Raw genomic sequence first — 54761 nt, 5'->3', positions numbered from 1 at the left:
CCTCTGCACGCTGTCGTTGCTGCGGAAGTCCGATGCTTGCGTGGGGTTCTGCCGGTTGTTGAAGCGGACGATGCTCCTGACGGTCTCGGGGTCGTTGCAGCGGATGAACCGGGTGAGGACGTGACTCTTCCGGCCGTTCTCCCCCACCGGGACCGAGCCGATCGCTCCGGTCGTCTGGGCGCCGTTGACGATGCCCAGCCCCGTGATCTCAACGGTTCCGTCGGTGAAGCTGAAGTCGTGTACCAGAGCGGTGATGCCGTTGTTGTACGCCCACAGGTTCGTCGGCTCGTTGAGTACCGTTTCCTGGATGCCGTTGTTGATGTTGCTCTGGGACCGCCGGCTTCCCAGGTAGTCGCGGACGTTTGGGGAGAACAGTCCAGCACCGTGCTGCGCGAACTGTTGATGCAGCCAGCTCACGGGCACACTCGTACACAAGGCTGTCCACTTGTCGCCGCGTTCCGCGAATGCCCCCGGGACCTCGATCGTGAACGTATCCGTCACGAGGATCGGGGTCTGCGAGTTTTCGTAGCGCTCGGACAGCCTCGCGCGGCCCAGTTCTTCCCAGGAGACCTCGATCTCGCTGTCCGGGTAGCCGTAGTTCAACTGTGCGTACGCGGCGTCGCGAGCCGCTTGGAGCTCTCCGGTGACCTGCTGCGATTCCGGGAGGTTGTGGACGTACCAGATCGCGACATCTCCGATGGCGTCGTCTGTCAGCGCATCGTGAAGCTCGCGCCAGGCGACCCGCAGGGCATCTGGCACCCCGCCGGGCTCGCTCTTGTTGAACAGCCAGTTGACCGCCTGATGGAGGGTGGCGGCCTTCCTCGCGGGCGCCTGGTGCTTCGCGGTGTTCTCGGACTCGTACCCCTGGGCGAGGACAACACGGCCTGCGCCGCGATCGATGTAGAGCAGATCGCACGACTTGTCGTTGGGATGGTCTGTCAGCGACGTGGCGGCGACCGTGCTGATGTCCTCGACGTCGACCATGAGTTGCAGCGCAAACAGCAGCCGCTTGTTGGAGCCGTACTGATCGAGATCAGCGCGCTTCTGGAGTGCTACTTCGAGGCCATCTGTCACGGCATCAGGCTACCTGCTTACTTGTATCACCAGCTGGCGCTTCCGGTTGCCCGTAGTGGATGCCCCAGATTGCCGATGGCGCTTCCGAGTCGACTCGATTCGATGACATAGCTGTCCCGTCTCAACGGATCTGGTTTACGACATGTGGCCCGACCAGCGGCGACCAGATCGGTTGAGACGGGGCGGGAGCCGGATTCTCGGCTGATCTGGTCAGATGCGCGTTGCTCGTGCTGCTCGTCTCAGTTGATGTGGTTCGGTTCAGGCGTTTCGACCAATCTGGTCGGTGCAGCTCAGTAGGGCCCTTGGCGCCGCCCCCTGCCCCTTGGCCCCCGTCCACGATCAGGCGCCGCTCCCACCACCCCCCCCTCTGATGGCCGCAGCGGAGGCGCTGAGACCGTGCGGGGGTCCTACTTCGGCGGGCGCGTCCAGGCACGGACGGCCAGCTTGCCGGTGGTGCCGAGATCGAGGTGGGGCGTCACGGTCACCGGATCGGCGCCCTGCTCGGCCCGCACCCTGACGTACGGGACGTTGACGGCGGCGCCGGACTCGGTGGTGTTGCGCCACATGAGGCCCGAAAGGGCGCTCTCGCCCGACTTCAGGACCAGCGGGCGGGCCGGCTCGTCAAATCCGGTACCGGTGCTGATGCCGCCGCTTCCATGTACGATCCGGACGCCTTGGACGGGTGACAGATCCTTGTCCAGCAGTTCCAGGAGCGGGTAGCCGTCAAGTGAGTAGTCGCGCTTCCCGCAGTTCTCCAGGTGCAAGCCCACCACGCGCAGCCCCATCGCGGCGTCGCCGTCATCGGTGGTGAGGCGGATGCCGGAGGGCGGACACTCGCCGGACGCGGGCGGCGCCTCGGCGGCGGGCACCTTGGTCACCCGGGAGACCTTGACGCGGGTCACCCGGGACGCTCCGGGGGCCAGCACGCCCAGCCGGACCGTGCCGCGCTCGGTCGCACCGGGGCCGACCGAGCGCACGGTCTCGTGGCTGTTGCCCATGACCTCGCCGGTGTCCGTGGTGAAGTCGAACAGGATCGTGTACGTCAGCGCCTCGGTGCCGTTGTTGGTGACTTCGTAGGCGGCCGAGATCCCGGAGTCACCGGTGGGGAGGGGGTCGGCGTGGACGGAGAACCCGTCGGAGTTGGGGGTGGGCGTGGCGGAGGGAATGGTCACCGAAGTGATCCGGACGCCGTCCACGGGTTGGGTGGTGACGGCGGTCCCGGACGCGGGGGTGGCTGCGCCGGGGGTGCCCGCCTGTTCGGATCCGCACGCCGTGAGCAGCAGGAGTGCGGCGAGGGCCGGAAGAAGAGAAGTGACTTTGCACATCAGGTCACCCCAGCAGGGGCGCGAGCGCCGAGCTGTGGTGTAGGACACAGTTCCGGTCACAGGCGTGTCACGGGCGGCCTGCCGAGTGGGCTGCTGCGACCTGCGGATACGCGGCTCCGGGCAAGATCAGGGGCACTGTGCTTACTACGGTTGCCTGTTCCGGCCGTGTTTGGCCTGGGCGAAGCCCGCCATCCCGCACCGACAGCGGCATCGACGGACCAGACCGCCTGAGACGAAGAGCGAATTAGGACTGGAATCAGAATGAGGTCTCTGGGGCTGGTGAATGACGGCATGTCAGTTCGCGTTGGCGCGGCCCGGAGGCCTATGGAAGCTGGACTCCGGACCAGGCATCGACTTCGCACCGTCTGTCGGCATTGTTCCCTGCGGTCACGACTGTGCCGTTGGCACGCAGGCCAAGGGTGTGCGTTGAACCGGCCGCCACGGCGACAATGTCGCGCCAATCGCCGACTTCGCACTGTCCGTAGCTGTTGTCTCCCGCTGCGAGGACCCGTCCGGACGCAGTGACCCCGACGGTGTGGTAGCTGCCCGCGCCGAGCGCCACCACGTCTTCCCACTCATCGACCTCGCACGCCCCGGTTGCCCGGTCTCCGGTCGCTACTGCCCGCCCGTCGGCTCTGAGGCCGACGGTATGGAGATACCCGGCCGAAATGGCTGCTAGGTCACGCCACCCTTCAACGGCACACTGCCGTCGTCGGTTGTTCCCCGCGGCCAGTGCAGAACCGTCCGACCGGACGCCGACCGAGTGCCAGTCACCACACGAGAGGACGACCATCTCGCGCCAGGACTGCACGTCGCACTGTCCTTCTGAACTCCGGCCAACTGCTAGCACGCGGCCATTCGCGAGTAGCCCGAGCGTGCGGCGCCAGCCTGCGGCCACGGCCGTGACGCCTCGCCATCCGGCGACATCACATTGCCCATCGCCATTCCACCCCGTTGCCAGCACCGTGCCGTCCGACCGGAGTCCCACCGTATGAGACCTGCCCGTGTTCGTCGCGGTATGGACGTTGCCAGCTGCCACGGCGACGACGTCTTCCCATCGCTCGACACGACATTCAGCGGCTGCGGTATTGCCCACGGCGAGAACGGTTCCATCCCAGCGCCGTCCGACCGAATGACGCCTTCCGGCCGCCAGCGCCGACGGGTTAGCGAGCATTCCGCCTCCTTGTGCTTGGCGCGAGTTCGCGACATGGGATTCCACCTTACTTTGGACTGGAATCAGAGCGGGGTCCTCAGTCGTCGCCAGCAGATGACGGCACAACCGAGCGTGATGAAGGCCTGGTGGATGTCGTCGCGGATCTCCCAGCGGATGCGTAGGCGGCGGAACCAGTGCAGTAGTGCGATGGCGCCTTCCACGACCCAGCGGTGTACACCGAGTCCGGAGCCGTGTTCGGTGCCGCGTCGGGCGATGTGCGGGGTGATTTCAAACCGTCGGACCTGGTCTCGGTAGCTCTCGTGGTCGTAGCCGCGGTCGGCGTAGAGGTGCTTCGGACGGCGCAGCGGTTGGCCGCGTTTGCCTCGGATCGGCGGGACCGCTCGGATCAATGGGATCAACTGGGTCACGTCGTTGCGGTTGCCGCCGGTCAGCGTGACGGCCAGCGGGATGCCGTGGGCCTCGACGATCACGTGGTGCTTGCTGCCGGTCTTGCCCCGGTCCACCGGGGACGGGCCGGTGGCCGCACCACCTTTCATCGCCCGCAGATGGCTCGAGTCGACCGACGCCCGGGACAGATCCAGTATGCCGGCCGCCCGCAGTTCGGCCAGCAGCATCTCGTGCAGGCGCTGCCAGACCCCGGCCTCGTTCCACTCCCGCAGTCGCCTCCAGCAGGTCATCCCGGAGCCGAAGCCGAGTTCCTGCGGGAGGTAGCGCCAGGGGATGCCGGTGTAGAGCACGAACAGGATGCCGCACAGAACCCGCCGGTCATCGAGCCGACGACGCCCCGGGTACCGGAAGCGCCGCTCAATCACCGGCAACAGCGGCTCGATACGCTCCCACAGCCCATCGTCAACCGCCCACGGCTTGCGCCCACCACGAGTCTCGATCGCAACCACCCCCTCCGGGCCGCATCAACGCGAACTGACACACCGTCATTCCCGAGCCCCAGAAACCTCATTCTGATTCCAGTCCTTAAACCAGATCAACTGAGATCGGAGCCAGATCGCAGAAGACGGGACAATAGCGGCTGGGTTCGCTGTCAAAGGACAACTGTGTCCTGTGCCATCGGATCTTGAATGCGTGCCATCGAATATTGAAGGCTGCAAGTACGTGTCACCGAACTTTGAGTGCGCTGGTCAGAGGAGGACTCGCAGGGATCAGGGGGTAACTGAGGGGCACTGGGCCCGTTGAGTCGGCCGCGACGGGCCTGGCCTGAAGGATTACGCCTTTGACCGCTCCTGGGTCAGGGCCAGACCCCCAGCGATTGGCCTGCCAGGACGACGCAGATCACCAACTGAACCGCCCCGATAGCTCGATGCCCGAGCCGCAACAGCATGACGCCCGTCACGCCGACCGCCAAGGCCAGAACGCCGAAGCACAGCACTGGCGTCCAGTCGCCGGGCCGTGAGCCGGCCGCTGTCTGCCCGGAACCGGCGTCTATCCGGCCCAGCCCCCGTACCGCGAGCACGATGACGGCCAGCAATCCGGCCGCCACGTCCGCCACCAGCGTGAGCAGCAGGAGACAGCCTGCAGTGAGGGCATCCTTCGCGTAGGAAGGCTGCTTGTCGGCAAGTTCGGGCATGTCCGTATGGTCATACAGAGTCCAGCCCTCCACACGCGTCTTGGCCGACTCGCAATCCAGGCGTACTCCGCTCTTCACGAGGCCGCCCGGCCCCGGGCGACCCGGCGTGAGCAGCCACACGGTACGGGCGTCACTCAACTTCCTTGCGTTGCCTGCGAGATCGGGCGAGCCCTTCGTATGGTTGGCCCACCCAGGGGCGTCGGGTGTGGCTTTCAAACTTCTGCCGCTTGGTTCGAGCGGGGCCAGACGCAGTGAAGGCCCGGTATCCACCGGGCCTTCACGTTTGAGTAGCGGGGACAGGATTTGAACCTGCGACCTCTGGGTTATGAGCCCAGCGAGCTACCGAGCTGCTCCACCCCGCGTCGGTACGGTGAACTGTACGGCACTGACCCGGCTCGGCCGAATCGGCATTCGCTTGGAGGCAGTGCCAGCGCATCTGTGGCCGCTGTCGGCCGGCCACCATCCGAGTCTCGCCCCAGGCCGGGAGACGCGGCAGTGGGACCTTCAGCAAGACCACCAACCAGTTGGTGCGGGCGCTCCCGTTGGCTACTGAGTGTGGCGCTGGTCGCCGTATTACCGGCTGGTGCTCCGCACTGCCGACGGCGTGCCGGTCCACACGGGGGGCACGGTCTACCTGGCGCACCCTCCGATGCCCGGCTTGGTCCTGCGCATCGGCGGCCGACACTGGCGTGTTGAAGCGGCGCAGCTCAACGTGCCCGAGCCGGGTCAGCTTGGCGGCCGGCGACGCCTCGACCGTCCTCATTCCGGCGCTCGAACTCGGTGGAGGCTACGGGTAACTGCCGGGGCTGGTGGGCTCTGCGCCACGATGGACGCACGGCGGCCGAGGAGGTGACGGAGCCGACCGGTGGCTCCCCCCCCTGGTATCGGACGAGGGTGTCGGGCTGCAGCGCCCGTACCTACAGCGGAGCACCAATCACGATCCGGTGCGCGTCGGCGAGGCCAAGCTCCCCATCAAGATTCCAACGGCGATCGTCCAAAACGACGTCGGCGTAGATCTCGGCACACCAGTGGGCCTGGCGGTGGTGGCCGAGGGTGTACCCGCGGATCCAGGGGCGCCCTTCGTGTTCGGTGCGCGCCAGAGGATCCGGGAGGCGACCGCGGCTCCGAGTCGGTCGCGGACCAGGCGCCCGAAGGCGTCCTTGTGGTCCATCAACCAAGACAGGTAGTAGAGGCCCTGGTGGATAACTCCTGCGTCGATGCCTCGCTTGTACTCGATGATCACGGGCGCCCCGTTCTCGTCGATGCCCAGCGAGTCGATACGTCCGCCGTGCACTGGTCCTGTGCTGTACTCGCTCGCCAGGAACCGCACCCCGAGCAGGGTCTCCATGTGCGCCTCGATGAGGCCCTGCACATGCGCCTCGACCTCGGCCAGACGCGGCGTGACCTCAGTCATGCCGCCCTTTGTCGTGTTGAACAGTTTCAGTCTCGACACCACCCCTCCGCGATCTTGCCGTCGCGGCAGCGCAACGTCGGGAGTGATGGGAATATTTCCTCGGCCGTACTCGTGGGACGCGGGACGACGCCATTCGACCAAACCAGACAAAGGGAACTATTCAACTTGGTGGGACATGCGTGAGACCGCGTGCCTGGCGGTTCGTCACGTAAGCCGCTGACCTGCGGAAACGTCTGGGAGTACAGCGGCCTCCGGAGCCGGGTGCGCAGACGCAGGCTCTCATTCCGGTGAGGCCAGCACAGTCAAGAGAGCGTGCAGTGCTGCTCACCCCGTCCCTGCAGGTCACCACAACCGTCGGAGTGAAGTTGCCAGCAGAGCGCATGCCGAAATGCCCGACGGCTCCTATAGATCGGCGTCACCAAGTGGGCGTGTACTGAGCTGGTGTTTCAGGGATGTCGCGCGTTGACGTGATCGCCAAGAACGTCCGAGTCCTTTGGGGCTCTTTCGTGTCTGCCGTGGGTGAGTGCGTCGACGCCAGGGGCGTGGGCTCCTCGTAGGAAATCGCGAGGCCTTACAGAGAGCAACCCGATCAGGAGATGCCACAGCCTCTGAAAGCCCGAGTGCGTCTACACCTGGTGAGACACTCCATCTGGCTCACGCGCGACAGGGATACGCCGGCTTGTCAGGCAGTCAACCGGGCCGCACGTTCGCGCAATTCTTGTGCCGAGGGCAGTCCATCTATCAGACAGGCGGACACGCATGTCCTGCAGGGCTGCTTGGACGCAGACCGAGCGAATCCCGTTGGCGCAGTCGAGGAAGTCGGACCAAGGCTGCGCGGATCACGACCCGACGGTCACCGGTGGGCACTCCGGTGCGGTCGTCGTACGGCCTCCCGGCCACCACATCCCGGACAGTCGGCCACGCGACGTACATGGCCCTGCCGCCGACCCAGAGTGCACGGCCGCCAAAGTACCGGCGGCCCGGGCCCGGGGGGCCGTCCGGCAAGACATCGCAGCCAGCCCGGTAGCCGACGGCGCGGCCAGCACCGTTCGCGGCCCCCTCTGCGATCAAGGCCCTACTGTCCGGACTTCTTCAGCCGCTCAGCCGCCTTTGCTGCGGTCTCCTGGGCCTTTCCCGTCATTTGCTCGCCGCGGCCCTCTGCCTGCATGCGCTCGTCGCCCAAGGCACCGCCAGCGGTTTCCTTCAGCTTGCCCTTGACCTGCTTGGCTTTCGCCTTTCCCTTACCCATGACACTTCCGTCCTTCACTGTGAGGGGGTTGACGTCTCCACCTTGCGCCGGTCAATCTGAGGCCGCAATCGGTGAGGTGTCGCCGTAGGGCGGCGCTCTAGCCGGTCGGGCAGTTCGTGGAACCCAGGACCTGGCCCCAGGGGGCAGCTCCGCATCTGGCTGGGAGTCGGGTTCGCTCGGACCTGGTCCGGACGACAGCTGCGGGTCGTGGGGCGCCGGAATTCGGCCTACCGACGACGGGTCTCGGGTCCTCTCCTGGATGAACATGGATGAACGCCGGGAACAGCAGCCTCATCTGCCTGCTCAGCGCGTGTGCTGAGGAACAGCACAGCGGCTTCCTGCTTCGGCTTCTCGCTGTACGCTCGCCGCTGGCGCGCCGGACGCGCATGCTGGTCAAGACATCCGATGGAATCTTCTACGGCGAGGTACTCGAGTGGGCTGCGCCAGGCCCGGCTGCTGGGAGGTCCGCTACGAGACGGCGGACGAGTTCGCGCTGGAGTCTCTACTTCCCGTACCGAATGCTGGCACGGCAGGGGTGGCCTCCCGGCATGGCGGCGGAACCATCGGCCGGGTGGTGGAGGGCGATCACCGCAACAGCTTTGTCGTGCGGCCTCCGCGGCACGGTCTTCGGCGCCGAGTCTCCACGCAGCCCCTTGATCATCACTGCGGTGGTTAAGCTCCGGCCCGGCGCTGTTTCCGGTCGGTCCCCGCGGGCCGGGAGGCCTGGCAGGGCCGCAATAGGGCGCAAGGATTCGCGGCATCCGCGCGGCAACAGCGCTCCCGGCGGACCGTTCCATCCCGAAAGGACCTGGGAATGTCTGACAACGACGTGAGCATGAGGAGGGTCCTGACAATCGTCACGAACTACGGCGTTGAGCAGGACGAACTTCTGGTGCCCCTCGAACACCTGCGGGGCTGGGGCGCCGACGTGGACGTCGCTGCCGTGTCGGCGGACGATATTCAGACCCTGGTCGGCGACAGGGCTCCCGGCAAGACCATCCGACCCGAACTCACTCTGAGCGACGTCGACCCGGCCGATTACGACCTACTGCTCGTGCCAGGTGGCACGTTGAACGCCGATACTCTTCGTCGGCAGGAATCGGCGACAGGGATCGTCCGTTCCTTCACGTCGTCCGGTCGCCCCGTAGCGGCCATCTGCCACGGACCCTGGACCTTGGTCGAAGCGGGTGTCATCGAAGGCAAGAGACTCACGTCCTACCGCTCGCTGAGGACAGACATCGCCAATGCCGGTGGTGAATGGGACGACGAGCCGGTCATCAAGGACGACTCCCACGGCTGGACGCTCATCACCTCGCGCAACCCAGACGATCTGGAGCCCTTCCTGCGAGAGATCGACGCGGCGCTCGCCGTAGATACCCACTGAGCGGACCGGTAGGCCGGTCCCCGCTGCGCGCCTCCAGCTCACGGGAGGGCTCATCCATGCCGGCGTGCAAACGGATCACAGGCCACCATACGGGTCTCGTCAGGCACACCTGCAACAGCTCCAGATCGGGTCGAAGTGCCCGTATGGCGATCTCCGCACCGCGGGAGATCGCGGTCAGCCTCCTCCTGCCTGCCGCACCTGCCCTCCACGCCTCGATGTAGCCGCCCCCGCTCCCATGCCGGTGTCCTCTCGTGAGACTCCGCAGGTCAGCCGCTTGTCCCTCGCGGCTGTCCCTAAGGATTCGGACACGATCGTGAGACTGACCGGCTGGACACGGCGTGAGACACCGCGAGAAGCCACAAGTCACAGCGTCGCCGTAGGACACGAGCGGCGAGACCCTATGTGTGTCGGGAAGCGGACCGGAGCACCGGGGAAGAGTGCCACCCCCCCCCCGTTACCGTTTTCGTGGCTCCGCAATGGGGCCTCCGGCCTTCGGGTCCGGCATGACTTCCCCCCCTTGTTGTTGATGATCCGGGGGGTGGTGTCACCGGGCCCGAAGGCATCGACGGACCGCTGATGAGGGGCTTGAGTACCGGCTTCACCCGAGCCGGAAGAGCTCTCCGTAACGTGGGTGTGGCAGCTCGGTGCCCTGGCAGGCCGGACGAAAAGCGTGACCGGAGGGGCCTGCACGTGATCGACACCAGCGACATCGACGTCTTCCTCGGCCTGGACGTCGGCAAGGGCGAACATCACGCCACCGCCGTCACCCCGGCCGGGAAGAAAGCCTTCGACAAACGCCTGCCCAACACCGAACCCAAGCTCCGCGAGCTGTTCGCGAAGCTCCAGGTCAAGCACGGAACGGTGCTGGTCGTGGTCGACCAGCCCGCCTCGATCGGGGCCCTGCCGCTGGCGGTTGCGAAGGACATGGGCTGTCCGGTCGCCTACCTGCCCGGGCTGACGATGCGCCGGATCGCCGACCTCTATCCGGGTGAGGCGAAGACGGACGCGAGGGACGCGTTCATCATCGCGGACGCGGCCCGCGCGATGCCTCACACGCTGCGGGCGATCGACGGCGAGGACGAGACGATCGCCGAGCTGGAAATGATCGTGGGCTTCGATGACGACCTGGCCGGCGAGGCCACCCGAGTCGCCAACCGGCTGCATGGCCTGCTGACCCAAATCCATCCGTCGCTGGAACGAGTCCTGGGGCCGCGGTTGCAACACCCCGCCGTGCTAGTGGCTTGTCACGCAGCCTTCGGCGGGTAATCGACCTGTTGCTCGTGACCCAGCAGACTGTCTCCAAGACTGATCTTGGAGGTGGTTGTGGGACGTCGACCGAGTGTGTTCGTCCGGCCGGTGAGCATGGAGGAGGGCCGGAAGCTGCAGCGGATCAGCCGGACCGCGAAGGACCCGGTGAAACTCCGCCGGGCGATCGTGGTGCTGATGTCCGCCCAGGGCCAGACGGTCAAGGACATCACCGTGCTGATGCAGGTCAGCGAGGACTACGTACGTGACGTCATCCACGCCTCCAACGAGCAGGGGCTGGATGCGCTGGACCCAAAATGGAGCGGGGGACGCCCAAGGACGATCAGTGACAAGGTGCGCGAGCACATCTGCCTGATCGCCCGGACGTCCCCCGCCGACTGGAAGATCACCGCGTTCTCCACCTGGAGCCTGAGCAAGCTCGCCGACCACCTCATCAAGCAGAAGGTGACAGCGGCCATCAGCAGGGAGACCCTGCGCCGGATCCTTCGCGCCGGCAAGATTTCCTGGAAGACCACCACCACGTGGAAGGCGTCCACCGACCCGGAGTTCATCGCCAAGATGCACCGCATCCTGGAGCTGTACGACACCCCGCCTGCCGACGGACGGGTGATATGCGTCGACGAGTTCGGACCGCTGAACCTGATGCCCCGCAAGGGCAAGGCGTGGGGCCCGGTGAGGCGTCCGCGCAGGCTGCGAGCCACCTACAACCGCTACGGCGGCGTGATGCTGGCGCGAGTTCCTCGGCCTCCTCAAGGCCCTGCGAGCCCGCTGGCCCGGGGAGAAGCTGTACGTGGTGCTGGACAACTTCTCCCCGCACAAGCACGCCAAGGTGCGGACCTGGGCCGCTGACAACGACGTCGAGCTGGTCTTCCTGCCGACCTACGGGTCCTGGCTGAACTGGATCGAGTCCGAGTTTGCGGCCCTGCGCTACTTCGCACTCAACGGCACCGACCACCGCAGCCACGACGAGCAGAACGCCGCCATCGCCTCCTACGTCCGCTGGCACAACGCCAACGCCGAGCCGAAGACGGCCTTCGCACCCGACTCACCGATCAGATCCTGGACCGAATACCCGGCGAAGGCTGCGTGACAAGCCACTAGCCCTGTTGGAACGGTTCGGATCCCCGGCCCAGATCCGCAAAGCCGGACGCCGCCGCCTGGTCACACTGCTGAGGCCGAAGGCCCCGCGGATGACCGAGCGGCTGGTCGAAGACATCTTCACCGCCCTGGACGAGCAGACCGTCACCGTCCCCGGGACCCAGGCGGCCGCACTGATCGTCCCAAGCCTGGCCGGATCCCTAACTGCGGTCCTTGACCAGCGCAGGCTGCTGGCCGGGCGGATCGAGGAACTCCTGGAGGCTCACCCTCTTTCCAAGGTCCTGAGGTCGATGCCGGGCATCGGCGTCAGGACCGGAGCACGGATCCTGATCGAAGTCGGCGACGGCAGCACCTTCCCAACCGCCGGCCACCTCGCCGCCTACGCCGGACTCGCCCCAGCGACCCGCAACTCAGGGTCCTCGATCCGCGGCGAACAACCCTCCAGGAGGGGAAACAAGCAGCTCAAACGGGCCTTCTTCCTCTCCGCGTTCGCCGCTCTGGGCGACCCCGCATCGCGGGCCTACTACGACAAGAAGATCGCCCAGGGAAAGCACCACACCCAAGCCCTGCTCTGCCTCGCCCGCCGCAGAGCCGACGTCCTCTTCGCGATGCTCCGCGACGGCACCTTCTACGAACCCCGGCCAACCGCAGCCGTCATCTGACCAGCGGTTTCGCCAACAGATCCACTTGATCGCTCTCAACATCGAACCCGAGTACCGGATGGCTGGGAGCGCCGCCCTCGCAATACATCACCACCGGCTTGCCCAACCGCCGCCCGATCACGGTGAGGAAGCCGCAGAGCACGTCGAGTCGCTCCTGGCCCTGGAGTTCCCGCAGATCAACATCGAAGTCGATCTCCTCCACCGAATAGAAACGGAAGATCGCCAATACATCGGCCGTCGGCCAGACCCGCAGTTCCGCGCACTCCGCGTCAGCCGGGCGAGACAGCACTGTTTCCGCGCGAGGCACCGGAAGCACCGTCTCGCCTTCGGAGTACTGGCACATCCAGTCGCTCACCCCGGCGAGATCGAGGACCGCCTGCCAGTCCTCCACGAGGTCTCGGGAACAACCACGTCCGGCAACGACCCCATCAGGTCAGGGTCGAAGAAGCTCTTGACGTCATCCCACAGCAGATCAGCCACCCCGCCATCCTGCCCGCCACACCCTCACAACGCAGACCGATTTCCTTGACCAAACTCATAGGGGCACCCCCCGTTATGTTCTTCGCGGTCCTGCAAGAGGGCCGCTGGCCTCCGGGCCCGGCATGACTGTGTCCCCCTGTCCAACGGATGACCTGGGGGGTGGTGTCACCGGGCCCGGGAGGTGCCGTCGGAGACGCTGATGAGAGGTCCGGCCACCGCCCGGTCCGGCGCAATGCCGGACAGTCGCGGGCGGCAGGTCTGCATAACGTGGATGCGCGCGTACGACACCACTGCCGAGGCCGGCACGTTCAACTCGCCTGGAGGGGCGCGATGTTCGATACCGAAGACGTGGGCGTGTTCCTCGGCCTGGACGTCGGCAAGAGCGCTCATCACGGCCACGGACTCACCCCGGCCGGGAAGAAGGTCCTCGACAAGCAACTGCCCAACAGCGAGCCGAGGCTGCGGGCCGTGTTCGACAAGCTGACCGCGAAGTTCGGCACCGTCCTGGTGATCGTGGACCAGCCCGCCTCGATCGGCGCCCTCCCGCTGGCCGTGGCCCGGGACGCGGGCTGCAAGGTCGCCTACCTGCCCGGCCTGGCAATGCGCCGGATAGCCGACCTGTATCCGGGCGAGGCGAAGACCGACGCTCGTGACGCGGCGGTGATCGCGGACGCGGCCCGCACCCTGCCGCACACCCTGCGCTCTCTGGAACTGACCGACGAGATCACCGCCGAGCTGACCGTGCTCGTCGGCTTCGACCAGGACCTGGCCGCCGAGGCCACCCGCACGTCCAACCGGATACGCGGCCTGCTCACCCAGTTCCACCCAAGCCTGGAGCGTGTCCTGGGCCCCCGTCTCGACCACCAGGCCGTCACCTGGCTTCTTGAACGCCACGGATCCCCGGCCGCACTGCGAAAGGCCGGACGCCGCCGCCTCGTCGAACTCGTCCGGCCCAAGGCCCCGCGCATGGCCACCCGACTGATCGACGATGTCTTCGACGCGCTCGACGAGCAGACCGTCGTCGTGCCAGGGACCGGCACCCTCGACATCGTCGTTCCCTCCCTGGCCCGCTCGCTCGCGGCCGTCCAGGAACAGCGCCGGGCCCTGGAAGCCCAGATCAACACCCTGCTGGAGGCTCACCCTCTTTCCCCGGTCCTGACGTCGATGCCCGGCGTCGGCGTCAGGACCGCCGCCGTCCTGCTGGTCACCGTCGGAGACGGCACCAACTTCCCCACCGCCGCCCACCTCGCCTCCTACGCCGGCCTCGCCCCCACAACCAAGTCGTCCGGGACCTCGATCCACGGCGAACACGCACCACGAGGAGGAAACCGGCAGCTCAAACGCGCGATGTTCCTCTCCGCCTTCGCCTGCATGAACGCAGACCCCGCCTCCCGCACCTACTACGACCGCCAGCGCGCCCGCGGCAAGACCCACACCCAAGCACTCCTCCGCCTCGCCCGCCAACGCATCAGCGTCCTGTTCGCCATGCTCCGCGACGGCACCTTCTACGAGTCCAAAGCCCCCACCGCCATCCTGGCCGCATAACCACCCCAAAAACCCGCACACCCGGCACCACGTCCTTGACGAAGGACATAGAGGCACCCCCCCGCGCAGGGAGTCGGGGCGCAACCGGGCCACCGCCCGTAAACCGATCCTCATGTGGAGCGGGTGTGATCGCATACGGAGACGCAGCGCACCACAGCGGGCCGAGCGCGGTATCCGGACGACAGAGACGGCAGGCCAGTGCGCTGTCCTCGGCGGGCAGGCTCACTGCCTGCCCGCGCGACGGCCTTCGCCGATGCTTTGCTCGACCGTCCAGTCCAAGGGTGGGGACGGGGGCTGGCGTCCGGTATGCACGCTTGGCGCCCTTCCTCTTCCTTCCGCCAGCGGCGGGTCGCTGTCGTCAGGTATCGGACACGGTGAAGAGGGCGCCATCGGAGTCGCGGATGACGAAGGCGCCGCCTGCTTGCTGCTCTGGACACGGAAGTCCGATCCACCGGGGGCCGGATTCTCGGGTCCGGGTCGATACCTCCGCCGCGCAGGGTGGCGACGGTGTGTCCCGCGGCCTGGATGAGGACGTGGTCCTGCGCGTAGTCGACCGTGCAACCGCCGGGCGGTTGGGCCCAGTCGAAGATCTCCGCGTAGAAGATGGCGGCCTCGAACGCGTCGCGGGTCTGCAGGTCCAGCCGAGCTGGAGCACTGCCCGCCCCACGGACCAGAACAGGCCCAGGCCTTCCCAGAATCCGAACACGGCACCGTCACGATCGGCAGCGATCCCGACGCGGCCCTCGCCCAGGGGAAGCGGCCCCACGGCGAGCGTGGCCCCGCACTCGCCGATCCGGACCGCCGTCTCATCCGCGTTCTTGACGGCGAAGTACGGGGCCCAAACGGCTGGAGGGCAACCAGCTGAGCAGCATCCGATTCCGGCGACCGGTTCACCACAGGCCAGAGCCACCGAAAAGTTGCTGCCCAAGATGCTCTCCCGGAACTTCCAGCCCATGACATCGGTATAGGAGGACTGTGCTGCGCGCAGATCCTGCGCCATCAGATTCACCCAGCAGGGCGCGCCGGTCACCGGCCTGATCTTTTCGAGGGTCGGCATTCGATACTCCTCCGGCTGTGTGACGGACGGCGAGGCATGTTGGCGGCCTGGGGTTCAGCCTTTGGTCGTGCGGCCGCTGAGCAGGTCGCGTACGCGGTCCACCAGCCCGACCCCGGGCACGAGCAGCTTGTTGGCGGGCGGGGTGTTCGGGAGCGAGGGGTGGGGGCGGGTGGGGGCCATCTCCTTGGCCCGGCGCACCAGCCGCCCCAGCTCGTCCAGCTTCTCGGGTGGGAGGGACGCTGCGAGTCTCGGGAACAGTTCGTGCTCCTCCTCGCGAACGTGGGAGGCGACCGCGAACTTCAGCTTCGCAACGATGTCGTTGAACTGCGGATCAACCGCGTGCAGGTCTTCGAGATCCTTGAGCATCTGCTCGACCTTGGCATGATCGGCGAGTTCCTTGTCCGCCAGTGCCGCACCGTCCGATACGTGATTGCGTACCGCCGGATACAGGTGCAACTCCTCGGCAACCGAGTGCCGTACCAGTTCCGCAGTCAGCCGGTCCGCCAGTTCGCGCCGCTGCGGATGGTCGACGGGCTGCGCTTCGATCTGCGTGAACAGTGCCTCCAGCTCACGATGATCGGCCGTGAGCTCCGCGATCACATTGCCGCCGTGTCCCATGACAGTCCCTTTCCTCTTTCTCGGGTTCATCGCCCCTCAGAAGGAGGGTGCAGACGCCCAGACAACAGGCCATGGACGCAAAACCTGCGCCTTGCGCGCGAAGACAGACCCGGCGCTCACCTCTCCGGCGCAGCCACATCAGGGCCCACACTGCTGCCCCTGGTTTCCTGGGGCCGACCGGGATTACGGCTACTCGTGACGGTGGGCGTCGGCTCCGCGCGGCGGTGGCAGGGTCATGCCCTCACACTGGCCCCGACCACGCTCCACCGCGCGTCACCATCACAGTGCCCGCGCCCGATCCCGCACCGCCGGCCAGGGCGCCATCCGGACATACTCATCAGGGCCCCGCGTATTGGCGATGTAGCTGTCCGGGGTGCCACATGCAGGCCCAGACGTGCAGGGAACGCCGAGCACACCACGGGGGCCGGGGAGTGCCAACGATGCTCGAACCTGTTACCCCACCCGCGGCTTCGCCTACTACGAGCTCACAACCGAGATGATGCAGCGTGTTCTTCTCCCCCTAGACAGGCGCTGTGTGATGAGCAACCACGGCCGCCGTCCGCGCCCGACGCGGCGGCGGAACTGACAGCCCGGCCCCTCCCGCTGCCGACCAAGACAGCGCCGCGCTTCTCTCTCGCTCTGCCCTCCACTGCTGCGAGGCCCCCGAAACCAGAACGGCAAGAGTTTGCGGACAGCCCCGGGCTGGAAATGCCGCCGGATGCGGGGCCCTATGAAGTCGGGAGACGAGGCCACCGCGCAGCTGGATGACCTCCCGGGTGGAGCCGAGGGCGAAGCCACCCGTAACCAGCTGGCATACGACGCTTCCGGCGTGCTGCGAAGCAGCCTCCCCCACATCGCCACCGTGGAGGAAGACGTCGCGAAGGATGTTGTCGTCGCCCCGTCCAACCCGAAAGACGCCGAGCACCTGCGTCAGGGAGTCGTTCAGCGACTGACCTTCTCCGCCTGCGCCCTGCAGATGGCAGACCCCACAGCACAACACGAGCACCTGCTTGGCTGGGCACCGGCCCACGGGCAGTTGGTCCGGTCCCCTCCACCCGTACCCGTCGGCTACACTTCCGCGTCCGCACGGAGGCCAAGAGTGAGCCCTGCGCCATCCACGCTGAGTAAAACCTTTATCCCAACAGCCTGCGAGCAGTTCCTGACAAATACTTCGTCCCCGCATCCTCGGCGCGGGAAGGGGTTGCGCCCCCACTCGTCGCGAGCCGACGAGCCAGGAACGCAATGACGCGCCGCGGTGATCAGCTGCCCCTTGAAGAGAACGACGCGCACCCCCTGCACGCCAAGGCCAACAGCTGTCTCTACTCGGGCAGACGACGCTGATACGGATGCCTTCGGCAGTGGGGCGGTCTTGGCTGGCGACCCCACCATGGTCGCAGAGTTCGAAGCCAAGAGGTACCGGCAAGCCGACCACCTGTGCTGGCCATGGCTCGACGCAGTGAGCTCGACTGGACACGGCATCCGGACTGCCGAACGAGCGGGCCTCCCCTCCTCCCGTGGTGAGCACCCAGCGAGCATGCGACGGATGCGGCCGTCACGAAGAATGATCTCTAATGGTGGACCATGGTCGGGTGATACGTTGCAGTGAACTGTCTGATTCCGGGCGGGGATTTGTCCGGTCGCTGCTGCCCGAGTCCTTGCGGGGCCGGAGGCCACTGAACGACCGCAACGCGCTCAATGGGGTCGCAAGGAAGTTCCGGACCGGGGCACCCTGGCGGGACGTGCCCGAGCGATACGACCGTGGGCCACGCTGCACACCCGTTTCCACCGCTGAGCCAAGGACGGCACCTTCGAGCGGATGCTCCGGCCGGCCCAGGCGGAAGGAGATGCGGCTGACCTCAGTGTCAACAACGCTCGTGATCAATACAGTTAGGCCGCGGTTTCTGCGATGAGGACGGCGGCGGTTACCGGGCCTGAGGTGGCACTGGTGGCTGCGTCGGCTACCGCCGCCCGGACGGCGCGGGCTACTTCCAGTGGATGGTACCCGGGGGCAACCGCAAGCTGGACCTCGATGTGCCGGCCTGGTGGATGGTCATGTTGCTCCACTTTGACCGGGCGGCTTCCCAGTACGGCGGTGAGGCGGGCCACGCCCGGAACAGCCGCTGCGACGTCGGCCAGCTCCCCGCTGGGGCCCCGCATGGGTCCTGTTCCGGTCGTTGGGAGCGAGCTTCGCGCGGCTGCAGCCTCCGGCGGGGGCCCCATCGCGTTCTCTGCGGTCTGCGGCCTGACGCCTCTCTCCGGGCCCTCATGGAGATCCGTGACGCGCAGATCAACTGCCACTGTGGCCAGGCCGAGCCGTTCAGCGGCCACGTTGAGCAATGTGCTCCTCAACTGCTCCGCGGTGCGGGGCAGTGGCTGCCCCATGAATGCGGTGAATGCGGCCTCGATCCTGAGCGGGCCAGGCGGTAGCGCGCTGGCCGGCGGACGGACGGCCGGCTCGGACACGGGCCCGAGCGATGCCGGTCCGATGCGCAGGCTCTCCAGCCAAACGCCAGGAATCTCAGCGACCGTGCGCCCGAGGGCCCGGACGGCCGCTTGCTCGGTGATCCACGTCCCGTCGTCAGGCCCTCCGAGCGGGAGCAGCCGACCCAGGCCGAGCTGGCGCCGTACTGCCTGCATCCACGCCTCAGTTTTCACCGGCCGCTCACCCTCTTCCATGGCCGCGGTTCTCCCCCTCCCGCACTGCGCCCCGACTCCGTAGGGGCTCTGGGGCAGGGGCACTTCGTACCACTCGTTGGACCACCCCGTCTCATGGTCCGCACCTCTGATAAAAGCCACCAAAACGAATATAATCCTATCCAAGAGTGCTAGGTGATCTCCTTCAGGGAGGAATAGCCCGATGACTGAGAACACCGGCGGAAAGCACGGCGGTGCGCCCGGCTCTCGCGGTCGGACGACCATCGCCGACGTGGTGGTAGAGAAGATCGCCGGAATGGCGGCACGCGATGTGCCCGGCGTCCATGCCCTGGGCAGTGGATTCGCGCGCTCGATGGGATCCATGCGGGAGCGGATGCCCGGCACCGGTAGTGGCAAATCCGTCACGCGCGGGGTCAGTGTCGAGGTGGGAGAGGTGCAGGCGGCCATCGATCTGGAGATCGTCGTCGACTACGGCGTCTCCATCACGGACGTGGCCAGTGACGTACGCGAGAACGTGATCTCCGCAGTGGAGCGGATGGCGGGCCTGGAAGTGGTGGAAGTCGATATCGCGGTCAGCGATGTGAAGCTGCCCGACGAGGAGGACGAAGAGGAACAGCGGCAGCGGGTCCAATAGCCAAGGGGGAGCAGCCCGCTTGAGCGAAGGAGCGCGTGATGAGCAAGGCTGTGGTCGGCTTGATTGCCGGAATGGCACTGGGCTTCGCCGGATACTTCGGTGGCTTCTGGGCCTTCCTGCTCGTGCTGGTACTGGGCGCCGTCGGACTTGTCGCCGGGCGCTTGATGGAAGGTGATCTCGAACCGGGTGACTTCATCCGCCGCCGTGACGACCACCAGCGGATGCGCGATGACCGGCGACAGGCATAGGGAGACTGGCGGCAGTGACCAGTGACGTCGATCGTCGTCCGGGCATTCCTCGCGGGGAGCGGGGTGCGACCACCGTCTCCGACCGTGTCGTTGCGAAAATTGCTTCCCACGTGGCCCGCGAGGCGCTGAGCCGGTTCACCGAGTCGGCTGGCCACGTACCGCCCGGCCGCCGGACACCACGCGTGACGACGTCTGTGCGGCGGGCACCTGAGCGGAACGAGAACGCCGCAGGACGGGACGGCGACCCTGCCAATAGCCGTCCGGCCGTGCTCGGCGAAGTACGGATGCACATCGCCGTGGAGCTGGGCTATCCGTCCGACATCGGGGCTCAGTGCGCTGCGGTGCGCCGCGAGGTCATCGAACGGCTCAGGACATGGGCCGGCATGGACGTGTCCGAACTCGCGGTGTCGGTCGAGAGGCTGCACTCGGTGCACTCGCGGCATACAGACCGGGAGAGAGTGAGATGAGCGCGAACACCTGGCGACAGCCGACCGGCGATGGCGACATTCCCCCCGGTGCGGGACAGGCAACTACGTCCGCAGGCAATCCCCCAGGCAAGGGCACGACGGCAGCGGTCCATAGAGCGGGCCGGCCGGCGCGCCGCTTCTGGTCCGCACGCCGGATCCCCGCAGCCATTGTGGCGCTGCTGTCCGTCGCAGCCATTGGGCTGCTCCTGTACGACGTGGTCTCGGTGCGGGCAGACCGGCCCGGGATGAGCTGGCGACGGCGGCTCGCCGAGGAACTGGCCACACGACCACTGCATGACATCTGGATGACCGTCGGGGCCGCAGTAGCGATGGCCCTTGGCCTGTGGCTGTTCCTGCTGGCGGTGACGCCGGGACTGCGCGGACTGCTACCCATGCGGCAGCCCACCGGAATCCCCAGAACAGGGGAGGTCCGCGCCGGGCTCGACCGCCACGCAGCCGCCCTGCTTCTGCGCGACCGAGCCGTACGGGTGTCCGGTGTGCAATCGGCACGGGTCGATGTCGGCCGCCGGAAGGTCAAAGCCCGGGCACAGGCACATTTCCGCGATCTCAACGAGGTCCACGCGGATCTGGACGCCGCGCTGAGCAAAGCCGTAACGAACTTGGGTCTCGCCCAGCAGCCCGCGCTGGACGTGCGCGTCCGGCGCCCGAAGAAGGGGTGAGGTGTCCCATGCTCAAGGCAGTGAACCGGATGCTGCTGGGGCTGCTCGGCCTTGGACTGTTCGCCCTGGGTGGCGGCGTGCTGCTGGGTGGGCTGGATCTGCAGCGCCACTGGGGGTTCGACGTGCCGGGCTGGTGGCCCTTCCGAGGTCCGGACGATGTCGTGCTGGGCACCGAGGGACGCACCCGGTGGCGGGAAGAGAACTGGTGGTGGCCGGCCGTCATTGCGGTGCTCGCCGTGCTTCTCGCGCTGCTGCTGTGGTGGCTTCTGGCGCAACTGCGCAGACACCGGCTGGGCCAGGTCCTCATCAAGAGCGAAGACGACACGGCGGCCCGACTCAACGGCCGCGCTCTGGAGGACGCAATCGAGCAAGAGGCGCAAGTCCTGGATGGGATCTCGCGGGCTCATGTGCGGCTGACGGGTCGGCGTACTGCTCCGGCCGCACGAGTACGGCTGTTGCTAAAGCCTCACGCGGAACCGGCGCGAACTCTGGAGCAACTGAGCCGGGAAACGCTCGCACACGCACGGGACTCGGCAGGCCTGGACCGCCTCCCGTCGGAGGTCCGACTCCGGGAAGTCAGCCACCGCGCCCGCCGCGTCGCCTAGGTGATCTGTCCACGAAGGTTGGTGACGGCTATCGCCGGTGTGGTGATCTTGAACAGGTGAGGGCCTTCTGAGTTCGGTGTGGATTGCGACATCTCCACCGACCAGCACAAGGCCCTCATGCGGGTCTGCCAAACGACCGGTGTAGCTCACGTTGTTGAGGTTTCTGGCGGACTGCTGAGAGACGGCCGTCGAAGGTGATGTCGAAGGCGTTCAGTGCGGTCCTCCAACACATGGTCCAGCGGCTTGGCCCCTTGCCGGTGAAGTCCAGGGACGTGATCTCCATGTTGACGCGCTTCAGTGCGGCCTTCGTTGGGGAAGTGACCGCGGACCTTGCCCCCCGGCAGAGGCTTCTGCCGCTGGCGTACGACCTTCGGCTCGAACGCGCCTTCACGGTCCCTGGGCACGGTGATCTCCATTGGGCCGACGTCGGTCCGTGCCGTCTTGGAGCGGGTCCCGTTGTGGGAGGTGCCGCCATGGAGCCTCGTGCAGACGGGGCCATGCCCCTTAGATTCGAACTGCGCTTTTCAGGACGGTTGTCGGAAGCTGATGAGTTGCGTCACGGCGCCTCTGGTGCCGAGCGCACTGGCGATGACGGCCAGGCGGAAGCGCAGGATGCGCCTGCCCTCGCGGCATGGCCTTTTCCCTGGTCTGGTGAACGATCGCCTCGCGCGGTCTGCATCGCCGTGTGTATGTGTGAGGCGCATACTGAAAAGACCTGGGAGAACGGAGGGCGCCATGATCATCCTCGGCGTCATTCTGCTGGTCATCGGTCTGGTGGCTGGCATATCGATCCTGTGGACCATCGGTATCGTGCTCGTCGCGATCGGCATCGTTCTTTGGATCCTGGGTGCCGTCGGGCATGCGGTGGGCGGCCGACGGCATTACTGGTAGGGCTGCTTGTTCCGGCTCCCCGTGCGGCCATGCGATGTCCAGCGGTGGCTGTGATCTCGGTGTGCTCGGGTGCCGCATGCTCGATGCGGATGGTTGGTGCCCGGCCCGCAGATCGCTACCAGGGTCGGGAATTCAGCGTCCCGGATGGGAGCACACATGGCTGTACGTCATCAGCTCATCGCCCGGGAACCGTCCGTACTCTGGGCGGTTCTGGAGGACGAGAGCCGTTACACGGACTGGGTGGTGGGGACCTTCGACTCCGGCCCGGGCGACGGGCGTTGGCCGGAGGTCGGATCGTCGATCAAATACACGGTGCGTGTGGGGCCGAAGGAGTTCGACGGACGCACGACGGTCCGTCGCCTCGACGCGCCGCGCGCGCTGGAACTCGAAGCGCACGGAGGGCCGTTGGGTACGGCACGGATCGCCTTCGACATCCGGCCGTGGGGCGACAAGACCCTGGTCATTCTCGACGAGCATCCGCTGCGCGGACTGGGAGGGAGCCTCCACAACACAGTCCTCGACGCCTTTGCGCAGATCCGGCACCGCAGCATGCTGCGGCGACTGGCGGAAGTCGTCGAGGGAATGCCCCAGGACACGGGGTAAGCGACAGGACGGGAGGACCAGTCTTAACAGTTCGTCTTCCCACCGATGCCCGGTGGCCGGCGGATTCGAGGGGTCGTCTCAACACTGCTGGTCAGCTGACTGATTCCAGTAGCTTTAGCGAGACGCTCGGCTGGGGCTTCCCCGAGCGTCTTTCGTGGTCGGCTGTTGAGTTCGGCGTCCACCACCTCCACTCCCTGGTCCCAGGTCAGGGAAAGCCACAGGTGCGGCGGAAGGGATTGGACCGTCGCGGCGAGAGCGTTACGGGTGGCCAGGACACTGTGGCCGCGCGGCATATGTACGAGCATCAGATAGCGGGTGGAGCGCTCGACCGTCAGGTGGCGACGAGAGTGGTGCTCCTGGCTGCAACGTCGCTCGCCGCAGTTACACGGAGCGTCTGTCTCGCCCTTGCCCGGCGTGGACTCGCACACGCCACGACCACAGCCGTGGAACAGCCCTTCGTGCACCCGACTGGCACCTGGACCCCGCAGCCATGCAAAGGATGGGCTCGTGCACCGTCGTCCGCTACACCGCCAAAACATCGATCGCCAAAGCAGTCGCCCACCCCGGCTGGTGCGCCCGACAGCTCCTCAAGGTGCGAGGCGCTCGATACCGATCAGACTTGGATGCATGGCAGAAGGACGTCGGCCGCGCGGCGGGAAAGCTTCGACGCCAGCCGCGTGGCGCAAACGACGACTTCCGAAGCGCGGCGGAGCGATTCGGAAGCGCAGACCGCGAACACGTCGAGCTGCGTCTTGCGGGCCCGCTGCCCTGTTGCAACTTCGTCGCCGCTGCAGGCACTCACGTGCAGGCCGCCGGAGTCTGACATGGGACTGATCACGCTCCCCAACGCACCGGTCCGCAGAGTGATCTGGGTGGCGGAGAAGCTCAACGACGCTGCCGAGCGCGAGCTGCACGACCCAGGAGTGCTCCGTGCCCAGCTGGCTGTACTAAACCGGGAGCTTGAAGACGGAGATATCAGCACGGAGGAGTTCGAACCGGGAAGAGGAAAGGCTGCTCGACCGGCTGCATGCTGCACAGGTCGGCCCCGCACCGAACGATCGAAGGTGACGCACCCATGGATGACACAGCCAAGGTGACCCTCGCGGCCGCAGTAGTGGGCGGCTATGTGCTGGGCCGGACGAAGAAGGGCCGGCTGGCGCTGACCATTGCGACGTATCTGGCAGGGAGACGATTCGGCCTTGAACCCCGACAGCTTGCCGCCGAAGGGATGCGCAGACTCGGAGAGATTCCCCAGTTCGCCGAGCTGCAGGAGCAGCTGAAAGGGGAAGTCTTCGACGCGGGCCGTAAGGCAGTGGCTGCCGCCGCCGACCGGGGCATGAGTTCGCTGGCCGATGCCCTTAGCGACCGTACGGCCCGGCTCGGTGAGAAGCAGGACGAGGGGGAGGAAGAGGAGGACGAGGAGGAGTACGAGCCGGAAGAGGGAGGCGCGGAGTACGAGGAAGAGGAGGAACCGGAAGAGGAAGAGGAAGAGCCGGAGGCCGAGTACGAAGAGGGCCAGGCTGAGGAAGAGGAGGAAGAGGAGGAACTACCGGAAGAGGAATACGAGGAAGAGGAAGAGGAAGAGCCAGAAGAGAGGCAGCCGAGGCGGCGCCGCAGTCGCGCCCAGCCTAGAGGGGGCGCGGAACGCAAGAAGGCCGCTCCCGCCCAAGGAGAGAAGCCTCGGACGGCCAAGAAGTCTGCCGCCCGGAAGGCGGCCCCGCCAAAGAAGACGGCTGCGAAGAAAACTGCTCCGGCCAAGAAGTCCGCCGCCCGGAAGACGGCCCCGCCAAAGAAGACGGCTGCGAAGAAAACTGCTCCGGCCAAGAAGTCCGCCACCCGGAAGGCGGCCCCGCCAAAGAAGACGGCTGCGAAGAAAACTGCTCCGGCCAAGAAGTCCGCCACCCGGAAGACGACGTCGTCGAAGCGAGCAGCGTCCAAGCGCGCCGATCGTCGGAGGTAGCCAGTCATGACCAGGACGGAAACAGACCAGCCCACGGCGCAAATGTCGGGTGCGGACCGGCTTCGCGAAGAGGCGTCCAACTTCCTCAGTGCACAGGTGGAGAGGCTCGCCGAGAAGGCGGGCGACAAACTGACCGATGTCACTGGGCAGCTCACTGATGTGGCCGAGAGTGGATCGCTTCCCGCGATCGGCTCCCGTATTCTCCAGGGCGACTCCCCGCTGAAGGCATTCGTCGGGGAGAAAGCCAAGGGCGTCAAGGACAAAGTCGTGGGGAAGGTCAAGGAAGCGTTCGGCGGCGGAAAGGGGAAACGCAAGTCGAGCGGCGGCAAGGTCATGAACATCATCGAGGTGCTCGATGTGGGAGTGCCCCTGCGTGTCGCGTACGACCACTGGACGCAGTACGACCAGTTCAGCAGCTTCGCGAAGGGTGTTCGCGACGTCTCGAAGAGCGATGAGATGTCCAGTGACTGGAAGGTCAAAGTCGGCCCTTCCTCGCGCAGCTTCAAAGCGACTGTCCAGGAACAGATTCCCGACGACCGCATCGTTTGGACGTCCGAGGGAGCCAAGGGAACTACCCGTGGTGCGGTCAGCTTCCATGAGCTGGCACCCAGCCTGACTCGAATCGTCCTGGTCGTGGAGTACTACCCGTCCGGGTTCTTCGAGAAGACGGGCAACCTGTGGCGCGCCCAAGGGCGCCGCATGCGACTCGACTTCAAGCACTTTCAGCGATACGTCTCCCTTGCCCAGGAAGAGCCCGAGGGCTGGCGCGGTGAAATCCGGGACGGTGAAGTCGTCGTGTCCCACGAAGACGCCATGGAAGAAGAAGAGGCCGCCGAGCAGGAGGACGCACAAGGCGAGGAGTCCGAGGACGAGGAATACGAGGAGGAGCCTGAGGACGACGAGCCCGAGGACGAAGACTACGAGGACGAGCCTGAGGACGAAGAAGAAGGCGAATACGAGGAAGAAGAAGGGGAAGAAGGAGAGGAAGAGGACGTAACCCCCTCCAGGAAGCAAAGGCGACAGAGGTGACGCCGTGACTGACGTCGACTTCAAGCAGGGGGTCTACCCCGTTTCGGGGCCGCAGACCACCAATCTTGTCGGGCCGCAATCTGTCCAGATGGGTCGTGATCCACCGCAGGACGACTTTGCGCGGCTTGCGCATCGGCCGGTGCGGCGGGGGCGGATCGCCTCGAAAACCCTGGTCGCGGACTTCACGGAAGATCTGGCTGGCCGGCGTTGTGACAGCCCTCAGCGAACCGCTTGTAGATGTACGGCATGAAGTCGTCCAGCAGCGTCCGGCGGTAGGTGACCTGGACCAGCAGATCGTCGACATCTGGAGTTCTGGCATGGCGTCGGACCGTGTAGTAGTCGAGCTGCAAATCCCGGCTGATTCCACGCAACGGGCATCCATGGGAGAGGAGTTCGTGCACGGCCTGGCGCCGTTCGCGGATACCGGCGACGATGCGGCGCGGACGGCCGTTGACGTCCTTGGTTCCGTTCGGGGCCAAAGGTGGCTCCGCTTCGGAAGAGGGGGCCCGTATCGGCGAACGCGGACCGAACGCATTTGCAGTGTCCTGGCACGGTCTTCTCCACAGCTACTGTCCGAGGTTGTTCCACAGGTGCCAGGCGTCCGCGACCTGGACGGCCTGCGGTGCCGCCGCGCGTGCGGCCTCGGCGTAGGTGGAACCACGGTCCTGGCAGATGACCTCCACCTTAGGATGGTCGGCGAGCCAGCGGGCTCTGGCGCGGATTCCCTGCCGGGCAGTACATCGATCGGTCGCCGGGCTTCGAGGTCCACAAGCAACGTCACGTACGTATGTCCGCGCAGCAGTGCGAATCGATCCGACGGTCAGATTGCCCGTATCTCGCCGGTGGCCGCCGCCGCCTCCGCCCCGGCCCGCTCAGCCGCCCCCAGGGCCTGGCGTGCGGCGGGCAGGAACGCCTCTCCGGCGGTGGTCAGCCGCACCCAGCGGCTGGTCCGCTCGAACAGCCGGGCACCCAGTTCCTTCTCCAGCCGGGCCACTTGGTGGCAGAGCGCGGACTGGACGACGTGGCACCGCTCGGCGGCGCGGGTGAAGCTCGCGGTCTCCGCCACCGCGAGGACGTAGCGCATCTGCTGGAGATCCAGTGATCCATCGTGAAACACGATGGATCGGATGACAAACATGCATTGGACCAACGGATGCCTGCTCGGCGATGCTGAAGTCAAGGGCAGGCCACGGCAGTCAGCGAACAGCCACCGCCCCGGACCGGCGAGGTCCGGAGCCGCCGGCCCCGTCGTACCACCACCAGCGCCCCGGCCGACCCCACCCTGCGGAGACACCCATGCGCGTGATCGCCTTCGACCACCTCGTCCTGAACGTCGCCGACATCGAGCGCTCGCTCGCCTTCTACACCGGCCCGCTGGGGCTGCAACCGGTGCGGGTGGAGGAGTGGCGGGCCGGCAAGGTCTCCTTCCCGTCCGTGCGGGTGAGCCCCACCACCATCATCGACCTCGTCGAGACGCCCGACGAGCGGCCGGAGGGATCCAACGTCGACCACATCTGCCTGGTGGTCGAGCCGCTCGACTGGCAGCAGGTCATCGATTCCGACGTCTTCACGGTGCTGGACGGTCCCGGCAAGCGCTTCGGCGCCCAGGGAACCGCCGTCTCCCTCTATGTGCAGGACCCGGACGCCAACACCGTGGAACTGCGCTGGTACCCGCAGGACGCCTGAAGATCCCCACGGCAACCCATTGGACACCCTCTAGTCCTTGGCGCCCGGAACCTCACGTGACTCCAGCGGCCGGGTCGCGGGGCCGTGCAGGACTGAACCGTCCGTGGCGAAGCGGGAGCCGTGGCAGGGGCACTCCCAGAGTTGCTCGGCGTCATTGAACTGCACCAGACAGCCGAGGTGTGTGCAGCGCGCAGAGAGCGCGCTGGCGTGCCCCATCTCGTCGCGGTACGCCGCCCACCATTTCCCCTGCAGCCGCACGACGGCTCCGCTACTGGGCGAGATGTCGTTCACCAAGTCGACGTGGCTGGTGCGCAAGCGGTCGCCGACGAAGTGTTTGGCGACAGCAGCCTGGAACTTCACGAGTGGCCCCGCGTCGCGTGCCGACGGAAGCCTCCGCGGGTCGTACAGGTCGGTCCAGGCCGGCCGGAGCCCACCCGCGATCTGCGCGGCAAGCAGCCGACCAGCCATCATTCCGTTACTCATGCCCCAGCCGCCGAAGCCTGTGGCCACAAAGACGTGCTGAGTGCCAGGGTGGGCGTGTCCGGCGTACGGCAGGTGATCGCTCGAGTCGTTGTCCTACGCTGCCCAGCGATGGGCAGTATCCGCCCCCGCGGACCCCGGCATTCGCTCCCCGGCCCAGGCGTCGAGGCGCGCGTGTCGGGGGCGTCTGAACTTGGGTTCTGGATCACTTTCCGTGCTCAGGCCACGGAGGGTCACCACAACCGCAATCATGAACGGCCTCCCGCCGCGAGGAGGACCCGCTTGCGGAGCAGATCGAAATTGGCCCGGCCGAACATCTGTCGCTTGAGCATCTTGATCTTGTTGTTGTGACCTTCGACAGCGCCGGAGCTGTAGCGGAGGCTGAGGCCGGCGACGACGGCGTCGAGGTCCTGGCCGAGGCCGTTGACGACGGTGTGCAGGGCTGGCAGTTCGTCGGCCTGGACGTGCTCGATCCACTGGCCCAGCTGCCGACCCTGGCGGTTGTTCATGAGCTCGGCGAACGCGCGCACGTGTTCGGCGGTTCGGTCGAGCTCGGGGCAGCGGGCGAAGATCTTCTTGAGCTGCTGAGCCTGGTCGTCGTCGAGGCGGTCGGGGCGGCGGGTGATCCAGCTGGTCACGTCACGCGTGGACGGGTTCTTGCGGGGCGGATCGTCGTGCGGGAAGGCTTCCCGGAGCCGTTGCACGTACTTCTTGACGACGCTTTCGCCGCCGCGGTAGCCGCGCTCGCGGAGTTCCTCGAACAGGCGGCGGGCGACGGTGCAGCCCTCGGCCCACCGCCGGTGCAGGTAAGGCTTGTAGGGATCGAGGATGCTGGTGCCGCCGGTCCAGCGTCCGACGAGTAGTTCGTCCGCGGTAGCCGCATGGGCGAATCGGCGGACAGTATTGCGAGCCAGGCCGAGCCGGCGGGCGATGACTCGCAGCCCGAGTCCCTCGTCCAGCAGGTTGTGAACGGTCGCGTGCTGCTCGCGCACCCGATCGGACAGGCGGCCGGACTGTCGCGCCTCGGCCGGAAATTCCGGTGCCAGTTCCGTGGTCTTGGAGAGCACAGCGGTGCGAACCGGGGCGATGTCCTGCGGTTCACGCAGAAGGGCGCGGTGCTGGGTGACCGTCTTCTCGACGGCCTCGGCAAGGTTCTTCCAGATGTGCCAGCGGTCTGCGACATGGATCGCGTCCGGGGCGCCGAGCCGTCCGGCCTCGGCATAGGCAGTGGAGCGGTCCCGGCAGATCACTTCGACGCCGGGATGGTCGGTGAGCCACCGGGCGACTGTCGCCGTGGTCCGGTCAGGCAGCAGATCGACGGGACGGCGAGTATCGATGTCGATCAGGATGGTGCCGTAATTGTGGCCCTTGCGCAGCGCGAAGTCATCCACGCCCAAGACCCGCGGAGTGTGCGCTGCAGGGTCCGGCAGACGGCGTATCAGCCGCAGGAGCGTCGACCGGCTGGCCCGGACGGCGAGTGCGTGTGCCAGGCGGGCACCGGCTCGGCCGGCCAGCATAACCGCCAGCCGCTCAAGCACCGACTGCAGCCCGGCGCTGCGTCTCCCATGCTGGAAGGTCAGCCCCTCAACCTGCTCGGCGAACGTTGTCTGCGGGCAAGTGCCCTGGCGGCAGCGGAACCGGCGGACCCGTAACTCGATGACCACGGGACGGCCGCCGACCGCGCTGTCGGCGAGCCGACGCACGTACCGGCTGTGCACCCGGGCCGACGTCGTTCCGCAGGCAGGGCACGCAGCCCGGTCCGCTGACGCGCGGGCCTGAACGACCACGAACTCACCGTCGGATACGACGTCTTCGATCACAGCGCCTTCGACCCGGTGGAACCACAGGTCCTGGAGGAGTACATCAGCCACGGCCGTTCATGATTGCGGTTGTGGTGACCCTCCGTGGCCTGAGCACGGAAAGTGATCCAGAACCTGAACTTGGACCCACTTTGGCCGGTTGAATCGTGACCCACGTGGCCTGTGGTTGTGGTGGTTCAGTCGGCTTCTGCAGTCGCGGTGGGGATGCGGCCGAGTTGCCGTCCGCGGCCGCGCACGGGAGTAGAAGGCCAGGTCGGAGGCGGTCTGCTCACCGGTCCGGCCGCTGCCGTTCTTCTCCCTGGCCGGCGTGGATGCCGTCGTGGTGGTGCGGGCCATGTCAGAACACCTCATCACCTTCGCTCTCGTCGCCACCGGTGCTGTCTTCGCGCGAGGTGAACACCTGGTCGTAGGTGTATCCGGTTGGCGCTGTTCGACCTCGATGAGGTCACCGGTGGCGGCCGCCTGGCGGGCCTGGGAGGCGAGGTGGTGACGGAAATCGCCGCGCAGGGCCTTCGCGGTGCGGGCGTGATCGGGATCGGTGATCGTCTGGTGCTTGCCCCAGCAGCGCGGATGGCGGGCCACGACAGCTCCACCGGGAGAAAGTACGGCGATGACCTCGTCGGCGTCGGTGCTGACCTGGATCCGCTTGCCGATGGCCAGAGGATGGACGGAGTAGTCGACGGTGTCGACGCGGATGTAGTGGTCGCGGCCCAGGCGGGTGTGGAAGCGGAACCAGCGGGGCGGATCGACGGGCGGCAGTGGGAACATGCCGGCCAGGTCGGCCTCCCACCGGTCGATCGGGCGGGCGCCCAGGGTGCGGTGGATCCGCCGGTTGGCGGTGGTCAGCCAGGTGGTCAGCTGGGTGTTGAAATCGGCGGGTCCGCTGAAGGTGCGGCCAGGCAGGAAGCTCGACTCGAGATACCCATTGGCCCGCTCGACCAGCCCTTTCGCTTCTGGATCCCGGGGGCGGCAGAGGAACACCCTGGTCGCGAGCATTCCGGCGAACGCGGCGAAATCGGCTGTGACCTTGCCCTGGCCGATACCGGCCTCGTTGTCCCACACCAGCATCCGCGGCACCGCACCCCACTGCTTGAGCAGCTGCCAGTGACCGTCGATCAGGTCGCCCGTCATCCGGGTCGGCAGCATCCGGGCGGTGATGATCCGCGAGTAGCCCGAGACCATCACGAGCACGGGCGGCCGGCCCTGCTGCCCGTAACCGCGCGGGATATCGGCCGACGGGAACCACAGGTCGCACTGGGCCAGCTCGCCGGGCCGGTACGTCGTGCGCGAGACCGGATCGACGGGAAGGTAGGCGGGCCGCAGCTCGCGGACGCGGTCTTTGAGGATCGTCATCCCGCGCTCCCAGCCGATCCGCTCCGCGATCACCGTCGCCGGCATCGTCGGGGTCTGTTTCAGCAGCTCACGAATCTGTGGCTCGACCATGTCGACCGCCGAGCCCTTCAGCGGCCTCGAGTACACCGGCGGCCGGTCGGTGGACAGCGCACGCTTCACCGTGTTCTTCGAGATGCCCAGATGCCGGGCGATCGCCCTGATCGGCATCTCCTCGGCCCGATGCAGCCTGCGGATCTCTGCCCAGTCCTCCACTTGGATCACCCTTTCCTCCCGATCTCCAATCAAGATCAGGTTCGTATGGATGCCACGAAGTGAGTCAGATTTGATCCGCCCCCAGAGGGTCACGGTTCAAACGACGCCGACAGCGCGAACCTCTCCCGTACTTTCCTGCCCCCGGTTCGAACGACTCGCCAGTGACGATGAGCAGCCGGCGACCTTCCTCGTAGGGCGCAATGCGCATCGAACGAACGCCGTCTGGTGTGATGTACATGCCTGCGGGGACGTCTTCACGCCTTACCGGTGCCGCGATCACCAGTTCCCTCCTCGGCTTGAGCCGAGTGAACAGCAGCGTGCGGTCGAAGACGGGGTAGTGCGTCGCGACAACGGCATCGCGTGCCTCAACCGTGAGGCCGCCCTCGACGGAGAGACGGCATCGGGAGCCGTCGTGGAGTTCGGTGACCCGGGTGCGCTCGCAGATCCCCCCTGCGGCGACGACCTTCTCAGCCAGAGACAGCAGGAAATTCCGCAGATGGAACTGCAACTGCCCCGCCACGCGTACTGCACCGGCCACCTCGAAGGGCAGTTCCGTGTCGGTCGCGAAGGACGCGTCGGTCCTGCCCGCCGTGCGGCCTCTGCCTCGTCCCTGACCTCATCGATGTGCTGCGGATCCCGTGTGTAGGTGTAGGCGGGTGCGTGCTCCAGGTCGGCGTCGATGTTCTGTTCGGCGCAGAGAGCGGCCGTCCGGTCGAGCGCGTCCTGTTGTGTTAGCGCGTACAGCCGGGCGCTGCCGGCGCCGTGCTTCGCTTCCAACTGCGCGTACACCAAGCCATGCTCAGCTGTCAGTCTGGCCGTGGTGTATCCGGTCACGCCCGCGGCGATCCGGTCCGCCTCCAGGACGACAACGTCCAGACCCGCCCGGACCAGTTCCCATGAGGTGCAGAGGCCGGTGATGCCGCCGCCGATGACTGCGACGTCTGCGGTCAGGTCGGTGCTGGGGGGGCGGATAGCCGGTACGCGGCGTGGTGGCGATCCAGTACGACTCGTCAACAGTCCGGCGTTCTGTAGCCATGGCTCCTCGGCTTCCGCTTTGACCGGGACATTGAGTGCCCCGTTGTCCACGTCGTGACGGAGGAGGGTCAGGTCATGAATCAGTCTGCAGCCATCACGAAGCTGAGGCAGGACGCTGGTGCTGTAGATGCCGAAGAACCCCTGCGGATCCGGTCCGATCTGGTTGACGTACACCTCGTCGAAGTCGGCCTCCACATAGGCGCGGACCGCCCGCACATGCTCATCCACGCCGCAGACGACGTTGTCACGGACTATTCCTTCGGTGACCAGTTCGGAGGCCTGCTCGAAGTGTTTCGGGGTCGGCAGTACCTGAAAGCTGCGGCGGCCTTCAACCAAAGGCCAGAAAACACCTCCACAAGTCGCTGAGTGGCGAGACTCTGCCGGGCTACCAGTAGTGCCTTCGACCAGCGACCGCGTGCCCCAGTGACCCCAGGATCCACAAGACAACCCCGATAACCGCGAGAACAATCCCGATTGTCCACAGTATGGAGATCCCGGTCACGAACCCGACGACAAGCAAAATAATACCGAGAATGATCACGATGTGCTCCGATCTCGCACATGCCCTCTCTTTTTTACTGTGATCCCTGCACACCGCAAGGGCAACTGCTCAGGGAATGGACACATGCGCCTGCCGTGACCTGTTCTCCGACGGTGGGCCGTCGGAGAACAGGTCAACAAGGGTAAACGCCGGCGTTCCACCACTTGCGAAACGCGCATGATACTGATCGCCGTTTGCGTTCGTCATCAGCGCCCAGGGCCTCAGTGGAAGCGATTCCTTCCTTGGGGGATAGCCTGCCCACCACCCCACCACTCACAGCGTTTCTCATGCGGCAGCGATGGCGCTATGCAGCCAGTGTGGGGCTACGGCGCGTGGTTAGGAGGCTGTGCCCGGCGCTGAAGCAATGTGCGAGCTCCGAGATGCGGTAAGCCCAGGCCGTATATCATGGAACGGCGTCTTGTGAAGGTGACGCGGGCATCATGTCATCTCCGATTCCGGGGCGGGAACATGGCCGTAGGCGAAGAGGACGAGACAGGGCGCGTCCGGCGTCCGTCCAGCAAGAAGCCCGTCAAGAAGACCGCCAGAAAAACCAGCACCGGACGGGCCAGCAGCCGTACGAGCGAAACGAAGCGTGCGGTCCGTCGGGTTTCGGCCCCGCGGGCCATGCGGTATGCGGCTGAGCAGCTCCAGGAGCTTTTGGGGCGAGCACCCGAGTCCGTCTCGGCAGTGAAGCCGACGGAGGGCGGCTGGCAGGCGGACGTGGAAGTTTTGGAGCTGGAGCGTATCCCCGGTACTACCAGCGTGATGGCGAGTTACCGGGTGACGCTGGACGAGGAAGGCGAACTGCTGGCTTACGAGCGCACCCGCCGCTACACCCGAGCCCAGATCGACCCGCGTGGCTAGGGCCGGAATACCAGTGCTGCACCGCTCGCCGGACGAACGGAAACGGCCTCGTCCGGAGCCACGTGTGAGCTGCTGAAAGGAGGCACCATGACTATGGTGCCGCAGGGCGGAGGAACCGTTTCCAGGGCCGGCGGAGGAAGGTCGGGGAACCTTTACGACATCCTCGAGCTGATTCTGGACCGTGGCCTGGTGATCGATGTCTTTGTACGTGTGTCCTTGGTGGGCATCGAGATCCTCAAGATCGATGCCCGCATCGTCGTGGCGAGCGTGGATACCTACCTGCGCTTCGCGGAGGCCTGCAACCGCCTCGACCTGGAGGAGGGCCGCAAAGCTCCGTCTCAGCTGACCGACCTGGTCGGCGAGGTGACCGAGGGCGGAGCGCATGGCAAAGCCAAGGGTGCTCTGAGCGGGGCCGCTGACGTGCTGACCGATGCCCTGAAGGGAGGACATGACGACGAGGAGGCCGAGCAGTCAGAAAAGAGGCGCAAGGAGCCCGAGGAGAGGCGGGAGCGGCCGCGGCGTCGGCCTGCCGCCCGACGCCGCGAGGAGTGAACCATGGCCGTATACGTGTATTCCATTGTCAGGGCCACCCATCCGCAGCGCTTGGACGGCCTCCACGGGGTGGGGGACCCACCTGCGACCCTCCGCACGGTGCGCACCAAAATGCTGTCCGCGGTCGTCAGCGACGCGCCCGAGGAGCTGCGTCCCAAACGCCGAGACCTCAGCGCACACCAGGCCGTCCAGGAACAACTGATGGCCGACGGCACCGTTTTGCCGCTGCAGTTCGGCTTCACCACCACGGACGACGACGCTGTACGAGCGGTCCTGGAGGACGGTACGGATAATTTCAGCGAACGCTTGCGGGCGCTGGAGGGCTGCGTGGAATACCACCTGAAGGCCGCCCAGGACGAGGATGCGCTGTTGCGCCAAATCCTTCAGGAGTCCGACGAGGCGCGCGAGCTCAACGAGGAGATCAGAAGCGGCCGCAGCAGCCCGAAACTGCCGCTCGCCCTCGGGGAGCTGGTCTCCCAGGAAGTGCAGGCGCGGCAGGATCGGCTCGCCGTCGCAGTCCTCGATGCGCTGCGCGGACTCGCGCGGGAAGAACGCTCGTCGCAGCCGACCGGGAACGACTTCCTGAATGTGTCCTTCCTTGTGGAGCGGGACAACGAGAAGACCTTCCTCGGCGCGGAACAGGACATCGCCAAGGAACTGGGCGAGGACTTCGACCTGCGACTGGTCGGCCCGCTGCCCGCCTACAGCTTCGTCTAAGGAGTGCTCATGGGACTGCTGACTCAACTCGCGACTTTTCCGCTGGCGCCGGTGCGTGGCGTGGCCTGGGTCATGGAGCGCGTCGTCGAGGCCGCGGAGAACGAGTACTACGACCCGGCACCCGTCGAACGGGAACTCGCCGCACTTGAGCGAGCGCTCGTGGCGGGAGACATCGACGAGGAAACCTTCGACCGGCGCGAGGACGAGTTGCTGGACCGGCTGGACGAGATCAGGGCCCATGTCCAGGGCGTCGATACCTGATCGCGGCAGCCGGTGGAACGGGCGCATTGCCACGCGCTCCCGTCGAAGCTCGGGGACACCAGCGAATTGAGGTGCAGCGGCCGTGACCGAACCCGTCGCCAGGAGGCTGGGCGACCTCCCGTCCAGGTCCGCCCCGTATGGCCAGGGCTCCTCGGCCAATCTCGCCGACATCCTGGAGCGCGTCCTGGACAAAGGCATCGTCATCGCAGGCGATATCCAAATCAACCTCCTGGACATCGAACTACTTACCATCAAGCTGCGCCTGCTGATCGCTTCGGTGGACAAAGCGAAGGAAATGGGCATTGACTGGTGGGAGCACGATCCCTCACTGTCGTCACGCGCCAACGACGGATACCGCTCACTCGCCGAGGAGAACAAACGGCTGCAGGCTGAAATCACGGCGCTGCGCGAGGACCATGAGCTGCCACGGGTCAAGGACGAGGAGAGCCGCGCTGCGGCTCCCCGGCGCACCTCACGCACCGCACACACCAAACGAGCAGAGCCCAGCCCCCGCAGCGAGAGGCGGGACGAGCCATGACCGCCACGGTCTCCTATGCGTACGCCGTAGCACGGGACGCCGACGGATCGCTGGAAAAAGCTCTGTCCGGGCTCCCTGGAGTGGCGGAGGCGCCGGTGCATCTAGTGCGTGTAGAACACAGCGACGATGTGGTGGTCGCCGTGAGCCCGGTACCCGAGCGAGACTTCCAAGAAGCCGCGCTGCGAGCGCATCTTGAGGACTTGAACTGGCTGGAGTCAGTCGCCCGCGCCCATCACCGAGTGATTGAGGCCTTGGCCGCCCGCACCGCCGTCCTGCCACTGCGTCTGGCGACGGTATACCTCGACGACGAGCGGGTGCGACTCATGCTCCGGGCCCGCCACGAGGCGTTTGCCGGCAGACTGACCGACCTGGCAGCGCAGGTGGAGTGGGGCGTCAAGATCTATGTCGAAGCGGCCGCTGAGACCGAGAGGCCAGCAGGCCCACCCACAGATGCGGGTCTGAGCCCCGGGCGGGCCTACCTCAGCCAGCGCAGAGCACAGCGACACGCCCGCGAAGACGCCTATCGGGGCGCCGAACAGGCAGCCGAGCGGGTCGAGGCCGCCGCCCGCGCTTATGCGGTTGATCGCGTCCAGCACCGGCCGCAGCAAGGCGAACTCGCCCGCGGGCCGGGAGAGAACGTCATCAACGACGCCTACCTTGTGCCGCTGCAACAGGCCGAAGACTTCCGCGCCGATGTCATGCAGGCCGCGGAAGGACTACCCGGGGTACGCGTCGAAGTCACCGGGCCGTGGGCCCCGTACTCCTTCGCCACCCTCGCCGAAGCCGAACCGCTGAAGAGGGCCACGCCGTGAGGGCGGCGAGCAGGCCAGAGGCCACGCCGGAGGAGCCGCTGCCACAACGGCAGATCGCACTGATCGACCTGCTGGACCGGTTGCTCAGCGGAGGCGTGGTCCTCACCGGTGACGTCGTGCTCTCCATCGCCGACATCGACCTCGTACGCATATCGCTGCGCGCGCTGATCGTCTCCATCAGCCAACAGAATCCTTCCCCGTGGCATGCCATCTCAGCACCCATAGGAGACGACCATGACAGGTGAGGACCGTCCGCCCGGAAGCCGCCTGGACGAGATCGCCGATGCCGCCGCCCGCGCCTTCCGCATGCTGCCCGCAGTGCCGCAGGACATCCTGCCCCGGGGCGGTGCGGAGGTGCGAAGGCCGGCCCACCGGATCACTACCGACCCGGACACAGTGGAACGGGACCTGATCAAACTCGTACTCACACTCGTCGAACTGCTACGACAGCTCATGGAACGCCAGGCCCTTCAGCGGGTCGACGCAGGAGACCTCACTGAGGAACAGGAGGAGCGCCTCGGAGCAACTTTGATGATTCTGCACAGTCGTATGATTGAACTCTGCTCTCGATACGACCTTTCCATGCAAGATCTCAACTTGAATCTCGGACCTCTCGGAACTCTGCTGCCACCACCCGAATGACCCCAGGGAGAGCGAAATGGGTATCGGAAAGAAGTCCAAGAACATAGGCAAAATCGCAGAGGGGAAAACAAAGGAAACGGTCGGGCGGGCCGTGGGTAACGAAAGCCTGGAGGGAAAGGGGAGGGCCCAAAAGATGAAGGGCAAAGTGAAGCAGGCAGTGGAGAAGGGCAAGGACACCTTCAGGCACTGAAGGAACATGCAGCACTGACCCGCTGCCACACTCCGAACAAGGGCGGGCGGGCAGCGGAGCAACTGTCGGCTCGCTGCAATCGACGCAGCTGGCGGCGGGACAGTGCGCGCTCGGTGTACGAGGCGCTGAGGAGGGTGTTTGTCTGCGCTCACTTCATGTATGTCCGGGTGGACCGGATATGCAACGGGCCGCTGAAACGAATGTGCGCGAACGTCTCCGTAACCACTGGGCGCCCGTTTCTCTAAACGCCGACGGGTATGGGAAATCACACGCCCGTCAGAGTCCCCGTTGTGGGCTGCTCCGAGTCCGAAGCCCTGGCGAAGCTCTCCGTCCTCCACTCGATGCGGAAATGCTGGTTGTGAGCGATCCTGATTCCGATGTGGACGAGGTGGAACGCGAAGCTGGGAGACCCGTCGCAAGGGCGATGGAGACGAATGCCAAGGAAGGGAAGCACCGTGCAGCTCCCGGAAACCCGAGGCGAGGTGTCCGCCGCTCTGATCGAGACGCTCGGCCGGGAACCGGGTCGGCGCAGCCTGCCCGACATACACCTGGTAGCGGGTGCCGACCCGTACGGCGATGACCTCCAACTCGCCCTGTACCTCTGCTACGAGTTGCACTACCGCGGCTTCGCCGGTGTGGACGGCGCCTGGGAGTGGGATCCGGAACTGCTCAGGGTGCGTGCCGCGCTGGAGCGGGAGTTCATGGTGGCCTTGCGCGCTGACGTGCCGGTGGCCGAGGACGTCGGCAGCGCGCTGGACAAACTCGTTCTGGAGCCGGCGGACGTCGACGGCGTGTCGTACTTCCTGCGGGACGAGGGCGAGCTGTGGCATCTGCGCGAGTACGCCGCCCACCGCTCGCTGTACCACCTCAAGGAGGCCGATCCGCACGTGTGGGTGATCCCTCGCCTGACGGGCCGGGCCAAGGCAGGAATGGCCGCTGTGGAGTACGACGAATTCGGAGCGGGACGGGCGGAACAAGTCCACTCGAAGCTGTTCGCCGATCTGATGGCGGACCTCAACCTGGACACCTCGTATGGGCGCTATGTCGACGCTGGCTCTCGGCAGATGCTCGCAACCGTCAACCTCATGTCACTCTTTGGACTCCACCGCTCACACCGTGGTGCGCTGGTCGGTCACTTCGCCTCAGTGGAGACCACATCGCCACCAGGGTCGCGGCGCCTCGCTCAGGCATTGAAGCGGGCCGGTGCCGGGCCTGCGGCCATCCACTTCTACGCGGAGCATGTGGAGGCCGACGCCGTGCATGAGCAGCTCGTACGGCATGAGGTCGTCGCCGGTCTGCTCCAGGAGGAGCCGGATCTGGCACCGGACGTCGCCTTCGGTATCGCAGCCACCGGATGGTTGGAAGACCGGTTCGGGGAGCAGTTGCTCGGCGCATGGCGGGGCGGCGAGTCCTCAGTCTGTGTGCCGCTCTGAGGCCGGCGGTGGGGCTTTCGGCCTCTTCCGGCCGCGGTGGCTCGTGTCGCACCAAGGGAAGATGAGGCTCCGCCGGCAGGTACACAGTGCGACGACAGGCCGGTCCGAGCGGGCAATGGTGCCGTCCTCCTGGACCACTTCGACGGGCCCTTCCACGAGCATGGGTCCGCCCGGCTCCTGCATGACGCGCCGTGCAACTGCCCGAGGTGCGGTCTCCGGTTCAGTATGGCTGTTCTGCACGGATCACCACCAGTTCCTCTTTCTCCTGGCCGGGCTCGATCAGGCCTTGGGTCTCCAGCCAGTCGGCCCGTTCTCGCAGGACGGGCCCGAAGGGAACGAATCGGCGGTCGGTCACAGCCACGTCCAATCCGGCTTCAGCCAGCCGCGCCAGGGTCATCGCTGGGTTGCTCAGCACGGAGTGGACCGCGAGCAGCACACCTCCGGGGCGCAGCAGAGCGGGGACCTTGGCACAGAGCCGGTCGAGCACCGCCCGGCCGTCGATCCCCGCCTCCCAGGCCCGAGCAATACCGCGACGCGGTACGCGGGCGTTCGCGGACGGTACGTACGGCGGGTTCGCCAGCACCAGGTCGAACCTCAGGCCGGTTACAGGCTCCGTCAAGTCGCCCCGGCTGGTCCGAATCACCCGTGCATACCCGGACAGCAGTGCGTTAAGTCGTGTGGTGAGCACCGCCGCGGCCGAAGTGTCGATGGCGGTTACACGGGCAACACCGAAGCGGGCGGCAGCGATCGCCGCTGCGCCGGTACCGGAACCCACGTCGAGCACCTCGGCTCCAGGTGACAGATGTTCGCGCCGCAGAGCGGATACCAGCATGACTGTGTCTTCCTGCGGCGCGTAAACACCCGGAGGCTTGAGGAACTTCAAGTGTCATGCCCGTCTTTCAGAGATCGCAGGGCGGGTAGCGGTAGCAGGCTCTTTTCCTTTCCTTCCAGTCAAGGAAGGGCCGCTGATGGTCACCGACGACCTGGACGAAGGCGATCTCCGAGAAGCCCGCTTCGGTAAGACGCGCTGCGGCTGCCACAACGAAGGTGTCGACGTCGTCACCGCACGGGATGGAATCCGCGATGCCGTCCGGCAGCACGAACTGGGGGGCCTGGCAAATCCGGCTGGGGCAGCTCTGCTTTGGCCGTCCAGCCGTCGGCCGTCCAGCGGAACTGCTCGTGCGTCCGTGCGACCATCACAGCCCGGTCGGCGTCGTAGCAGCCACGTGCCTGTGACCACCCGGAAGCAACATCACGGCTCCTTAAGCCGGGTGGCCGCGCCTGACCTCGACCGTCCTCAGCTGCATCCGGCAACCTCGAGCGGATGCGCGCCATGACGGCCGCACAACAAGCCCGGATGCGGTCCGGGTACCTGGCCCACTCTGCGACCGAGGCCGACCGTCTCCATCAGCAATCTTTGCCGCGGGCATCTGCCCTGCGCGTCTCTTCTCGCCGCGTCCCTCTGCCTGCGGGCCCTTGTCGTCCCGCCGACGGTTTCCTTCAGTACCTTCTTCGCCTTCGCCTCTCCCTTACCCATGAAGACTCTGCCCTTCGCTGGAAAGGCCCTGACGTATCCACCTTGCGCCGATCACTCTGGGGCCGCAATCGGTAGGACGTCGGACTCACGAGTGTCCGGGGAAAGAAGGACTGGAAAGAAGGACCGTAGCGCCCCGGTCAGTCAGGCGGCTCGGGGACCGGGCGGGTTCCGGGGCCCGGGGGTGGCTCCGGGTCTGGCTGGGGTTGAGGTTCGCTGGGGCCTGGTTCGGGCGGACGTTGTGGGTCGTGCGGCACCGGATCCGGCCGGCTGGGGACGGGTCCGGGGCCCTCAGGGGTGGGTTCCGCGGTCATCGGTCTCGTCCTTGCGTTGTGCGTCAGTCGCTGAACTCGTGGATGAACGCCGGGAAGAAGGGTCGGTCGCTCCCCCGCGCAGGTGCAGTCTCTGCGCGGCCAGCCTGGCGGTGACCGATTGCGTCGTTGCGATCTGCGACCGACTCGCGGCCGGGCGGGCTGTCCGAGGTCCCGGCGCGAGGTTCTGGAATGGCGGGACGGGCGGCGTACAGCGGCGATGAGCAGGCTCAGCCCCAAGACGGCCAGCGCCCCGACGGCGATGCTGTAGAGGAATAGCGTGCCGGTGGAACCGGTCACGTGGCATCCGAATACCGAGAAGCCGTCGGTGAGATGGTGTGCCTGCCAGAGTTGGTGAGAACGCCAGCCACGGCGACGACTACCGCGGCGATCAGGATGATGAGCCCCAGGACGACGATCACGGCGTGCTCCCGGAATTTGCGGCGTACAACCACACCAAGTCCCCAGAAGCGCAGGAAACGTCAGACTGCGACGTCAGGCACGGCGAGAAGCAGGTTGCGGGCTCCCGAGGGTTGTGTCCGGCGCTGCTGAGGGTCGAAGAGCTGGAGGCCGCGCTTCCTTCGATTGCACGGTGGCGTGTGCCAGGCGGACGCAGCGTGGACTGGGCTGCCCTCGGACTTCCGCTCTCTGACTGAGGCGTATCCGATCCTGGTCGTCGACGACTTCCTGAAGGTGTCCGTTCCCCGGCCCGGCGCCGAGGCGTCATGGGCGTCCGAGTCCAGGGAGGACGAGATCCTTCAGGATCTGTACGAGATGGGCGACACCGAGGGCTACGTTCCCTTCCCGCAGCGGGGAGGCCTGATCTGCTGGGCGGAGTCCAATTCGGGGGACTCCTTCTACTGGAGGACGAGCCCCGCGGACCCGGACGCATGGCCGGTGGTCGTCCGCACAGACAACGGCGACTGCTGGGCGGCTATGGCCGCAGCCGGGTGAACAACCCCTGCTCGGCCTCAACGAGGATCCCGCGTTCGACCAGCCGCTTGAGCTTCAGGCGGACGTTGTTGACGTTGTTGGGCGCGATCTCCACGTCCATCGCCCCGCACACCGCCCGCGCCCGCAACGGGGCGTCGGCTGTGGCGAGCACCGCCATGATCTGCTGGTAGGCAGGATGATCCGGCAGCTTCGGGGCCGGCGGCGTGGGTGGCCGCGGATCGGGAAGCTCCAACAGCGTCTTGCGAGTGATCCGGATCTCCTCGGCGGCCGTGTCGAACCCGTCCAGCAGCGCGGTCAGCTCCGCGATCTTCTCCCGGGCCGCCTCGGCCTGTGCGACGATCTCCCGCTCCCGCTCCCGCTCTTCCAGCCGCACCAGCACCGCCCCCAAGATCAGCTCTCCACCGGTCATGCGCCGCGCCAGGTGGGAGCGGAGGTCCCGGTCAGCATCCTCGACATGCGGTCGCTTATGGCCCAGTACACCCTCGACTCGGCCGAGGCGGGCCGATGCTCGTAGGTAGTCGCGCACCAGCCTGCGGTGCAGCATCACGACCCCGTTCGTCTGCTCCACCACCCATCTCTTGGGCTGCGGGACGAACCCGGTGTCGCCAGGGTTGCGTTTCACCACTTCGATCTCGATGCCCACCTTCGCCCCGTGGTCCTTGACGGTGTTCTTGAACCCCTGGTCCACCGGGCCTTCTTCACGGCGCCCGGCTCGGTGCTGGCGATCACCTTGTCCAGCAGCGCGGTGCCGACGGCGTTGTCCTGGACAGAGGCGGCCAGCACCGCCACCGCGATCACCAGGCTCAGCACGTCAACGGCCAGTCCCCGCTTGCGTCCCGGCACCTTCTTGTTCGCGTCCCGGCCGGTCGTGTCGGCCGGGACTCCGGCGGCGGCGTGCAGGCTCTGGGTGTCGAGCACTACCAGGCTGGGGTCGGCCAATTGTGCCATCTCATGACATTGGTTCCCCGCTGTCAGGCTTGGCGGGCGTAGGACGCGAGGCGGTCGGCGAACGCGATGACGAGGCCGCGCAGTTCATCTGGGCATTCGATGACAAACGGCCGGTCGAGTGAGGCGAGTACTGGAGGCAACCAGTCGAGCTGCTCCGCCCGTAGCTCGACACGCAGCCAGCGCTCGGTCTCCGGATCCGCGCCTGCCGCGGGCGCGGGCTCGTCCACGCTCGCGACGCTGGCGGGAAGTCGGGCCCGGATCTGCTCGACCGTCCCGTGGATCCGCAAGGTCACCTGATGCCGGTACTCAGCCGTAGCGAACCCGGACAGGACGCGCTGTGCCGGACCGGGGCCCACGGGCGCCTCGAATGAGCCGGGCAGGGTCCTCGCGTCTGCGATGCGATCGAGCCGGAAGGTCCGGTCCTCGCCGATCTCGGGGTCCGTGCCCGTGACGTACCACCGGCCCGAATGGGCGACGATCCCGTACGGGTGCAGCCTGCGTTCGCTGCGCCGGCCGTCGCGGTCGGTGTACCTGATTGAGACCGGTCGGCGATGGCGTACCGCATCGGCGATGGTGAGCAGGACCCCGGCGTCGGGGGTGGCGAACTCGCCGGGCGAAGTCGTGAAGGCGAGGGATTCCAGGACCGTGTCGAGTCGGCGGGCGACGCGCTCGGGCAGCACCCTGCGGATCTTGGCCGCAGCCGTCTCGCCCGCCGTGTCCGCCGTCGTCATCAACCCCGCTCGGCGGCCGGCGACCAAGCCGAGCAGCACGGCGAGCGCCTCGTCGTTGCTGAGCATGAGCGGAGGCAAGCGGTAGCCGGGGCCGAGTCGGTAGCCACCGTAGCGGCCGCGCACCGCCTCGACAGGCACGTCGAGGTCGATCAAGTGGTCCACATACCGCCGCACGGTGCGGCCGTCGACGCCGAGCTGGTCGGCCAGTTCGGCAACCGTCCGGATGCCCCCCGACTGCAGCAGTTCCAGGAGGGTGAGCACGCGGCCAGTAGGTCGAGACATACCCAGAGCCTAGCGACAATACTGGACCGATTCTGTCCGCTATTTGTTCTAGCGTGCGAAGTGCAACGGCTCCACGAATCTAGGGAGAACACCATGGACTTCGTCTCGATCCGGATCATCACCGGCGACATCGCGCGCCTCGTCGAGTTCTACGAGAAGGCCACCGGGGTGCAGGCGGCCTGGTCCACCGAGGATTTCGCCGAACTCAAGACCCCCAGCGCCACCCTCGCCATCGGCAGCACCCGCACTGTGCCGCTGTTCGCGCCGGGCGCCGCTCGCCCGGCCGACAACCACAGCTTGATCATCGAGTTCCTCGTCGACGACGTGGACCGCGTGCACGGGAACCTGACCGGCTTCGTCTCCGACTTCGTCAACGAGCCCACCACGATGCCCTGGGGCAACCGATCGCTGCTGTTCCGCGACCCCGACGGCAACCTCGTCAACTTCTTCACCCCGGTCACCCCGGCGGTCATCGCGAAGTTCGCTCGTTGACGCCAGGCGCAGCCGCCCGCGCGGGAGCCCTGAGATGCCAGGGCTCCCGATGAACGCCTCCGGCGAGCCCCGGGGCGCCAACAAAAGGGGGCACCGCAACGCACCGCTGACCCCCGAGGGGCGTCTGCGGTTGTGCCTGCGGATCGATGCCGGACGGCCGATCGCGCACGTCGCGGCGGAAGCCGGGATCTCCCGACGCTGCCTGGCCCAAGTGGTACGCCCGGTGGCGAACGCACGGCGAGGACGGCCTGCTAGACCGTTCCTCGCGCCCGGTTACGAGCCCGGCCCGCACTGCGGAGGACATCGCCGACCTCGTGGAGGCTCTGCGGCGGCAGACCAAGCACGGGCCCGCCCGGCTCGCTGCCGATCTCCAGCGGTTGCATGGTGTCACGGGTCGCGCCGGCCACCGTGCACCGCATCCTGGTCCGGCGAGGCCTCAACCGACTGCGCGACCTCGACCCGCCCACCGGCGAGCAGCTGCGCGAAGTCATCCGCTACGAGCACGACCATGTCGGCGACCTGGCCCATGTCGACATCAAGAAGCTCGGACGCATCCCCACCGGCAGCGGCTGGCGCATGCATGGCGTGGGAACCGAGGCCGCCCGCGCCTCCAAACGCGCTGGTCCCGGCACCGGGAAGGTCGGCTACACGTATCTCCACTCCGCGCTCGACGACCACTCGCGACTCGCCTATACCAAGGCCCTGGACGACGAGAAGGCCGTGACCGCGGTCGCCTTCTGGCACCGGGCCGTGGCGTTCTTCGCTGCCCATGGCATCACGCCGATCCGCCGCGTCCTGACCGACAACGGGGCGTGCTACCGCTCCCGGACCTGGTCCGAAGCGCTCGCCGCGACCGACACGAAGCACAAGCGGACCCGCCCCTACACACCGTGAACGAACGGCAAGGTCGAACGCTATAACGGCACACTGGCCCGCGAGTGGGCCTACGTGCGCAACTACACCTCCAAGCACGAACGCCGCGCCGCGCTCGCCAACTTCCTCAACTACTACAACCACGAGCGGCCACACGCTGCCCTGGGCGGGAAGCCGCCGATCAGCCGGACCGCCGGCAGCAACTACCGCGTCACCTTCGATCAGCCGCCGGAACCGCTGGACATCGTCCCGCAGCAGCTGACGTTCGAGGACGTCGTGGAACCAACGTCCTGAGACATCACAGCTAATCGGCCCCTCTTCTCCCGCACCTGCCAGCGCAAAAGGTCGTGGACGGTCTGGTCGGTGCCGTCATCGCGCCACTTGTAGAAGTAGTACTTCACGGCGCCGGCGGGCGGCAGGTCGTGGGGGAGATAGTCCCACTGGCAGCCGGTGCGGGACTGGTACAGCAGGGCGTTGACGATCTCCCGCATGTCGTAGTTGCCCTGGTGGCCGCTGACGGAGCGGTGTCGGGCCTTCCAGACAGTGATCACGGGCTCGATCAGGGCCCAACGCTCGTCGGAGTAAGTCGCTCTTGTAGGGCTGGCGGTCGCTCACGGCAGACACTCCAGCACGGCCGAGTCCTCTGGTCAGCGTGGAGGCTGCGGTCCCATACGTTCCGGTGACGAAAGATGCGGCATCACGTCACATACCGCCCTCTGAGGAATTCATGCGTCAGGCGGCGTGACGGGGCTTCTTCGTTGACGTACCAGTTCCGCAGCCCGGCGCCGGTGAAGAAGGCGTCGATGCTGAACCCTCACGTCGGCGGCTTCCACAGCAGCACCTCGGTGTCCTGCCACAGGCCGGGCGTAAGAAGGCGGTGACGGTCACCTGGCGCAAGGGCTCCAAAGCCGCGATGACCTCCCGATTCGTGTTCCTGCGGGTCCGGCTCGCGGGACCCGCCCAAAGCCCGCGGCCGACGGTGTCATCGGCCTGAGCTGGCTGATCGCGCAATGGCCCGAGGGCGAGGACGAGCCGGTCAAGTACTGGTTTGGGATGTTTTCGTCCGCGCCCACGCCCAGCGGTTGCGGTGCCCTGGAGTGCTGACCTGCCCAGAGCGCCGCTGGTGCCTATCGTGAAAGAGCACACGATCGACATAGCGTCGTGGGCAGGTGGCATCGTGAACGCATCCAGGGTCGACTACGAGGCGGTATTCCAGGCGCTGCCGAGCGCGGTGGCCTTGTTCACCACGGACCTGGTGTACGTCGACGTCAATGAGGCGTTCCTGAGCAGCATGGGGCGTACCCGTGACCAGGTGGTAGGCCGCTACCTGTTTGATGCATTCCCCGACGACCCCAAGGACGCCGCCGTGACCGGCATGCGCAAGCTGCAGGCATCGCTGCGGTGGGTGGCTGCCACCGGGGAGTGCGACGCCATGACGCTGCACCGCTACGACGTGGAGTACCCGGACCGGCCCGGGGTGTGGGAGGAGCGGTACTGGAGTCCGGTCAACGTCCCCGTCTTCGGCCCGGACGGGCGGGTGGCGCTGCTGCTGCACCGGGAGGAGGACATCACCGAGCTAGTTCGCACCCTCAGCGCCCGAGGCAGCGGAGACCGGCCGACGGTACTGGAAGCCGAGCTGTACACCCGGGCCGGGGAACTCCAGGGGGTCAACGAACGGCTACGTGAGGCCCACGCCTGCGAACACGAAGTCGCCCTGAGCCTACAAGAGGCAATGCTGCCCGCCCCCGGGCCTGTGAGGCATCACCGCGCAGCAGTGCGCTACCGCCCGGCGGTCGGGGGGCTGAACGTGTGCGGGGACTGGTACGACCTCGTCGACCTGCCTGGCGACCGCATCGCGGTGGCCGTCGGCGATGTCGTCGGCTGCGGCCTCGCCGCTGCCTGCGTCATGGGCCAGCTGCGCAGCGCCCTCAGCGCCGCTTCCCGCGTCGCCGACGGCCCCGCCCAGGCCCTGGAAGCCCTCGGCCTGTACGCCCGCTCGGTCGACGGCGCGGAATCGACAACGGCCGTCTTGTCCGTCATCGACGGCACCAACCGCACCATCGCCTACAGCAGCGCCGGCCACCTTCCACCAGCCCTGCTGCACCCCGACGGCACCGTGGACTTCCTCGACCAGGCCACCGACCCCCCGCTCGGCGCCCGCCCCGAACACATCCCCCGCCCCCAGGCCGAGACCGTGTTCACCGAGGGGGCCACTCTTGTGCTGTACACCGACGGGCTGATCGAGCGCCGCAGCGAGGACATCGATGTCGGCCTGACCCGGCTTGCCGACTCCCTCACCCGCCACCAGAGCGCCGATCCCGAAGCGCTCGCCGACGCCCTCCTGGCCGACCTGACCCCACCTGCCGGCGCCACCGACGACACCGCCCTGGTCGTCCTACGCCTGTGACAGAGGCGTCCACCACCGCGCTCACGACGGCCCTGTAAGGCGGTGTCCTATGTGGTGATCGTCCAGGAACTTGCGCGCGTCCGGCGTGCACGACGCGAGCGCGACCATGCTGGTCACGATAACGTCGCACAGCTCCTTGTGGACGTCCCGCCCAGGTGCGGGACGCACCCTTACGGGGGTTGGCGCCCAGCGCCCCGTGCACGGCCTCCGCGACCTCGCCGAACTCCTCCCGATCTTGAGCACGCGCAGCAGCTTGACGTCCCCGGCCGCGGCCGGGACCGCCTCCGCGTCGAGCCAGTCCCGCAGCCGCTCCACGCCGTCCCACGCGTCCTGTCCATGCCGTTCTCCTGAGTCGTCCTAACGATTCTGAGATCGCCTGGACGACGGCGCGGGCTGACTGTCCAGGTCAGTGAGACGGTTGTCCCGCCCGCACCCCGGCCACCGCCGGCCTCGGGTACGGGCGTCCTCGGCGTTGCAGGGGACGCGCCACCATGCAAATGCGCTGCATCGCGTCGGCAGATCGCACGAGGTCGGCTTCAACGGCCAGCCACAGCCGTCCTGAAGGAATCTGGGCGAGCTGGTCCTGCGCCCATACCCGATGAATTCCCACCGGGTCCGGGGCGGAAAGAGCCGGCCACTCCGAGCCCGGATTGCGTGTCCGTGGAGCCATGACCAGCACCGTAGGAATGCTGGCAGCGAGGTGGCCCGCCGTTCCGCGGCCTTCCGGCGCCAGCCCAAGAGGTCTCCTCCGCCACCCAGGACTCACCTGCCAAGTCGAAGCCGGACATCCGCCGCTTCGGACCTCGGACCAAGATCCGGGCCATTCCCGGTCCACCGCCCCGCCGGCCCCCTCAATAAGGGCTATTCCCGCTGGTCAACGGCACGCGAGGCGTGTACCACCAGCAGACCAAGAACCTGCTGGAACTCTGCGCAGGTGGCTGAGTGGGACCGCTCAGCACCACGAAATTCCCGGCACCTTGCCACACCCGTACAGTCAGGAGGCCGCCTGACCAGCGGTGCAATGCACCTGATGGCCCATCAGAACGAGCGTCAAATGAGCGTCACGATGCCTCGGAGAGCGTCATTTCAGCGTCAAGATATCGCCCGTAACGCCCACAGCGCACATAACGCACACCATTCAAACCTGCAGGTCAGACCGCCTTTGCGACCGGCTCCAGAATCGCCACACACTCCACATGATGCGTCATCGGGAACATGCCGCAGAGCGCAAGGACATGAAAATCCCCAGGTCAGACACGGTTCGCCGCATCACTAAACAGGCTCTCGCGCACCCCGGGCGTCAAACGAGCGTCACGGGTTGAGCGGATGTTCTCTGCCTCGGGCGTGCGGGGCAGCCTGAGCCGGGAGGCCGTGCCCGTCCCGGTGACGGGCACGGCGACGGTGTGGTGCCGCAGTGGCGGTGGGCCATGACGAGACCGAGGGCCGCCGGCGCCGGCGTCACGACTGCGGACGCCCCGGGGCCGGTGGCGGCAAGATCCAGCGCTGGCTGCAGCGACGCGACGGCCCAGCCTTCAGTCGGCCGCCTCCCTCACTCGGTTTAGCACCCTTCGCTCCGCAGCCTCCACTTCCAGGCGTCCGGACGGGTCGCCACCTCGCCGACGTACGGCATCGCTTACCAGCGCCAGATAGAACGAGGCAGGAGCGCACGGAGCCCAGGCGTCGACAGGCTTGCCCATCACGAAGGAGAGCACGGAATCAGGGTCGGCAGGCACGAAGGCATGCGCATCATGCACCCACTTTTCCTCAACGCCCCGGGTCCATCGATAGCGCAGCGCCTCCTCGTCGAGATCATGCAGATCTGCGCTGAAGAACGCCCCCCACTGGCTATTACGCAAGTCCAGGCCGAAGCCCAGTAGTTCCAGCTCTGAACTGTCCGACTCCTGGATCGCCAGCTCCTCGCGCAGTGCTCGGCGCGCCACGGCGTGCAAACTGATCCGCATATCGGGCCCGAGGTCCTGGTTTGCCGCAAGTCCCTCGTTCGCCGAGGAGTTCCAGCGTGATTGGTTCGGGCCCGCGACCACCGCGCTGCGGTGCGAGAACAACATCTTTCGATCGGGTCCGGTCCGCACGGCTACGTGCACACCGAAGCTGCAGCACAGGAACGGTGGGGCATCGAGCGGGTCTTGACCCTCCAGGTACTGCTGGCGCAGAGTCAGCCCGTTCTCCTGTTGGCGATCGAGGTTGAGGGTCGTGGTCAAGAAGTCGTAGTAGTCCGCGTGACGCAGCCTGAGCGTGACTGCCGGCGACTGCATTCCTTGGGTACGGGCGATGGCCAATTGATCGACGGCGAAGCGGGGGCTGTTCCAGTGATACCGCATGCCCGCAGCTTCTTTGCGCCGCTCTTCATCTTCGATGGCACGACGCCAGCCCGCTATCTCGTCTGGGAACTCCACTCTCTCAGGGCTGTAGTAGATGCGGACGTCTTCTTCTCTAATCGGGCGGGTCCCATCGCCTTCGAAGATATGACAATCGGTCTCGTGGCCGAACAAGGTGAACCGGTCTCGACGCCCGCGACGGACCCCATCGTTGTACAGCTGCTCACGAAGCCAAGATGCCGCAGCGAGAGCAGGCTCCGTCTCGCCAGTGGCGGCTGCGTCTTCGGCCAAAGCAGCTGCTCCGGTGCCGCTCTCGTGGGGGGCCGGGCCTGCGGCGCGGGCCCCCAGATGCGCGCCGTCGGCCCGCCGTGACGCCTGCTCTTCCCTCACCGGCCCTCCAGCCCGGCGCACAGCCGTGACCACCTCCGCGAAAGGTCGCCTCTCCGACGGGATATCCGTCGTCGCCCACGCGTCGTGCAGCACCGCCGCGATGCCCTGCGGGGCGTATGGGTGGGTGGCGACGTGACGGGTGAAGGCAGCCCGCGTCTGCCACCTGTCGTGAGTCGTCAGATAGGTGCGCAGGTGTTCCCGCGCGGGTTCGCGGAGCACGAGCATGGGGTCCCCGTCGGGGTCGCGTCGTACGGCGAACAGGCCGCTGGTGAGGAGCTCGGCGAGGTCGGAGTACTCGGCCTCGGGCACCGCCTCGTCGCGCAGCACGTGCAGTAGGGGGAGGGGCAGTTCGCGCAGGCCGGAGCAGAGGACGGCCAGGCGTACCGCGGGCGCAGGCGCGGTGTGGACAAACACTTCGGCCAGCCGCGCCGGGCCGATCTGCCGGGTGGGGGCCGTGCCGTGGCGGGTCTGGGGGAGGCGGCCGGTGGCGGGGACGAGGACGGCGTCACAGCCGTGTGGGTCGGCGCGCATAAGGGTGCTCGCCCACGCGCCGAGGGAGCGCGGGGTGCAGGACACCACGGGCAGGGCGGTCCACGGACCCAGGGCCCCGCCACTGGCCGCTCGGGGCCGCAGTCTGAGCGGCGGTGAAAAGCGGAGGTTGCCGTTGTGGTCGCCGACCTGGCCACCGGTGACGCGCACGGCGGGGAGGTTCAGGGCGGAGCGACGCCACAGGCGCGGCGGCAGCGGGTCGAGCAGGGCGACTGGGATTTGTTCGCCCCAGTCGCGCAGCAGCAGCCAAGGGGCGGGGGTGCGCCAGCCGCGAGCGGCGCAGTCGGAGACCAACAAGACGAGGCGTCGGCCCTGGGCTCCGCTGACGTGATGGGGGACGCGCTCGCCAGGGACCTCGCGGCCGTGGTGGTCGCTCACACGCGGCTCGGCGCCCTGCCACTCCAGTCGCCACGTGCGAACGACGCGGAAACCACCGAGGGTGGTCAGGAGCCGGGTCACCGCCCGCGCGGTCTCCTCCCACACGCTCATGGACAGGGAGGCGTCCACGATGACGACTGCCTCGAACCAGGGTTCCGGAGCAGGTCGGAACAGCGGCACCAGTGGGCCTCCGCGCGCGTAGTGCTCCACGGTCGCCTCGACGTCCAGCCGACTGCGCCCACCCCGGCTCCACGGCCGGCGGAATGGCTGAAGCGCACGACCGACGGCTAGCGCGTCCGGCAGCGGGTTGGCGCGCCCCAGGGACAAGGGCACACCACGGACGGTGGTGGTCGCCCCTGGGCGGCGTACGGACACATCCTTGCTCTCCGCGCCCTGGGTCATGGTGGTCTCGGCATCAGGTGGCGTGGGGCCGGCGGACCGGGCCGACGGTTCCGGCTCCGGGTCGGGAGCCGTCTCGTCGGGGGCCGCGGCGGGGGTCGGTGAGGTGTCCCGACCGATGGTGCCCGCGGCGGCCAGCCACAACGCGTCGGCAAAAGTGCGCGCGTCCGTTCCGCGCCGCAGCGGCGCGTCGCTCAGCGCCCGGACGAGGCGGGTGAGGGCGTCAGACACGGGAGAGCTCACGCAAGAGCAGCGTGCGCAGTTCCCGGTACTGCTCGTCTTGGGGCGCCTGGTCCCCGGTGAGCAGGGCCACGGCATTGAGTAGCTGGTCGATGGCGAGGTGCTCGCCCGCGGCGACACGCTCGGCGAACTTCACGACGAACTCCTCCCCGCCGTCAGGTACCTCGTCGAAGTGGGCTTGAAGGATGCCGTACAGCAGCTCGGCGGTCAGCGCGGGCATGGTGTAGCGGATGCAGCGCCGCAGGAAGGCAGGCGAGAAGTCGCGTTCGCCGTTGCTGGTGAGGAGGATGAACGGGAACTGCGTGCACCGGACACGGCCACGCTCGACGGGGTACTCCTCCTCGCTGTCCCATTGGCGGACCAGGACGCGGGGCCGCCGATACCGCACGAGTTCGGGGATCTCAAACTCACCGCGCTCCAGCACTTCCAGCAGGTCGCTGGGCAAGTCCAGGTCGCTCTTGTCGATCTCGTCGATGAGCAGGGCTCGTGGTCGGTCGGCGGGCATCAACGCGGTGCCCAGGGGCCCGATTTGCAGGAAGGGCGCGATGTCGTCCCGGCTTCGGCCACGGCCCGCCAGCCCCTGCGTCGCCGCCGCACGCAGGCTCTGGGCGTGGATGCGGCCCAGGGCGTCGTAGCGGTACAGGGCCTCAGTCAGCGAGCTGCGGGAGGTGATGTGCCAGCGCAGCACGTGTCCGAGGTTCAGCTCGTGGGCCACCTGCTCGATCACGGTGGACTTGCCCGACCCGGCGGGGCCGCTGACGAGGAGCGGACGTCGCAGGTGCAGGGCCGCGTTGACCGCGTCGACGAGCCCCGAAGGCGGCTGGTACTGACGGTACTGCGAGGTGCGCGGGAACGTGCGCCACGGGGGCGGGTCGGCCAGCGGGGTGCTCCGCTGCTCGCCGTCACCTCGGTAGTAGGGCTTCCAGGTCACAATTCCTCCTCAAGTCCGGCCACGACGCGCTGTTCGAAGGGCCGGCAGAACTCCAGCCAGGTCTCGTCGTGCCAGACCGCGCGTACGTCACCCAGGCACACCACGCATCCTTCGTGCTCCCGGGACCATCGCTGCCGGTATGCGGCGGCGAGGCCATCGGGAAGGCTGGGCCAGTTCTGCTGCACCAGGGTCCGCAGCCGGTCGTCGCCCACTCGGGTGTCCGGGCGCGGCCACAGGATGATCGGAGCGTAGGGCAACAGTTGTTCGAGGACGTCCTGCAGGGTGTCTGGATGGTGATCAAGCAGGACAGCGGTGTCGTACCGGCCGGTCATGAGCCCCTGTTCGAGCCCCCCTTTGTCGTCCAGGACGGACGCGCCGATCCACTCCACCGGCACGGTGGCGCAGGCGGCCATTCCGCGCAGGGCCTTGCGGGCGGCGTCGTTCATCTCGGCGTTCTCCTCGGCCGGATCCATGCGGCCGCTCCACCGGACGACGACGTCGTGGTTGACCCCGAGTAGACGACGGCCGACCTTCGCCTCCTCGGGCTGCCAGCGCGCCAGCAGGTGGGCGGGGGCGGCCACGTCCACGTTGACCAGTTGCTCGGGGGAGGGGAGCCGGCCGCGCGCCCACGCCAGGGCCGCTCCGATTGCCCGACCCGTGCCGAAGCGGTCCACGGACTCGCACCAGAAGCGTTGGTGCACCGGCAGCCGCTCGCCGGAGCCGACCAGCCAGGCATCCACTTCCTCTGGCCAGTCGGTCAACGCGCCGGCCAGGCTGACGACGAGGCGGAGTTCGCTTTGCTGCCGCTTCTGCGCGAACTCAGTCAGGGCATCGTTGAACTCGGTGACCACACCGAGGTCCCGCGCCCACTCCCGCAGCCGTGGGAGCACGTCATTGGCTCCGGACAACTGGGCGAGGGCCGCGACCAAATGCGCGGGTGCCTTCCACGGGGGCTCGTCGACGCTCGTCGCTCGCAGGGCCGCGTACTCGACCAGGTCGCGCAGGAGCTCGGGGCCCTCCGCCGCAGGGGGCAGTCCCGCCAACTGGCGCGCTTCACGCAGCAGGTCGCTGGTCAGAACGTCGGCGAGCAGCTTGTTGAGAAGTACAACGGTCTTGGCGCACTCGATGAGTGTGGCCACCACGTGGGTGACCTGGGCGCGCCAGCGCGGGTCGGCCACATCGTCCACCTGGCCCTGCTGCACGAACGTGTGCAGCCCGTCGAGTTCCCCATGCGTCAGAGGTGCCGGCAGGCGCATGCCGACCCGCCACATCGCCACGGCTGCTTCGAGGTCCTGCCGACCCACCGGCCCCACCACGCCGCCTCCGGTGCTGGGGACAGAGCGCACGTTGCGGGCCAGCCACAGCCCCTCCGCGACGAAGGGGTCGTTGTCGTACTCGAATCTCCCGACGGCCTGACCGACGGTGCGGTTGCGCAGTTCCTCGGTGAGCCTCGCGTCCGCGTACACCGTGGCACCCGTCCCGGCGATCCCTTCCCGTAGTACCTCGACCAAGGCGAAGGTCAAGCGCATGCCGCGGGCCACCTGGTCGGCCGCGGCGGCGGTGATGACGGACAGTCTGGTGCGGCCGGACCGGACCCCGCCCGCGATCCTGCCCGCGTCCGGCATCGCACCGGCCGCGTGACATGTGTCTATCAGGGCGATTACGCCTTCGACTCCGGGCTCGTCGACGGCCTCGGTGAGAAGCTGGCTGACGTTCACCGCGGACATGGTGCTGCCAGTCGTGGACTTGGCGACCATGTAGTACAGGTCGGTCTGCTGTGATGGGGTGAAGCCGTGTCCGAGCAACGCCACCACCAGCACGGCGTTGTCGGCCCGTGCCCGGTTCACCGCCTCGTTCACGGCTTTTCGGACGTCCTCTGGGGTGAGCGTTGCACTGACCAGTAGGGAGCCGTGGTCGCCTGTGCGGGGCGTGCACGCCCCGAGCATCGGGTCCGTCAGTACAGCGTGCAGGTTCCGGGCGGCTTCCTCCAGCCGGGACAGGGTGCCCATGACCTCGCACTGCGCACCCACGACCAGCACGTGCCGACGTTGCTCGTCGGTCACTTCTTCAGCGCTTCGACTAGGGGCCCCGCGACGGCCGGATTACGCAGGTACTTGGTGGCTGTGTGGA

Annotated in this window: 55 protein-coding genes, 1 tRNA gene and 12 pseudogenes (2 of these 68 only partly in view); 32 read left to right on the top strand and 36 right to left on the bottom strand. The window is 67.1% G+C overall.

Going from position 1 to position 54761, the window contains the following annotated elements:
- The 8 genes and pseudogenes from NRF20_RS40660 to NRF20_RS40625 form a co-directional block, all read right to left on the bottom strand.
- Positions 1-1074 carry the 5' portion of an AIPR family protein gene (locus NRF20_RS40660; protein ID WP_413754184.1) on the bottom strand. Its footprint begins 675 nt before the window's first position, so 1074 of the gene's 1749 nt are visible here — the first part of the coding sequence; the start codon lies at positions 1072-1074; its stop codon lies beyond the left edge, outside the window.
- A gap of 407 nt (positions 1075-1481) precedes the next feature.
- Entirely contained in the window at positions 1482-2399 is a 918-nt protein-coding gene (locus NRF20_RS40655) for a DUF4232 domain-containing protein (RefSeq protein ID WP_413754183.1), read from the bottom strand.
- A gap of 322 nt (positions 2400-2721) precedes the next feature.
- The gene (locus NRF20_RS40650; RefSeq protein ID WP_398635225.1) at positions 2722-3573 is read right to left on the bottom strand and encodes an RCC1 domain-containing protein; all 852 of its coding nucleotides are present in this window, start codon (positions 3571-3573) and stop codon (positions 2722-2724) included.
- A 62-nt stretch (positions 3574-3635) separates the two neighbouring features.
- The gene (locus NRF20_RS40645; RefSeq protein WP_413754668.1) at positions 3636-4460 is read right to left on the bottom strand and encodes an IS5 family transposase; all 825 of its coding nucleotides are present in this window, start codon (positions 4458-4460) and stop codon (positions 3636-3638) included.
- 356 nt (positions 4461-4816) lie between these two features.
- Positions 4817-5155, bottom strand: coding sequence for an inner-membrane translocator (locus NRF20_RS40640; RefSeq protein ID WP_398635226.1), 339 nt, complete (start codon positions 5153-5155; stop codon positions 4817-4819).
- Between the two features lie 288 nt (positions 5156-5443).
- Positions 5444-5517: transfer RNA gene (locus NRF20_RS40635), tRNA-Met, on the bottom strand.
- Between the two features lie 725 nt (positions 5518-6242).
- Positions 6243-6608, bottom strand: a pseudogene (locus NRF20_RS40630) (transporter); the annotation flags it as partial.
- Positions 6609-7644: 1036 nt separating this feature from the next.
- Positions 7645-7818: a CsbD family protein gene (locus tag NRF20_RS40625; RefSeq protein ID WP_114243069.1), complete on the bottom strand. Its 174-nt coding sequence runs from the start codon at positions 7816-7818 to the stop codon at positions 7645-7647.
- An 814-nt stretch (positions 7819-8632) separates the two neighbouring features.
- On the opposite strand from NRF20_RS40625, the gene NRF20_RS40620 reads away from it, so the two are divergent.
- The 5 genes and pseudogenes from NRF20_RS40620 to NRF20_RS40600 all read left to right on the top strand — a co-directional run.
- Positions 8633-9202, top strand: a complete 570-nt coding sequence (locus NRF20_RS40620; RefSeq protein ID WP_398635227.1) for a type 1 glutamine amidotransferase domain-containing protein — start codon at positions 8633-8635, stop codon at positions 9200-9202.
- Positions 9203-9892: 690 nt separating this feature from the next.
- Positions 9893-10438, top strand: a pseudogene (locus NRF20_RS40615) (IS110 family transposase); the annotation flags it as partial.
- Between the two features lie 126 nt (positions 10439-10564).
- The gene (locus NRF20_RS40610) at positions 10565-11317 is read left to right on the top strand and encodes an IS630 family transposase (RefSeq protein ID WP_413754667.1); all 753 of its coding nucleotides are present in this window, start codon (positions 10565-10567) and stop codon (positions 11315-11317) included.
- Positions 11259-11558 (top strand): transposase, encoded by a 300-nt coding sequence (locus NRF20_RS40605; RefSeq protein WP_413754182.1) that lies wholly within the window; start codon positions 11259-11261, stop codon positions 11556-11558. The genes NRF20_RS40610 and NRF20_RS40605 overlap by 59 nt, the downstream gene beginning before the upstream one ends.
- Before the next feature lie 13 nt (positions 11559-11571).
- Positions 11572-12228, top strand: a pseudogene (locus tag NRF20_RS40600) (transposase); the annotation flags it as partial.
- Here the strand turns inward: NRF20_RS40600 and NRF20_RS40595 are convergent.
- A pseudogene (locus tag NRF20_RS40595) lies at positions 12221-12708 on the bottom strand (hypothetical protein). The pseudogenes NRF20_RS40600 and NRF20_RS40595 sit on opposite strands and share 8 nt — an antisense overlap.
- 330 nt (positions 12709-13038) lie before the next feature.
- Between NRF20_RS40595 and NRF20_RS40590 the strand changes: the two are divergent.
- Positions 13039-14253: an IS110 family transposase gene (locus NRF20_RS40590; protein ID WP_398634894.1), complete on the top strand. Its 1215-nt coding sequence runs from the start codon at positions 13039-13041 to the stop codon at positions 14251-14253.
- Positions 14254-14611: 358 nt separating this feature from the next.
- Here the strand turns inward: NRF20_RS40590 and NRF20_RS40585 are convergent.
- Positions 14612-15310 (bottom strand): annotated as a pseudogene (locus tag NRF20_RS40585) (VOC family protein).
- A gap of 54 nt (positions 15311-15364) precedes the next feature.
- Positions 15365-15928 carry a hemerythrin domain-containing protein gene (locus NRF20_RS40580; protein WP_398634893.1) on the bottom strand — a complete coding sequence of 188 codons (564 nt, stop codon included), beginning with the start codon at positions 15926-15928 and terminating at the stop codon, positions 15365-15367.
- A 1571-nt stretch (positions 15929-17499) separates the two neighbouring features.
- On the opposite strand from NRF20_RS40580, the gene NRF20_RS40575 reads away from it, so the two are divergent.
- A complete protein-coding gene (locus tag NRF20_RS40575) occupies positions 17500-17838 on the top strand; it encodes a transposase (protein WP_398634892.1) in 339 nt (112 codons plus the stop codon).
- Here NRF20_RS40575 and NRF20_RS40570 read toward each other — a convergent pair.
- Complete coding sequence (locus NRF20_RS40570) at positions 17816-18604, bottom strand: hypothetical protein (protein WP_398634897.1); 789 nt, start codon at positions 18602-18604, stop codon at positions 17816-17818. The two genes, NRF20_RS40575 and NRF20_RS40570, sit on opposite strands and share 23 nt — an antisense overlap.
- A gap of 181 nt (positions 18605-18785) precedes the next feature.
- Between NRF20_RS40570 and NRF20_RS40565 the strand changes: the two genes are divergently transcribed.
- Genes NRF20_RS40565 through amaP form a run of 5 tightly spaced genes read left to right on the top strand, consistent with a single transcriptional unit; the run spans position 18786 to position 21217 of the window.
- Positions 18786-19217 (top strand): Asp23/Gls24 family envelope stress response protein, encoded by a 432-nt coding sequence (locus NRF20_RS40565; protein WP_398634891.1) that lies wholly within the window; start codon positions 18786-18788, stop codon positions 19215-19217.
- 38 nt (positions 19218-19255) lie between these two features.
- Entirely contained in the window at positions 19256-19465 is a 210-nt protein-coding gene (locus tag NRF20_RS40560) for a hypothetical protein (protein ID WP_327277478.1), read from the top strand.
- 14 nt (positions 19466-19479) lie between these two features.
- Positions 19480-19932 (top strand): Asp23/Gls24 family envelope stress response protein, encoded by a 453-nt coding sequence (locus NRF20_RS40555; protein WP_189281215.1) that lies wholly within the window; start codon positions 19480-19482, stop codon positions 19930-19932.
- Complete coding sequence (locus NRF20_RS40550) at positions 19929-20612, top strand: DUF6286 domain-containing protein (protein WP_382227184.1); 684 nt, start codon at positions 19929-19931, stop codon at positions 20610-20612. The genes NRF20_RS40555 and NRF20_RS40550 overlap by 4 nt, the downstream gene beginning before the upstream one ends.
- 8 nt (positions 20613-20620) lie before the next feature.
- Positions 20621-21217: an alkaline shock response membrane anchor protein AmaP gene (gene amaP, locus NRF20_RS40545; protein WP_398634890.1), complete on the top strand. Its 597-nt coding sequence runs from the start codon at positions 20621-20623 to the stop codon at positions 21215-21217.
- 146 nt (positions 21218-21363) lie between these two features.
- Here amaP and NRF20_RS40540 read toward each other — a convergent pair.
- A pseudogene (locus tag NRF20_RS40540) lies at positions 21364-21672 on the bottom strand (transposase); the annotation flags it as partial.
- Between the two features lie 280 nt (positions 21673-21952).
- Between NRF20_RS40540 and NRF20_RS40535 the strand changes: the two are divergent.
- Both NRF20_RS40535 and NRF20_RS40530 read left to right on the top strand, forming a co-directional pair.
- On the top strand, positions 21953-22108 hold the full coding sequence (locus NRF20_RS40535) for a DUF6131 family protein (RefSeq protein WP_164495245.1): 156 nt from the start codon (positions 21953-21955) through the stop codon (positions 22106-22108).
- Between the two features lie 156 nt (positions 22109-22264).
- Entirely contained in the window at positions 22265-22711 is a 447-nt protein-coding gene (locus NRF20_RS40530; RefSeq protein WP_327277475.1) for an SRPBCC family protein, read from the top strand.
- A 613-nt stretch (positions 22712-23324) separates the two neighbouring features.
- Here NRF20_RS40530 and NRF20_RS40525 read toward each other — a convergent pair.
- Positions 23325-23537, bottom strand: a complete 213-nt coding sequence (locus NRF20_RS40525) for a hypothetical protein (protein WP_189281219.1) — start codon at positions 23535-23537, stop codon at positions 23325-23327.
- Here NRF20_RS40525 and NRF20_RS40520 point away from each other — a divergent pair.
- From NRF20_RS40520 to NRF20_RS40510, 3 genes are read left to right on the top strand one after another with little or no spacing between them, the layout of a single operon-like run.
- Positions 23536-23808, top strand: a complete 273-nt coding sequence (locus NRF20_RS40520) for a gas vesicle protein GvpG (protein ID WP_398634889.1) — start codon at positions 23536-23538, stop codon at positions 23806-23808. The genes NRF20_RS40525 and NRF20_RS40520 overlap by 2 nt on opposite strands.
- Entirely contained in the window at positions 23787-24671 is an 885-nt protein-coding gene (locus NRF20_RS40515; protein ID WP_398634888.1) for a histone protein, read from the top strand. The genes NRF20_RS40520 and NRF20_RS40515 overlap by 22 nt, the downstream gene beginning before the upstream one ends.
- Before the next feature lie 6 nt (positions 24672-24677).
- Complete coding sequence (locus NRF20_RS40510) at positions 24678-25700, top strand: SRPBCC family protein (protein WP_398634887.1); 1023 nt, start codon at positions 24678-24680, stop codon at positions 25698-25700.
- A 182-nt stretch (positions 25701-25882) separates the two neighbouring features.
- Here NRF20_RS40510 and NRF20_RS40505 read toward each other — a convergent pair whose 3' ends face one another.
- The 3 genes and pseudogenes from NRF20_RS40505 to NRF20_RS40495 all read right to left on the bottom strand — a co-directional run.
- The gene (locus NRF20_RS40505; RefSeq protein ID WP_398634886.1) at positions 25883-26179 is read right to left on the bottom strand and encodes a hypothetical protein; all 297 of its coding nucleotides are present in this window, start codon (positions 26177-26179) and stop codon (positions 25883-25885) included.
- Between the two features lie 87 nt (positions 26180-26266).
- A complete protein-coding gene (locus tag NRF20_RS40500) occupies positions 26267-26383 on the bottom strand; it encodes a hypothetical protein (protein WP_398634896.1) in 117 nt (38 codons plus the stop codon).
- Positions 26384-26494: 111 nt separating this feature from the next.
- Positions 26495-26838: pseudogene (locus tag NRF20_RS40495) on the bottom strand (LysR family transcriptional regulator); the annotation flags it as partial.
- A gap of 158 nt (positions 26839-26996) precedes the next feature.
- Here NRF20_RS40495 and NRF20_RS40490 point away from each other — a divergent pair.
- A complete protein-coding gene (locus NRF20_RS40490) occupies positions 26997-27386 on the top strand; it encodes a VOC family protein (RefSeq protein WP_398634885.1) in 390 nt (129 codons plus the stop codon).
- A gap of 30 nt (positions 27387-27416) precedes the next feature.
- Here NRF20_RS40490 and NRF20_RS40485 read toward each other — a convergent pair whose 3' ends face one another.
- The 7 genes and pseudogenes from NRF20_RS40485 to NRF20_RS40455 form a co-directional block, all read right to left on the bottom strand.
- Positions 27417-27869 (bottom strand): Rieske 2Fe-2S domain-containing protein, encoded by a 453-nt coding sequence (locus NRF20_RS40485; protein WP_398634884.1) that lies wholly within the window; start codon positions 27867-27869, stop codon positions 27417-27419.
- Positions 27870-28114: 245 nt separating this feature from the next.
- Complete coding sequence (locus NRF20_RS40480; RefSeq protein WP_413754181.1) at positions 28115-29737, bottom strand: ISL3 family transposase; 1623 nt, start codon at positions 29735-29737, stop codon at positions 28115-28117.
- A 6-nt stretch (positions 29738-29743) separates the two neighbouring features.
- A complete protein-coding gene (gene istA / locus NRF20_RS40475) occupies positions 29744-31300 on the bottom strand; it encodes an IS21 family transposase (RefSeq protein ID WP_398634868.1) in 1557 nt (518 codons plus the stop codon).
- 55 nt (positions 31301-31355) lie between these two features.
- Positions 31356-31829 (bottom strand): hypothetical protein, encoded by a 474-nt coding sequence (locus tag NRF20_RS40470; protein ID WP_413754714.1) that lies wholly within the window; start codon positions 31827-31829, stop codon positions 31356-31358.
- 50 nt (positions 31830-31879) lie between these two features.
- Positions 31880-32377, bottom strand: a pseudogene (locus NRF20_RS40465) (NAD(P)/FAD-dependent oxidoreductase); the annotation flags it as partial.
- A gap of 45 nt (positions 32378-32422) precedes the next feature.
- Positions 32423-32638: pseudogene (locus NRF20_RS40460) on the bottom strand (LLM class F420-dependent oxidoreductase); the annotation flags it as partial.
- 73 nt (positions 32639-32711) lie between these two features.
- Positions 32712-32867, bottom strand: a complete 156-nt coding sequence (locus NRF20_RS40455; RefSeq protein ID WP_229846355.1) for a DUF6131 family protein — start codon at positions 32865-32867, stop codon at positions 32712-32714.
- Between the two features lie 468 nt (positions 32868-33335).
- On the opposite strand from NRF20_RS40455, the gene NRF20_RS40450 reads away from it, so the two are divergent.
- The 10 genes from NRF20_RS40450 (at position 33336) to NRF20_RS40405 (ending at position 38876) form a co-directional block, all read left to right on the top strand.
- On the top strand, positions 33336-33731 hold the full coding sequence (locus NRF20_RS40450; protein ID WP_382302671.1) for a gas vesicle protein: 396 nt from the start codon (positions 33336-33338) through the stop codon (positions 33729-33731).
- A gap of 87 nt (positions 33732-33818) precedes the next feature.
- Positions 33819-34283, top strand: coding sequence for a gas vesicle structural protein GvpA (locus NRF20_RS40445; protein ID WP_398634869.1), 465 nt, complete (start codon positions 33819-33821; stop codon positions 34281-34283).
- Between the two features lie 3 nt (positions 34284-34286).
- Positions 34287-35000, top strand: a complete 714-nt coding sequence (locus NRF20_RS40440; RefSeq protein WP_398634870.1) for a GvpL/GvpF family gas vesicle protein — start codon at positions 34287-34289, stop codon at positions 34998-35000.
- 9 nt (positions 35001-35009) lie between these two features.
- Complete coding sequence (locus NRF20_RS40435) at positions 35010-35261, top strand: gas vesicle protein GvpG (RefSeq protein WP_398634871.1); 252 nt, start codon at positions 35010-35012, stop codon at positions 35259-35261.
- Between the two features lie 82 nt (positions 35262-35343).
- Positions 35344-35799: a gas vesicle protein gene (locus NRF20_RS40430; RefSeq protein WP_413754180.1), complete on the top strand. Its 456-nt coding sequence runs from the start codon at positions 35344-35346 to the stop codon at positions 35797-35799.
- Positions 35796-36611, top strand: a complete 816-nt coding sequence (locus NRF20_RS40425) for a GvpL/GvpF family gas vesicle protein (protein WP_398634872.1) — start codon at positions 35796-35798, stop codon at positions 36609-36611. Before NRF20_RS40430 ends, NRF20_RS40425 begins: the two co-directional genes overlap by 4 nt.
- Positions 36608-36856, top strand: a complete 249-nt coding sequence (locus tag NRF20_RS40420; protein WP_398634873.1) for a gas vesicle protein — start codon at positions 36608-36610, stop codon at positions 36854-36856. The genes NRF20_RS40425 and NRF20_RS40420 overlap by 4 nt, the downstream gene beginning before the upstream one ends.
- The gene (locus NRF20_RS40415) at positions 36846-37253 is read left to right on the top strand and encodes a gas vesicle protein K (RefSeq protein WP_398634874.1); all 408 of its coding nucleotides are present in this window, start codon (positions 36846-36848) and stop codon (positions 37251-37253) included. Before NRF20_RS40420 ends, NRF20_RS40415 begins: the two co-directional genes overlap by 11 nt.
- A gap of 16 nt (positions 37254-37269) precedes the next feature.
- The gene (locus NRF20_RS40410; protein WP_114243090.1) at positions 37270-37443 is read left to right on the top strand and encodes a CsbD family protein; all 174 of its coding nucleotides are present in this window, start codon (positions 37270-37272) and stop codon (positions 37441-37443) included.
- Between the two features lie 455 nt (positions 37444-37898).
- Positions 37899-38876 carry an iron-containing redox enzyme family protein gene (locus NRF20_RS40405; RefSeq protein WP_413754179.1) on the top strand — a complete coding sequence of 326 codons (978 nt, stop codon included), beginning with the start codon at positions 37899-37901 and terminating at the stop codon, positions 38874-38876.
- Here the strand turns inward: NRF20_RS40405 and NRF20_RS40400 are convergent.
- From NRF20_RS40400 to NRF20_RS40390, 3 genes are read right to left on the bottom strand one after another with little or no spacing between them, the layout of a single operon-like run.
- The gene (locus NRF20_RS40400) at positions 38856-39038 is read right to left on the bottom strand and encodes a CDGSH iron-sulfur domain-containing protein (RefSeq protein WP_413754178.1); all 183 of its coding nucleotides are present in this window, start codon (positions 39036-39038) and stop codon (positions 38856-38858) included. The genes NRF20_RS40405 and NRF20_RS40400 overlap by 21 nt on opposite strands.
- Before the next feature lie 58 nt (positions 39039-39096).
- The gene (locus NRF20_RS40395; RefSeq protein WP_398634876.1) at positions 39097-39759 is read right to left on the bottom strand and encodes a HemK2/MTQ2 family protein methyltransferase; all 663 of its coding nucleotides are present in this window, start codon (positions 39757-39759) and stop codon (positions 39097-39099) included.
- A 16-nt stretch (positions 39760-39775) separates the two neighbouring features.
- On the bottom strand, positions 39776-39976 hold the full coding sequence (locus NRF20_RS40390) for a hypothetical protein (protein ID WP_398634877.1): 201 nt from the start codon (positions 39974-39976) through the stop codon (positions 39776-39778).
- Positions 39977-41318: 1342 nt separating this feature from the next.
- Here NRF20_RS40390 and NRF20_RS40385 point away from each other — a divergent pair.
- A complete protein-coding gene (locus NRF20_RS40385; RefSeq protein WP_398634878.1) occupies positions 41319-41675 on the top strand; it encodes a hypothetical protein in 357 nt (118 codons plus the stop codon).
- Here NRF20_RS40385 and NRF20_RS40380 read toward each other — a convergent pair.
- From NRF20_RS40380 to NRF20_RS40370, 3 genes are read right to left on the bottom strand one after another with little or no spacing between them, the layout of a single operon-like run.
- Positions 41656-42363 carry a hypothetical protein gene (locus NRF20_RS40380; protein WP_398634879.1) on the bottom strand — a complete coding sequence of 236 codons (708 nt, stop codon included), beginning with the start codon at positions 42361-42363 and terminating at the stop codon, positions 41656-41658. The genes NRF20_RS40385 and NRF20_RS40380 overlap by 20 nt on opposite strands.
- Complete coding sequence (locus tag NRF20_RS40375; RefSeq protein WP_398634880.1) at positions 42294-42623, bottom strand: transposase; 330 nt, start codon at positions 42621-42623, stop codon at positions 42294-42296. Before NRF20_RS40375 ends, NRF20_RS40380 begins: the two co-directional genes overlap by 70 nt.
- Before the next feature lie 23 nt (positions 42624-42646).
- On the bottom strand, positions 42647-43636 hold the full coding sequence (locus NRF20_RS40370; protein ID WP_413754177.1) for a helix-turn-helix transcriptional regulator: 990 nt from the start codon (positions 43634-43636) through the stop codon (positions 42647-42649).
- A gap of 93 nt (positions 43637-43729) precedes the next feature.
- On the opposite strand from NRF20_RS40370, the gene NRF20_RS40365 reads away from it, so the two are divergent.
- Both NRF20_RS40365 and NRF20_RS40360 read left to right on the top strand, forming a co-directional pair.
- A complete protein-coding gene (locus NRF20_RS40365) occupies positions 43730-44128 on the top strand; it encodes a VOC family protein (protein WP_413754176.1) in 399 nt (132 codons plus the stop codon).
- A gap of 49 nt (positions 44129-44177) precedes the next feature.
- Positions 44178-45217, top strand: a pseudogene (locus tag NRF20_RS40360) (IS481 family transposase); the annotation flags it as partial.
- 89 nt (positions 45218-45306) lie between these two features.
- Here NRF20_RS40360 and NRF20_RS40355 read toward each other — a convergent pair.
- Positions 45307-45616, bottom strand: a pseudogene (locus NRF20_RS40355) (transposase); the annotation flags it as partial.
- Positions 45617-46175: 559 nt separating this feature from the next.
- Here NRF20_RS40355 and NRF20_RS40350 point away from each other — a divergent pair.
- Positions 46176-47408, top strand: a complete 1233-nt coding sequence (locus NRF20_RS40350) for a PP2C family protein-serine/threonine phosphatase (RefSeq protein WP_413754666.1) — start codon at positions 46176-46178, stop codon at positions 47406-47408.
- Between the two features lie 21 nt (positions 47409-47429).
- On the opposite strand, the pseudogene NRF20_RS40345 reads toward NRF20_RS40350, so the two are convergent.
- From NRF20_RS40345 to NRF20_RS40325, 5 genes and pseudogenes are all read right to left on the bottom strand, one after another.
- A pseudogene (locus NRF20_RS40345) lies at positions 47430-47723 on the bottom strand (MazG-like family protein).
- Positions 47724-48940: 1217 nt separating this feature from the next.
- Positions 48941-51691: an SAV_2336 N-terminal domain-related protein gene (locus tag NRF20_RS40340; RefSeq protein ID WP_413754175.1), complete on the bottom strand. Its 2751-nt coding sequence runs from the start codon at positions 51689-51691 to the stop codon at positions 48941-48943.
- Positions 51684-52631 (bottom strand): AAA family ATPase, encoded by a 948-nt coding sequence (locus NRF20_RS40335; RefSeq protein WP_413754174.1) that lies wholly within the window; start codon positions 52629-52631, stop codon positions 51684-51686. The genes NRF20_RS40340 and NRF20_RS40335 overlap by 8 nt, the downstream gene beginning before the upstream one ends.
- On the bottom strand, positions 52628-54694 hold the full coding sequence (locus NRF20_RS40330; RefSeq protein ID WP_398631796.1) for a hypothetical protein: 2067 nt from the start codon (positions 54692-54694) through the stop codon (positions 52628-52630). Before NRF20_RS40330 ends, NRF20_RS40335 begins: the two co-directional genes overlap by 4 nt.
- Positions 54691-54761, bottom strand: the final stretch of a protein-coding gene (locus tag NRF20_RS40325) for a hypothetical protein (RefSeq protein ID WP_398631795.1). Its footprint extends 877 nt past the window's final position; 71 of the gene's 948 nt are visible here — the last part of the coding sequence; its start codon lies off the right edge, out of view; the stop codon is at positions 54691-54693. Before NRF20_RS40325 ends, NRF20_RS40330 begins: the two co-directional genes overlap by 4 nt.

This window comes from Streptomyces sp. R-74717 (genome assembly GCF_047305335.1).
Lineage (GTDB): Bacteria > Actinomycetota > Actinomycetes > Streptomycetales > Streptomycetaceae > Streptomyces > Streptomyces atratus.
Note: the sequence above shows the minus strand (reverse complement) of the source record. Positions and strands in the feature narration are given on the sequence as shown.

What these genes read in the sequence shown, in the direction of transcription:
- NRF20_RS40655 (WP_413754183.1), bottom strand. Translation starts at nt 2,399, where the DNA reads ATGTGCAAAGTCACTTCTCTTCTTCCGGCCCTCGCCGCACTCCTGCTG.
- NRF20_RS40650 (WP_398635225.1), bottom strand. Translation starts at nt 3,573, where the DNA reads ATGCTCGCTAACCCGTCGGCGCTGGCGGCCGGAAGGCGTCATTCGGTC.
- NRF20_RS40640 (WP_398635226.1), bottom strand. Translation starts at nt 5,155, where the DNA reads ATGCCCGAACTTGCCGACAAGCAGCCTTCCTACGCGAAGGATGCCCTC.
- NRF20_RS40625 (WP_114243069.1), bottom strand. Translation starts at nt 7,818, where the DNA reads ATGGGTAAGGGAAAGGCGAAAGCCAAGCAGGTCAAGGGCAAGCTGAAG.
- NRF20_RS40620 (WP_398635227.1), top strand. Translation starts at nt 8,633, where the DNA reads ATGTCTGACAACGACGTGAGCATGAGGAGGGTCCTGACAATCGTCACG.
- NRF20_RS40610 (WP_413754667.1), top strand. Translation starts at nt 10,565, where the DNA reads ATGGAGGAGGGCCGGAAGCTGCAGCGGATCAGCCGGACCGCGAAGGAC.
- NRF20_RS40590 (WP_398634894.1), top strand. Translation starts at nt 13,039, where the DNA reads ATGTTCGATACCGAAGACGTGGGCGTGTTCCTCGGCCTGGACGTCGGC.
- NRF20_RS40580 (WP_398634893.1), bottom strand. Translation starts at nt 15,928, where the DNA reads ATGGGACACGGCGGCAATGTGATCGCGGAGCTCACGGCCGATCATCGT.
- NRF20_RS40575 (WP_398634892.1), top strand. Translation starts at nt 17,500, where the DNA reads ATGGTGGACCATGGTCGGGTGATACGTTGCAGTGAACTGTCTGATTCC.
- NRF20_RS40570 (WP_398634897.1), bottom strand. Translation starts at nt 18,604, where the DNA reads ATGGAAGAGGGTGAGCGGCCGGTGAAAACTGAGGCGTGGATGCAGGCA.
- NRF20_RS40565 (WP_398634891.1), top strand. Translation starts at nt 18,786, where the DNA reads ATGACTGAGAACACCGGCGGAAAGCACGGCGGTGCGCCCGGCTCTCGC.
- NRF20_RS40560 (WP_327277478.1), top strand. Translation starts at nt 19,256, where the DNA reads ATGAGCAAGGCTGTGGTCGGCTTGATTGCCGGAATGGCACTGGGCTTC.
- NRF20_RS40550 (WP_382227184.1), top strand. Translation starts at nt 19,929, where the DNA reads ATGAGCGCGAACACCTGGCGACAGCCGACCGGCGATGGCGACATTCCC.
- amaP (WP_398634890.1), top strand. Translation starts at nt 20,621, where the DNA reads ATGCTCAAGGCAGTGAACCGGATGCTGCTGGGGCTGCTCGGCCTTGGA.
- NRF20_RS40535 (WP_164495245.1), top strand. Translation starts at nt 21,953, where the DNA reads ATGATCATCCTCGGCGTCATTCTGCTGGTCATCGGTCTGGTGGCTGGC.
- NRF20_RS40530 (WP_327277475.1), top strand. Translation starts at nt 22,265, where the DNA reads ATGGCTGTACGTCATCAGCTCATCGCCCGGGAACCGTCCGTACTCTGG.
- NRF20_RS40520 (WP_398634889.1), top strand. Translation starts at nt 23,536, where the DNA reads ATGGGACTGATCACGCTCCCCAACGCACCGGTCCGCAGAGTGATCTGG.
- NRF20_RS40525 (WP_189281219.1), bottom strand. Translation starts at nt 23,537, where the DNA reads ATGTCAGACTCCGGCGGCCTGCACGTGAGTGCCTGCAGCGGCGACGAA.
- NRF20_RS40515 (WP_398634888.1), top strand. Translation starts at nt 23,787, where the DNA reads ATGGATGACACAGCCAAGGTGACCCTCGCGGCCGCAGTAGTGGGCGGC.
- NRF20_RS40510 (WP_398634887.1), top strand. Translation starts at nt 24,678, where the DNA reads ATGACCAGGACGGAAACAGACCAGCCCACGGCGCAAATGTCGGGTGCG.
- NRF20_RS40490 (WP_398634885.1), top strand. Translation starts at nt 26,997, where the DNA reads ATGCGCGTGATCGCCTTCGACCACCTCGTCCTGAACGTCGCCGACATC.
- NRF20_RS40485 (WP_398634884.1), bottom strand. Translation starts at nt 27,869, where the DNA reads ATGAGTAACGGAATGATGGCTGGTCGGCTGCTTGCCGCGCAGATCGCG.
- NRF20_RS40450 (WP_382302671.1), top strand. Translation starts at nt 33,336, where the DNA reads ATGGCCGTAGGCGAAGAGGACGAGACAGGGCGCGTCCGGCGTCCGTCC.
- NRF20_RS40445 (WP_398634869.1), top strand. Translation starts at nt 33,819, where the DNA reads ATGACTATGGTGCCGCAGGGCGGAGGAACCGTTTCCAGGGCCGGCGGA.
- NRF20_RS40440 (WP_398634870.1), top strand. Translation starts at nt 34,287, where the DNA reads ATGGCCGTATACGTGTATTCCATTGTCAGGGCCACCCATCCGCAGCGC.
- NRF20_RS40435 (WP_398634871.1), top strand. Translation starts at nt 35,010, where the DNA reads ATGGGACTGCTGACTCAACTCGCGACTTTTCCGCTGGCGCCGGTGCGT.
- NRF20_RS40425 (WP_398634872.1), top strand. Translation starts at nt 35,796, where the DNA reads ATGACCGCCACGGTCTCCTATGCGTACGCCGTAGCACGGGACGCCGAC.
- NRF20_RS40415 (WP_398634874.1), top strand. Translation starts at nt 36,846, where the DNA reads ATGACAGGTGAGGACCGTCCGCCCGGAAGCCGCCTGGACGAGATCGCC.
- NRF20_RS40410 (WP_114243090.1), top strand. Translation starts at nt 37,270, where the DNA reads ATGGGTATCGGAAAGAAGTCCAAGAACATAGGCAAAATCGCAGAGGGG.
- NRF20_RS40400 (WP_413754178.1), bottom strand. Translation starts at nt 39,038, where the DNA reads ATGCTCGTGGAAGGGCCCGTCGAAGTGGTCCAGGAGGACGGCACCATT.
- NRF20_RS40375 (WP_398634880.1), bottom strand. Translation starts at nt 42,623, where the DNA reads ATGGCACAATTGGCCGACCCCAGCCTGGTAGTGCTCGACACCCAGAGC.
- NRF20_RS40370 (WP_413754177.1), bottom strand. Translation starts at nt 43,636, where the DNA reads ATGTCTCGACCTACTGGCCGCGTGCTCACCCTCCTGGAACTGCTGCAG.
- NRF20_RS40365 (WP_413754176.1), top strand. Translation starts at nt 43,730, where the DNA reads ATGGACTTCGTCTCGATCCGGATCATCACCGGCGACATCGCGCGCCTC.